53 protein-coding genes and 2 pseudogenes (2 of these 55 cut by a window edge) are annotated in these 56,250 nt (G+C 63.7%); 32 read left to right on the forward strand and 23 right to left on the reverse strand.

Annotation, left to right across the window (positions count from 1 at the left end):
• The 5 genes from KMZ29_RS22720 to KMZ29_RS22740 form a co-directional block, all read left to right on the forward strand.
• Positions 1-597, forward strand: the 3' portion of a protein-coding gene (locus KMZ29_RS22720; protein ID WP_215621296.1) for an ATP phosphoribosyltransferase regulatory subunit. Its footprint begins 570 nt before the window's first position; only the last 597 of its 1,167 coding nucleotides appear in the window; its start codon lies beyond the left edge, outside the window; it ends in the stop codon at positions 595-597.
• A complete protein-coding gene (hisG, locus tag KMZ29_RS22725) occupies positions 594-1,571 on the forward strand; it encodes an ATP phosphoribosyltransferase (RefSeq protein ID WP_215621297.1) in 978 nt (325 codons plus the stop codon). Before KMZ29_RS22720 ends, hisG begins: the two co-directional genes overlap by 4 nt.
• 82 nt (positions 1,572-1,653) lie before the next feature.
• A complete protein-coding gene (locus tag KMZ29_RS22730) occupies positions 1,654-2,700 on the forward strand; it encodes a glycosyltransferase family 2 protein (protein WP_215621298.1) in 1,047 nt (348 codons plus the stop codon).
• Positions 2,697-3,539, forward strand: a complete 843-nt coding sequence (locus KMZ29_RS22735) for a ChbG/HpnK family deacetylase (protein WP_215621299.1) — start codon at positions 2,697-2,699, stop codon at positions 3,537-3,539. Before KMZ29_RS22730 ends, KMZ29_RS22735 begins: the two co-directional genes overlap by 4 nt.
• A gap of 121 nt (positions 3,540-3,660) precedes the next feature.
• Positions 3,661-4,449 (forward strand): DUF2076 domain-containing protein, encoded by a 789-nt coding sequence (locus KMZ29_RS22740; protein ID WP_215621300.1) that lies wholly within the window; start codon positions 3,661-3,663, stop codon positions 4,447-4,449.
• A 73-nt stretch (positions 4,450-4,522) separates the two neighbouring features.
• Here KMZ29_RS22740 and KMZ29_RS22745 read toward each other — a convergent pair whose 3' ends face one another.
• The gene (locus KMZ29_RS22745) at positions 4,523-5,296 is read right to left on the reverse strand and encodes a L,D-transpeptidase (protein WP_215621301.1); all 774 of its coding nucleotides are present in this window, start codon (positions 5,294-5,296) and stop codon (positions 4,523-4,525) included.
• Between the two features lie 293 nt (positions 5,297-5,589).
• Here KMZ29_RS22745 and KMZ29_RS22750 point away from each other — a divergent pair, with 293 nt between their 5' ends.
• Complete coding sequence (locus KMZ29_RS22750) at positions 5,590-6,360, forward strand: protein phosphatase CheZ (RefSeq protein ID WP_215621302.1); 771 nt, start codon at positions 5,590-5,592, stop codon at positions 6,358-6,360.
• A gap of 113 nt (positions 6,361-6,473) precedes the next feature.
• Here the strand turns inward: KMZ29_RS22750 and KMZ29_RS22755 are convergent, their stop codons facing one another.
• Positions 6,474-6,989 carry a hypothetical protein gene (locus tag KMZ29_RS22755; protein ID WP_215621303.1) on the reverse strand — a complete coding sequence of 172 codons (516 nt, stop codon included), beginning with the start codon at positions 6,987-6,989 and terminating at the stop codon, positions 6,474-6,476.
• A gap of 331 nt (positions 6,990-7,320) precedes the next feature.
• Between KMZ29_RS22755 and KMZ29_RS22760 the strand changes: the two genes are divergently transcribed.
• The 3 genes from KMZ29_RS22760 (at position 7,321) to KMZ29_RS22770 (ending at position 10,845) form a co-directional block, all read left to right on the forward strand.
• Positions 7,321-7,617, forward strand: coding sequence for a co-chaperone GroES (locus KMZ29_RS22760; RefSeq protein WP_215603469.1), 297 nt, complete (start codon positions 7,321-7,323; stop codon positions 7,615-7,617).
• 272 nt (positions 7,618-7,889) lie between these two features.
• Positions 7,890-9,536, forward strand: coding sequence for a chaperonin GroEL (gene groL / locus KMZ29_RS22765; RefSeq protein ID WP_215621304.1), 1,647 nt, complete (start codon positions 7,890-7,892; stop codon positions 9,534-9,536).
• Positions 9,537-9,648: 112 nt separating this feature from the next.
• On the forward strand, positions 9,649-10,845 hold the full coding sequence (locus KMZ29_RS22770; RefSeq protein WP_215621305.1) for a hypothetical protein: 1,197 nt from the start codon (positions 9,649-9,651) through the stop codon (positions 10,843-10,845).
• A 14-nt stretch (positions 10,846-10,859) separates the two neighbouring features.
• On the opposite strand, the gene KMZ29_RS22775 is transcribed toward KMZ29_RS22770, so the two are convergent.
• Complete coding sequence (locus KMZ29_RS22775) at positions 10,860-11,273, reverse strand: META domain-containing protein (protein WP_215621306.1); 414 nt, start codon at positions 11,271-11,273, stop codon at positions 10,860-10,862.
• 266 nt (positions 11,274-11,539) lie between these two features.
• Between KMZ29_RS22775 and KMZ29_RS22780 the strand changes: the two genes are divergently transcribed.
• The gene (locus KMZ29_RS22780) at positions 11,540-13,285 is read left to right on the forward strand and encodes an ABC transporter ATP-binding protein/permease (protein ID WP_215621307.1); all 1,746 of its coding nucleotides are present in this window, start codon (positions 11,540-11,542) and stop codon (positions 13,283-13,285) included.
• 48 nt (positions 13,286-13,333) lie between these two features.
• On the opposite strand, the gene KMZ29_RS22785 is transcribed toward KMZ29_RS22780, so the two are convergent.
• From KMZ29_RS22785 to KMZ29_RS22810, 6 genes are all read right to left on the reverse strand, one after another.
• Positions 13,334-13,480, reverse strand: coding sequence for an HPP family protein (locus tag KMZ29_RS22785; protein ID WP_215621308.1), 147 nt, complete (start codon positions 13,478-13,480; stop codon positions 13,334-13,336).
• A 160-nt stretch (positions 13,481-13,640) separates the two neighbouring features.
• On the reverse strand, positions 13,641-14,672 hold the full coding sequence (locus tag KMZ29_RS22790) for a TorF family putative porin (RefSeq protein ID WP_215621309.1): 1,032 nt from the start codon (positions 14,670-14,672) through the stop codon (positions 13,641-13,643).
• A 387-nt stretch (positions 14,673-15,059) separates the two neighbouring features.
• Positions 15,060-15,494, reverse strand: a complete 435-nt coding sequence (locus KMZ29_RS22795) for a hypothetical protein (RefSeq protein WP_215621310.1) — start codon at positions 15,492-15,494, stop codon at positions 15,060-15,062.
• Between the two features lie 75 nt (positions 15,495-15,569).
• Complete coding sequence (gene glcF / locus KMZ29_RS22800; RefSeq protein WP_215621311.1) at positions 15,570-16,880, reverse strand: glycolate oxidase subunit GlcF; 1,311 nt, start codon at positions 16,878-16,880, stop codon at positions 15,570-15,572.
• Complete coding sequence (locus KMZ29_RS22805; protein ID WP_215621312.1) at positions 16,877-18,115, reverse strand: FAD-binding protein; 1,239 nt, start codon at positions 18,113-18,115, stop codon at positions 16,877-16,879. Before KMZ29_RS22805 ends, glcF begins: the two co-directional genes overlap by 4 nt.
• Positions 18,116-18,125: 10 nt before the next feature.
• A complete protein-coding gene (locus KMZ29_RS22810; RefSeq protein WP_215621313.1) occupies positions 18,126-19,619 on the reverse strand; it encodes an FAD-linked oxidase C-terminal domain-containing protein in 1,494 nt (497 codons plus the stop codon).
• Between the two features lie 454 nt (positions 19,620-20,073).
• On the opposite strand from KMZ29_RS22810, the gene KMZ29_RS22815 reads away from it, so the two are divergent.
• Complete coding sequence (locus KMZ29_RS22815; RefSeq protein ID WP_215621314.1) at positions 20,074-21,246, forward strand: thiolase family protein; 1,173 nt, start codon at positions 20,074-20,076, stop codon at positions 21,244-21,246.
• A 142-nt stretch (positions 21,247-21,388) separates the two neighbouring features.
• Here KMZ29_RS22815 and KMZ29_RS22820 read toward each other — a convergent pair whose 3' ends face one another.
• A complete protein-coding gene (locus KMZ29_RS22820) occupies positions 21,389-22,351 on the reverse strand; it encodes an alpha/beta fold hydrolase (protein ID WP_215621315.1) in 963 nt (320 codons plus the stop codon).
• A 267-nt stretch (positions 22,352-22,618) separates the two neighbouring features.
• On the opposite strand from KMZ29_RS22820, the gene KMZ29_RS22825 reads away from it, so the two are divergent.
• Entirely contained in the window at positions 22,619-22,798 is a 180-nt protein-coding gene (locus tag KMZ29_RS22825) for a hypothetical protein (protein WP_215621316.1), read from the forward strand.
• Positions 22,799-22,889: 91 nt separating this feature from the next.
• Here KMZ29_RS22825 and KMZ29_RS22830 read toward each other — a convergent pair whose 3' ends face one another.
• Together KMZ29_RS22830 and ykgO are read right to left on the reverse strand one after the other, a co-directional pair.
• Complete coding sequence (locus KMZ29_RS22830) at positions 22,890-23,537, reverse strand: hypothetical protein (RefSeq protein ID WP_215621317.1); 648 nt, start codon at positions 23,535-23,537, stop codon at positions 22,890-22,892.
• A gap of 119 nt (positions 23,538-23,656) precedes the next feature.
• Entirely contained in the window at positions 23,657-23,782 is a 126-nt protein-coding gene (gene ykgO, locus KMZ29_RS22835; protein ID WP_002718645.1) for a type B 50S ribosomal protein L36, read from the reverse strand.
• Between the two features lie 317 nt (positions 23,783-24,099).
• On the opposite strand from ykgO, the gene KMZ29_RS22840 reads away from it, so the two are divergent.
• Both KMZ29_RS22840 and KMZ29_RS22845 read left to right on the forward strand, forming a co-directional pair.
• Positions 24,100-25,146, forward strand: coding sequence for an acyl-CoA desaturase (locus KMZ29_RS22840; protein ID WP_215621318.1), 1,047 nt, complete (start codon positions 24,100-24,102; stop codon positions 25,144-25,146).
• Positions 25,147-25,794: 648 nt separating this feature from the next.
• Positions 25,795-26,208: a YjiS-like domain-containing protein gene (locus tag KMZ29_RS22845; RefSeq protein WP_215621319.1), complete on the forward strand. Its 414-nt coding sequence runs from the start codon at positions 25,795-25,797 to the stop codon at positions 26,206-26,208.
• Between the two features lie 98 nt (positions 26,209-26,306).
• Here the strand turns inward: KMZ29_RS22845 and KMZ29_RS22850 are convergent, their stop codons facing one another.
• The gene (locus KMZ29_RS22850) at positions 26,307-27,881 is read right to left on the reverse strand and encodes a winged helix-turn-helix domain-containing protein (RefSeq protein WP_215621320.1); all 1,575 of its coding nucleotides are present in this window, start codon (positions 27,879-27,881) and stop codon (positions 26,307-26,309) included.
• 159 nt (positions 27,882-28,040) lie between these two features.
• Between KMZ29_RS22850 and KMZ29_RS22855 the strand changes: the two genes are divergently transcribed.
• The 3 genes from KMZ29_RS22855 to KMZ29_RS22865 all read left to right on the forward strand — a co-directional run bounded on the left by KMZ29_RS22855 (position 28,041) and on the right by KMZ29_RS22865 (position 31,318).
• The gene (locus KMZ29_RS22855; RefSeq protein ID WP_215621321.1) at positions 28,041-29,018 is read left to right on the forward strand and encodes a Bug family tripartite tricarboxylate transporter substrate binding protein; all 978 of its coding nucleotides are present in this window, start codon (positions 28,041-28,043) and stop codon (positions 29,016-29,018) included.
• A complete protein-coding gene (locus KMZ29_RS22860; RefSeq protein WP_249779764.1) occupies positions 29,015-30,037 on the forward strand; it encodes a methyltransferase in 1,023 nt (340 codons plus the stop codon). Before KMZ29_RS22855 ends, KMZ29_RS22860 begins: the two co-directional genes overlap by 4 nt.
• A gap of 1,065 nt (positions 30,038-31,102) precedes the next feature.
• On the forward strand, positions 31,103-31,318 hold the full coding sequence (locus tag KMZ29_RS22865; RefSeq protein ID WP_215621322.1) for a hypothetical protein: 216 nt from the start codon (positions 31,103-31,105) through the stop codon (positions 31,316-31,318).
• Positions 31,319-31,622: 304 nt separating this feature from the next.
• Here the strand turns inward: KMZ29_RS22865 and KMZ29_RS22870 are convergent, their stop codons facing one another.
• From KMZ29_RS22870 to KMZ29_RS22880, 3 genes are all read right to left on the reverse strand, one after another.
• Entirely contained in the window at positions 31,623-32,453 is an 831-nt protein-coding gene (locus KMZ29_RS22870; protein WP_215621323.1) for a class I SAM-dependent methyltransferase, read from the reverse strand.
• A 248-nt stretch (positions 32,454-32,701) separates the two neighbouring features.
• Positions 32,702-33,136 (reverse strand): MaoC family dehydratase, encoded by a 435-nt coding sequence (locus KMZ29_RS22875; protein WP_215621324.1) that lies wholly within the window; start codon positions 33,134-33,136, stop codon positions 32,702-32,704.
• A 19-nt stretch (positions 33,137-33,155) separates the two neighbouring features.
• Positions 33,156-33,632, reverse strand: a complete 477-nt coding sequence (locus tag KMZ29_RS22880) for a MaoC family dehydratase (RefSeq protein ID WP_215621325.1) — start codon at positions 33,630-33,632, stop codon at positions 33,156-33,158.
• A gap of 123 nt (positions 33,633-33,755) precedes the next feature.
• Between KMZ29_RS22880 and KMZ29_RS22885 the strand changes: the two genes are divergently transcribed.
• Both KMZ29_RS22885 and KMZ29_RS22890 read left to right on the forward strand, forming a co-directional pair.
• Positions 33,756-34,640, forward strand: coding sequence for an amidohydrolase family protein (locus KMZ29_RS22885; RefSeq protein WP_215621326.1), 885 nt, complete (start codon positions 33,756-33,758; stop codon positions 34,638-34,640).
• 8 nt (positions 34,641-34,648) lie between these two features.
• Entirely contained in the window at positions 34,649-35,116 is a 468-nt protein-coding gene (locus KMZ29_RS22890; protein ID WP_215621327.1) for a YbaK/EbsC family protein, read from the forward strand.
• A 99-nt stretch (positions 35,117-35,215) separates the two neighbouring features.
• On the opposite strand, the gene KMZ29_RS22895 is transcribed toward KMZ29_RS22890, so the two are convergent.
• Positions 35,216-36,205 carry a tripartite tricarboxylate transporter substrate binding protein gene (locus KMZ29_RS22895; protein ID WP_215621328.1) on the reverse strand — a complete coding sequence of 330 codons (990 nt, stop codon included), beginning with the start codon at positions 36,203-36,205 and terminating at the stop codon, positions 35,216-35,218.
• Positions 36,206-36,409: 204 nt separating this feature from the next.
• On the opposite strand from KMZ29_RS22895, the gene KMZ29_RS22900 reads away from it, so the two are divergent.
• Positions 36,410-37,726: an ISNCY family transposase gene (locus KMZ29_RS22900; RefSeq protein WP_215620016.1), complete on the forward strand. Its 1,317-nt coding sequence runs from the start codon at positions 36,410-36,412 to the stop codon at positions 37,724-37,726.
• 132 nt (positions 37,727-37,858) lie between these two features.
• Here KMZ29_RS22900 and KMZ29_RS22905 read toward each other — a convergent pair whose 3' ends face one another.
• Entirely contained in the window at positions 37,859-38,389 is a 531-nt protein-coding gene (locus KMZ29_RS22905) for an REP-associated tyrosine transposase (RefSeq protein ID WP_215621329.1), read from the reverse strand.
• A gap of 67 nt (positions 38,390-38,456) precedes the next feature.
• Positions 38,457-39,365 (reverse strand): LysR family transcriptional regulator, encoded by a 909-nt coding sequence (locus KMZ29_RS22910; protein WP_215621330.1) that lies wholly within the window; start codon positions 39,363-39,365, stop codon positions 38,457-38,459.
• A gap of 116 nt (positions 39,366-39,481) precedes the next feature.
• Here KMZ29_RS22910 and KMZ29_RS22915 point away from each other — a divergent pair, with 116 nt between their 5' ends.
• A complete protein-coding gene (locus tag KMZ29_RS22915) occupies positions 39,482-40,180 on the forward strand; it encodes a pirin family protein (protein ID WP_215621331.1) in 699 nt (232 codons plus the stop codon).
• A 192-nt stretch (positions 40,181-40,372) separates the two neighbouring features.
• Positions 40,373-40,510, forward strand: a pseudogene (locus tag KMZ29_RS22920) (flavodoxin domain-containing protein); the annotation flags it as partial.
• Positions 40,511-40,608: 98 nt separating this feature from the next.
• Here the strand turns inward: KMZ29_RS22920 and KMZ29_RS22925 are convergent.
• Positions 40,609-41,742 (reverse strand): GNAT family N-acetyltransferase, encoded by a 1,134-nt coding sequence (locus KMZ29_RS22925; RefSeq protein ID WP_249779765.1) that lies wholly within the window; start codon positions 41,740-41,742, stop codon positions 40,609-40,611.
• Between the two features lie 58 nt (positions 41,743-41,800).
• Positions 41,801-42,736 (reverse strand): cupin-like domain-containing protein, encoded by a 936-nt coding sequence (locus KMZ29_RS22930; protein ID WP_215621333.1) that lies wholly within the window; start codon positions 42,734-42,736, stop codon positions 41,801-41,803.
• A gap of 196 nt (positions 42,737-42,932) precedes the next feature.
• Between KMZ29_RS22930 and KMZ29_RS22935 the strand changes: the two genes are divergently transcribed.
• Positions 42,933-44,045, forward strand: a complete 1,113-nt coding sequence (locus tag KMZ29_RS22935; protein ID WP_215621334.1) for a glycosyltransferase family protein — start codon at positions 42,933-42,935, stop codon at positions 44,043-44,045.
• Between the two features lie 95 nt (positions 44,046-44,140).
• On the opposite strand, the gene KMZ29_RS22940 is transcribed toward KMZ29_RS22935, so the two are convergent.
• Entirely contained in the window at positions 44,141-45,127 is a 987-nt protein-coding gene (locus tag KMZ29_RS22940) for a glycosyltransferase family 2 protein (protein ID WP_249779766.1), read from the reverse strand.
• A 547-nt stretch (positions 45,128-45,674) separates the two neighbouring features.
• Between KMZ29_RS22940 and KMZ29_RS22945 the strand changes: the two genes are divergently transcribed.
• The 7 genes from KMZ29_RS22945 to galE all read left to right on the forward strand — a co-directional run bounded on the left by KMZ29_RS22945 (position 45,675) and on the right by galE (position 53,874).
• Positions 45,675-46,604, forward strand: coding sequence for a DUF6492 family protein (locus tag KMZ29_RS22945; RefSeq protein WP_215621336.1), 930 nt, complete (start codon positions 45,675-45,677; stop codon positions 46,602-46,604).
• On the forward strand, positions 46,598-48,037 hold the full coding sequence (locus tag KMZ29_RS22950) for a lipopolysaccharide biosynthesis protein (RefSeq protein ID WP_215621337.1): 1,440 nt from the start codon (positions 46,598-46,600) through the stop codon (positions 48,035-48,037). The genes KMZ29_RS22945 and KMZ29_RS22950 overlap by 7 nt, the downstream gene beginning before the upstream one ends.
• A gap of 4 nt (positions 48,038-48,041) precedes the next feature.
• On the forward strand, positions 48,042-48,854 hold the full coding sequence (locus KMZ29_RS22955) for a class I SAM-dependent methyltransferase (protein WP_249779767.1): 813 nt from the start codon (positions 48,042-48,044) through the stop codon (positions 48,852-48,854).
• 3 nt (positions 48,855-48,857) lie between these two features.
• Positions 48,858-49,610, forward strand: coding sequence for a polysaccharide deacetylase family protein (locus KMZ29_RS22960; protein ID WP_249779768.1), 753 nt, complete (start codon positions 48,858-48,860; stop codon positions 49,608-49,610).
• A 158-nt stretch (positions 49,611-49,768) separates the two neighbouring features.
• The gene (locus KMZ29_RS22965) at positions 49,769-52,054 is read left to right on the forward strand and encodes a GumC family protein (protein ID WP_215621338.1); all 2,286 of its coding nucleotides are present in this window, start codon (positions 49,769-49,771) and stop codon (positions 52,052-52,054) included.
• Entirely contained in the window at positions 52,047-52,853 is an 807-nt protein-coding gene (locus KMZ29_RS22970) for a WecB/TagA/CpsF family glycosyltransferase (RefSeq protein WP_215621339.1), read from the forward strand. The genes KMZ29_RS22965 and KMZ29_RS22970 overlap by 8 nt, the downstream gene beginning before the upstream one ends.
• Before the next feature lies 1 nt (position 52,854).
• Positions 52,855-53,874 carry a UDP-glucose 4-epimerase GalE gene (galE, locus tag KMZ29_RS22975; protein ID WP_215621340.1) on the forward strand — a complete coding sequence of 340 codons (1,020 nt, stop codon included), beginning with the start codon at positions 52,855-52,857 and terminating at the stop codon, positions 53,872-53,874.
• Between the two features lie 48 nt (positions 53,875-53,922).
• Here the strand turns inward: galE and KMZ29_RS22980 are convergent.
• Positions 53,923-54,375: pseudogene (locus tag KMZ29_RS22980) on the reverse strand (EAL domain-containing protein); the annotation flags it as partial.
• A 141-nt stretch (positions 54,376-54,516) separates the two neighbouring features.
• On the opposite strand from KMZ29_RS22980, the gene KMZ29_RS22985 reads away from it, so the two are divergent.
• Together KMZ29_RS22985 and KMZ29_RS22990 are read left to right on the forward strand one after the other, a co-directional pair.
• Positions 54,517-55,569: an Ldh family oxidoreductase gene (locus KMZ29_RS22985; protein ID WP_215621341.1), complete on the forward strand. Its 1,053-nt coding sequence runs from the start codon at positions 54,517-54,519 to the stop codon at positions 55,567-55,569.
• Positions 55,570-55,600: 31 nt separating this feature from the next.
• A protein-coding gene (locus tag KMZ29_RS22990; protein ID WP_215621342.1) for an LLM class flavin-dependent oxidoreductase crosses the window boundary here: on the forward strand, positions 55,601-56,250 show its beginning. It continues 718 nt past the right edge of the window; 650 of the gene's 1,368 nt are visible here — the first part of the coding sequence; the start codon lies at positions 55,601-55,603; its stop codon lies off the right edge, out of view.

Raw genomic sequence — 56,250 nt, forward strand, 5'->3', positions numbered from 1 at the left:
GCGACCGCACCCGGCCGCAACGAATATGAAGGCGTACTCGCAGCCTTGGCCGGCTCCGACCGCAAGGCGGCGCTGGCACTGGTCACCGACCTGATGTCGATCGCCGGCACCACCAATGTCGGTGGCCGCACCGTCGCCGAAATCGCCGACCGCTTCCTCGAACAATCGACCCTGAAGGGCGGCGCGCTGCCGCGCGACGCGCTCGGCATCATCAAGCGCTTCCTCGCGATCGCGGGCGATCCCGACGACGCGGTCGCGCAATTGCGCGCGCTGGCCGCCGACGCCAGGCTCAACATCACCGCCGCGATCGACCAGTTCGAAAGCCGGGTCGGCTTCATGGCCGCGCGCGGCATCGATACCTCCAAGACCCGCTTTTCCACCTCGTTCGGACGCGGCCTCGATTATTACACCGGCTTCGAGTTCGAACTGCATGCGAAGGGCAACGGCGCCGAACCGCTGGTGGCGGGCGGGCGTTACGACGGACTATTGACCCAGCTCGGCTCGAGCGCACCGATCCCGGCGGTCGGATTTTCGATATGGGTCGAATGCCTGACGCAGGCGGGCCGCAAGCCCGGCGGCACCGGGAGCGCAGCATGACCGCGCCATTCGTTCTCGCCGTTCCCTCGAAGGGCCGCCTGCAGGAAAACGCCGAAGCCTTCTTCACGCGCGCCGGGCTTACGCTGGCAAAGCCGCGCGGCGCCCGCGACTATCGCGGCACCATCGCTGAACTCGACAATGTCGAGATCGCCTATCTCTCGGCAAGCGAGATCGCCTCGCAGCTCGCGCGCGGCACGGTCCATCTCGGCGTCACCGGCGAAGACCTCGTGCGCGAAAGCATCGCCGATGCCGACAAGCGCGTCATGCTGATCGACAATCTCGGCTTCGGCAGCGCCAATGTCGTGGTGGCGGTGCCGCAGGCCTGGATCGACGTCCGGACCATGGCCGATCTCGACGACGTCACCACCGGCTTCCGCGCCCAGCATAACCGGCGGATGCGGGTGGCGACCAAATACATCAACCTGACCCGGACCTTCTTTGCGGCCCACGGCGTCGTCGATTACCGGATCGTCGAGAGCGCCGGGGCGACCGAAGGGGCGCCGGCCACCGGCACTGCCGAAATGATCGTCGACATCACCACGACAGGCGCCACCCTTGCCGCCAACGGCCTCAAGGTGCTGGACGACGGCGTGATCCTGCGCAGCCAGGCCAACTTGGTGGCGTCCAGGGACGCCGACTGGTCGGTTGAAGCCCGCGAGACCGCGCGCGTCATCCTGGATCACATTGCCGCTCGGGCCCGCGCCAGCAAGTATCGCGAAGTCCGCACCCGCTTTGCCGGCTGCGACGCCGCGCTATTGGCGGAAGCCCATAACCGCTTCGGCGTGGTCTCGCCGTTCGGCGGGCCGACCTCGTCGGGGATGGTCACGCTGCACTGCCCGCCCGCGCAGCTCTACGCACTCGGCAGCTTCCTCCGCGCCCACGGCGCCGACACGGTATCGGTGGCATCGCTGGACTATGTGCTCGACCGCGACAATCCGCTGTTCGCCAGGCTCGAGGCCTTCCTGCGAAGTTAGGGCGGAAAGTGCTTCGTTCATCGTAGCGACAGCTGGCAACGAGTACCATATGTTGTTCCATGAAGAATTTGGAACCTGATCGATGATGCTGGGTACGGACGTTTCTGACCTGTCGACCACTGCGGCCACCGCCGCGGCGCAGGGGCTGTCGATCGTCGTCCCCATCTATAATGAGGCAGCCGGGCTGGCCCTTTTCCACGAGCGGCTTGGCGCCCTGGCGAAGACGCTCCGGAAGCGCTACGGCCTTGGTTGCGAGGTGGTCTATGTCGACGACGGCAGCGCCGACGCCACGCTCACCATTGCGCGCGAACTCGCCGCCGACGGGCTCGACGTCCAGGTGGTGTCGCTGTCGCGCAACTTCGGCAAGGAAGCCGCCCTGATGGCGGGCCTCGACCACGCCCGGCGCGGCGCGGTGCTGTTCATGGACGGCGACGGCCAGCATCCGCCCGCCCTGGTCGAGCAACTCGTCAGCCACTGGATCGATGGCGGCTTCGACGTGGTCTATACCGCCAAGGCTCACCGCGACAACGAATCGGCGCTGCGGCGCATCGCCGTGCATGGCTTCTACGCGCTGATCAATTGGGGCGCGCGGCAGAAAATCCCGGAAGACGCCGGCGACTTCCGCCTGCTGTCGCCACGGGCCGCCGCCGCACTGCGGCAGCTTCCCGAGCGCAACCGCTTCTTCAAGGGGCTGGCGAGCTGGATCGGCTTCCGCCAGATCCGCGTCGACTACGAACCGGCCGCCCGCGCCCACGGCGTCACCACCTTCAGCCCGGGCCGGCTGATCGGGCTTTCGATCGAGGGCCTGACGTCCTTCTCGGTGGCGCCCTTGCGCTTCGCCAGCCTGCTCGGCGTCCTGCTCGCAACCGTCGCCTTCCTGTTCGGTCTTTCCATCCTCTGGGAAACCCTGGTGAGCGGGAAATCGGTCCCCGGCTATCCCTCGCTGGTGGTCGGCCTGATGACCATCGGCGGCGTGCAGCTGATCATGATCGGCATCGTCGGCGAGTATATCGGCAAGATCCTGTCCGAGCTGAAGGCGCGTCCGATCTATTTCGTGGCCGAGCACAGCGTGAAACGCGTCGAGGCGGACGCAGCCGCCGGCGTCAGCGAACGGACCGCCGCGGAATGAGCGACGACGCACCGCGCCGCATCTGGCTGTGCGCCGACGATTACGGTCTCAGCCCCGGCGTCAATCGCGCCATTCGCGACCTGATCGAGCGCGGCCGTCTCAACGCCACCTCGGTGATGGTGGTGGGCCCCTCGATCGGCCGCAACGAAGTCCGCGCGCTCGAATCCGCCGCCGCCAACAGTCCCCGTTGCGCCATCGGCCTGCACGTCACGCTGACGGCGCCGTTCAGCCCGCTGACCATGCACTTCCGGCCGACCGATGGCGGCATCTTCCTGCCGTTTCCGAAATTGCTGCGCGCCGGCCTGTTACGGCGGCTCGATCCCGAGATCATCTATGATGAACTGATGCTGCAGCTCGCGGCGTTCGGCGAGCTGTTCGGCCGGGCGCCGGATTTTGTCGACGGCCACCAGCACGCGCAGCTGTTTCCCGGGGTGCGCGACGCCTTTCTGACCGCGGTGAAGGAAGCAGCACCCGATGCCTGGGTGCGCCAGGGCGGACGCCGGCAGCCTTTGGCCCGGCGGCTCGGCGCGCCCAAGGCGCTGGTGCTCGACATCCTGAGCGCCCAGTTTCGACGCCGCGCCTCGCGCGCCGATATCGCCTTCAACCCCGGCTTCGCCGGCGCCTATGACTTTACCCGGCAGCCGGATTTCAGCGCGCTGATGCACCAGTTCCTCGATGAACTGCCGGAGGACGGCCTCATCATGTGTCACCCCGGCTTTGTCGATGACGTCCTGGTCAGCCTCGACCCGCTGACCGTACAGCGCGAACACGAGCACGCCTTTCTCGGCGGCGAGCATTTCCCGCGGCTGCTGGCGGCGAACAAAGTTACACTGGGCTGATTTGCCTCGGAAATCCCCGCCAGGCGTTTTGTCGCATACGGAAATTTAATCCGCCCCGCCACTACTTGCGACACAAACCGCCCCTACATCTCCCCCGCGCTTCGACGCGAAGGAGAAAGCCATGACGCCGCAAGAACGCCAATTGATTGACGATCTTTTCGACCGGCTCTCGAGGGTGGAGAGTGCGCCACGCGATCCCGACGCCGCGGCTGCGATCGCTCAGGGCCAGCGCCAGGCGCCGAACGCCGTTTATGCGCTGGTGCAGACCGTCCTGTTGCAGGACGAAGCGCTGAAGCGCGCCAACAGCCGCATCCAGGAACTGGAGGGCGCAGGCGAACAACACCCGTCCGGCAGCTTCCTCGATTCGATGCGGGAGACGATCTTCGGGCAGAACCCGCAGCGCGGCTCGGTGCCCAATGTCCGGCCGCCGGAGCTTCCGGGCCGCCCGACATGGAACAGCGGCCAGGTCATGCAGCAGGCGCAAAATCCCGGGCAATATGCCCAGCCGCCGTACGGCCAGCCTTATGGCGCGCCGCAGGCGCCGATGGGCGGTGGCGGTTCGTTTCTCGGAACGGCGGCCGCAGCCGCCGCCGGCGTGGTCGGCGGATCGTTGCTGCTCGGCAGCATCCGCTCGATGATGGGCGGCGGCCACCAGCAGGGCTTCGGCGACACCGCGGGCCATCGCGGCGGAGTTGAAGACCGCAGGCCGTGGGGCGATCAATCCGGCGGCGATCTGGCCAAGGATGCCGGCATCAACGACATCGGTTCGTCCGGAAGTTCGCGCGCGGGATTGTTCGATTCGAACGACAATTCACGCGACGGATATTTCGATACCGCCTCGAACGATGACGATCACGACGACTTGGATCTCGATTCCGATGACTTCGGCGGCGACGGCGACACCGCCTGAGGAGTTTCTGCCGTGACACAGGCAAACGGCCGCTCCGATCGAGCGGCCGTTTTCATTTGAATCGCAGCGCAGCCTAGATGACGACCACCTTGGCGCCGACACTGACGCGGCCGTACAGATCGATCACGTCGTCATTGCGCATCCGGATACAGCCGGACGAGACGTTGGTGCCGATCGTCCAGGGCTCGTTCGAGCCGTGGATGCGGTAGAGCGACGAGCCCAGATACATCGCGCGGGCGCCGAGCGGGTTTTGCGGCCCGCCTTCCATGTGCCGCGGCAGATCCGGGCGGCGCGCCAGCATTTCCGGCGGCGGCGTCCAGGCCGGCCATTCCTTCTTGGCGGAAATCGTCTTGACTCCCGACCAGGTGAAGCCGGGACGGCCGACGCCGATGCCGTAGCGCAACGCCTTGCCGTCGCCCTGCACCAGGAACAGGAACTTGTTGGGGGTGTCGACGACGATCGTGCCGGGACCTTCCTTGCCGTGATACTCGACCAGCTGCTTCTCGTATTTCGGATCGAAGGCGGGACGCGCGGGTTCGCTGACGTCTTCCTGCCGGCGCATGGCCTGCTCGGGACCCATCGGCGGCAGCAGCGCACGGCGCGGTTCGTAGGACGGCTGCGCCTGGTAGCGGCCGCCTTGCGAGGGTCCCTCACCGAACAGGAACTCGATGAAGCCGCCGCCCATATTTGCGCGCTCGGCGTAAGCGGTTCGCACCGGCCGCTGCGCGGGCTGGTCGGCATAGATCACGGCGGGTTCGGCAGCCGGACCGGCTTCGATTGCCGCGGCCTGATTGATGCCGGCGAGAAAGGAGGCGCCGGCGAGGAACGCGAGAGACATTTTTATCATCGACGTACTCTGTACTGTTTCGTCGTGGGAGCGCCGGAGTCAGCGCCTTTGCACGCCCCCAATTAAGATCAAAAGCGCCTCGGTTTGGTAAACGGAATCGCCGTTTCGATTCACCACGTCGCCAGTTGCATGCGGTTTCGAGCGGTAGCGTTTATTTTCGATGAACGCAGAGCCCGCATGGTTAATCGTTGGTATGCGGCGATCCTCGCGCGTCTCTCGAAGAGTTCCCGGCGTGAACCTGACGTTAAATCGCATCTGTCTAAAACGTCACGAGTGAAGTCAGGAAAGAGCTCATGCCGATCCCTCGCAGACGTTTTCGTATCGAAGAAGCTATCGGCGGCGACATGCCGATGCCCGCAGCGGTGGACGGCGACGTCGGTCCGATGCATCACGAGATCATGAACGAACTTCGCGCCATCCGTGCCCAGATGGCGAAGCCGAACCACAGCGCGACAACGGAAACCGTCGGCGAGTCGGTCAACCGCGAGATCGCCGAAGCCCACACGCTGCTGGAAACCTACCGCGCCCAGATCGAGCAGTGCGAGAAGCTCAAGGTCGAACTCGACCTGATTCACGACGCCATCAACCGCACCAAGCGGGAAATCGCGGTGCTGCATGGCAAGAGCTTCAACGGCCAGGAAATGGCCAAGGTCAATGGCGAGCTCGGCGCCGTGGTCGGCGGCACCGAGGAAGCGACCCAGCAGATTCTGGAGGCCGCCGAGTCGATCGACCAGGCCGCCAGCGCGCTCAGCAAGGTTAATTCAGCGGATCAGCAAAAGATCCTCAGCGAGGAAATCCAGGAGCGCGTCGTCTCCATCTTCGAGGCCTGCAATTTCCAGGATCTGACCGGTCAGCGCATCAACAAGGTGATGACCACGATGAAGTTCATCGAAAACCACATCAACGCGATGATGGACATCTGGGGCGGCGTCGACGCCATCAAGGCGCATGCCCCGGCGATCGTCGATGATCGGGAAGGCGACGCCAAGCTCTTGAACGGTCCGAAGCTCGATGGCGATGCCGGTCACGCCTCGCAGAACGACATCGACGCCCTGTTCGACTGAATTCGGTCTACATTCGACCAGCAAAAAACGCCGGCCCCGGGGGGGGCCGGCGTTTTCCTTTTCGGAGACAGTCGTTCCGGGGCGGCGCGAAGCGTCGAACCCGGAATCTCGAGTCAGGCGCGGGGCGCGCAGCGGACGTAGACCATGTTGCCGTAGCGAACCGCGGCATCCTTGTCGACGAAGCGGGTCACCAGCACGCGGCCGTCGAAGGAAACGATCTCGCGGTCCTGCTCGCCGGGGGTCGGTCCGGCGGGACCGATATAATTCTTGCCGCTCGGGCTGCCCTTCAGACGCAGCTCCTGCGGCGTCGCCTGGTCGGCCAGATGCATGACCACGCCACCGGTGCCGCCGGCCGTAATCACATAGGGCTGCTTGCATTGCGCCCGCGCCGCCGCCTCGGTACGCGCGCGGTCATTGGGGTTCTGGTAGGAGGCGAGGCCCCAGCGGCCGACGATCTCATCGGAGCGGATGGTGGCCGGCATTTCCGGGGCGACGCCGGGCTCCGGCGCCGGGGGAGGCGATGACGAGAATGACGGCAGGCTCATACTCCCGCACCCGCCGAGGAATATCGTCAGCGCGGCGGCGATCCCCAGATTGCCGACCGCACGCGCGTTAAGTGACCTGACCATGGCATTCCCCCGAGCAAAAATTCGTGGCCGCACCCGTCCCGCAGCCAAGCGTAAAACTCCTGTCGGAGCAATGACGTCCACTAAAATACGCCGACGCGCCGATTTGGTTTCCTGGCAGCATCCTATATCAGCCTCACCAATGGCTTAACCCCCCATTGCTTGACAGGATCGGCGCCAAGCCATATTCCCGGGCCCACTATTAGCACTCCGAGATCGCGATTGCTAAGGGCGCGAGCTGCCCTGCCCCTGGCAGTGCCGCATGCGCCCCGTGTTCAGAGCCATTTTCGATGGCAAACCAGACCTGAAAACCGAGCCTCCAAAAGGAACCGTCATGGCTAAATCCAAATTTCGTCCTCTGCATGACCGTGTCGTGGTCAAGCGCATCGACGCCGAAGAGAAGACCAAGGGCGGCATCATCATCCCCGACAGCGCCAAGGAAAAGCCCTCCCAGGGCGAGGTCACGGCAGTCGGTCCGGGCGGCCGCGACGAATCCGGCAAGCTGATCCCGATCGACCTCAAGGTCGGCGACCGCGTGCTGTTCGGCAAATGGTCGGGCACCGAGGTCAAGCTCGACGGCGAGGAGCTCCTGATCATGAAGGAGAGCGACATCATGGGCGTGCTGACGTAAGTCCGACCAAAACAGACGCCGCACACCAGTCGTCGCGGGCGGGGTCGTTGCTTTCTTCCCTTCTCCCCTTGTGGGAGAAGGTGATCCTCGCGAAGCGAGGATCGGATGAGGGGTCTCTATCCGCGGAAACAGACCCCTCACCCGTCACGAACGCGCTTCGCGCGTCCGTGCCACCCTCTCCCACAAGGGGAGAGGGGAAGAGAAGCCCGGCCATGGCAGCGACCAACTAAGCGGCGAACGACCGTTTCCAATCATTCCAGGAGTAGATTCCAATGGCTGCCAAAGACGTTAAATTTGCCGGAGACGCGCGCGACCGCATGCTGCGCGGCGTCGATATCCTCGCCAATGCGGTCAAGGTGACGCTCGGTCCCAAGGGCCGCAACGTCGTGATCGAGAAGAGCTTCGGCGCGCCGCGCATCACCAAGGACGGCGTCACCGTCGCCAAGGAGATCGAGCTCGAGGACAAGTTCGAGAACATGGGCGCGCAGATGCTGCGCGAGGTCGCTTCCAAGACCAACGATACTGCGGGCGACGGCACCACCACGGCGACCGTGCTGGCGCAGGCGATCGTGCGGGAAGGCGCCAAGTCGGTTGCCGCCGGCATGAACCCGATGGACCTCAAACGCGGCATCGAGATCGCCGTGCATGCCGTGGTCAAGGACATCGAGAAGCGCGCCAAGCCGGTGGCCTCGTCATCCGAGGTGGCCCAGGTCGGCACCATCTCGGCCAACGGCGACGCCGCGATCGGCAAGATGATCGCCCAAGCGATGCAGAAGGTCGGCAATGAGGGCGTCATCACGGTCGAGGAAAACAAATCGCTGGAGACCGAGGTCGACATCGTCGAGGGCATGAAATTCGACCGCGGCTACCTGTCGCCCTATTTCATCACCAACGCCGAGAAGATGACCGCCGAGCTCGAGGACGTCTACGTGCTGCTGCACGAGAAGAAGCTGTCCGGCCTGCAGTCGATGCTGCCGGTGCTGGAGGCCGTGGTGCAGTCGGGCCGTCCGCTCCTGATCATCGCCGAAGACGTCGAGGGCGAGGCGCTGGCGACGCTGGTGGTCAACCGCCTGCGCGGCGGCCTGAAGGTCGCCGCCGTCAAGGCGCCGGGCTTCGGCGACCGCCGCAAGGCGATGCTGGAAGACATCGCGATCCTGACCGGCGGCCAGCTGATCTCCGATGAACTCGGCATGAAGCTCGAAAGCGTCACCGTCAACATGCTCGGCCGCGCCCGCAAGGTCGTGATCGACAAGGAGAACACCACGATCGTCAACGGCTCGGGCAAGAAGAAGGACATCGAAGCCCGCGTCACGCAGATCAAGGCGCAGATCGAGGAAACCACCTCGGACTACGACCGCGAGAAGCTGCAGGAGCGGCTGGCCAAGCTCGCCGGCGGCGTCGCGGTGATCCGCGTCGGCGGTGCGACCGAGATCGAGGTCAAGGAGAAGAAGGACCGCGTCGAGGATGCGCTGAACGCCACCCGCGCGGCGGTGCAGGAAGGCATCGTGCCGGGCGGCGGCGTCGCACTGCTGCGCGCCAAGAAGGCGGTCGGCCGGATTCACAACGAGAATCCCGACGTCCAGGCCGGTATCAACATCGTGCTGAAGGCGCTGGAAGCTCCGGTCCGCCAGATCTCGGAAAACGCCGGTGTCGAGGGCTCGATCGTGGTCGGCAAGATCCTCGAAGACAAATCCGAAACCTTCGGCTTCGACGCGCAGACCGAGGAATATGTCGACATGGTCGCCAAGGGCATCATCGACCCGGCCAAGGTGGTGCGCACCGCGCTGCAGGACGCTTCTTCCGTGGCCGCGCTCTTGGTGACGACGGAAGCCATGGTCGCCGAACTGCCGAAGGAGCCGGCGCCGCCGATGCCCGGCGGTGGCGGCGGCATGGGCGGAATGGGCGGCATGGGCTTCTGAGGCGCCCGCCTCCCGGCATTGCCGATCGACGAAGGCCGCCTCCGGGCGGCCTTCTTTTTTATCGAAAAAGCTCTACGGTAACGTCCGATTCTGCTTTCTCGAGGACGTTGATATGCGCGCGCTTCTGTTCTGCCTGGCCGGTCTGGCGATGGCTTTGCCGGATTTCGCCTTCGCTCAAACGAAGCCCCCGGCCAAATCCGCGTCCAACGCCAACGAGGTCCGGTATTTCACGGCGATCGACGGGTTGATGGACGGCAACGCCGACGTTGTGCTCAAGGAAACCCGCATGGGCAAGACCGTCACCGCGGCGGTGCTCGACGTCTGCTATCCCGTGGCCAAGGGCTCCGATCGCAAGGACCGCTTCGTCGCCAACCTCGCGATCAACGGACAGACCCTGAGCGGCACCACGCAGAGCATTGCCGACAAGTTGCCGGTCACGGTGAAACTGCTGCGCAAGCCGACCGGCGACACCTTCGAATTCAGGGGACAAATCAACGTCGGCCAGAGCGTGACGGAGGTCGCCTCGACCGAAAATTCCGATCTCAGCGAAAAGGAATTCCAGGAAAACCAGACCAGCGACGACGGCATCACGGCCAACCCCAAGGATTTTTCCGAAGTGTCGCCGGAATCGGTCGGCGTGCGGGTGAAGCTCGACGCAGCGCTGGATTTCCTGAAGAGCCTGAAGGGACAGGATCTCGAGGTTTCCCTGAGCAGCCTGGGCGTGTCCTGCGATGCGCTGCGCGCCGGCCAGCAGACCATCAACATCAATATCGATCCGGAACGATCGGCCGCGCTGATCGCGAAAGCCAAAGCCTCGCCCGGCGTGGTCGCCGCCGGCTGGACCAGCGGCGTCGTGGAGATGGATCGCACCATCCGTTTTTCCGCCGCCGACTGGCGCGACGGCGACAAGCTCAACCGCGACAAGCTCGCGGCAGCGATCTCCGGCGTGCTGGCAACGACACTGGTGGCGAAGGCGTCGTCGTCGGCATGGGACGCCAACACCGGAAAGCTGAAACTGACCTTGAAGCGCCCGAGCCAGATTTTCCCGGCGCTCGGCCTCACCGAGACGGTCGAGGTCACCGCTTTGGTGTCGCCGGACAAGCCCGGCGCGACCGACCGGCTGATGCTGTGGATCGGCAGCCCCGCCATTTCGACGGCGGACGAAACCTCAGGTCCCAAGCTCAATCTGGCCGACGAGTCCAGCCTCGACGAGGAAGCTGAGCAAAAGGACGACAACGGCTCGGTTGACGCGCTGGCCAAGGAATTCAAAGGCCAGCGCTGGGACGGCGACAAAAACGACTGGAAATAGCCCGACAGGAGATCTCAGTTGGTATTGATGCGGAAGCGTAGCGTTTTGCTACCGATGAGGGACACGAAATCGCCCTGACGCTTCCAGGTCGCGGCTTCGCCGAGGGCGGCGACCAGTTCGTCATCGGCCTGCGCCCGCGCCGGGGGACAGGAACGATCCTCCAGCGGCCCGGCGACGAAGATCACGGTATTGCCCGCCACCGAAAACTGGCCCTTGCCGCCCTTGCACCACAGCTCGAGGATCACTTCACCGGCGTCGCCGATATCCAGCGTCGGCAGCCGCTTCGACCCCGGCTGACGCGCCGCGTCGAGCGTCATTTCGAGCCCGAACGGAAAGCCCTCATCGGCGCGCGCCGGCGCGGCGTTCAGAGCGGCCGCGGCCAGGACCAATGCTGCGGCCCGCGGCAAATACGTTGGCGATGAAATCATGAAGCCTCTCGCAATATTGCTACCCTGATGGCCGCGCCGTTCTAAAGAATGCGCGCGACATTGACCAGATCGGGCCCGCCGGTGCGCGACGCCAAAATCCGCTCACAACCTCGCGAAGTCAGAAGGTCCCCCGCCCCTCGCCGCAGCGGCCATGCTAGGGTTGCTCCGAAGGCAGCGACAAGCTGCCGCAGGCTGCGAAACCTGATACTCCTCGATTCTTCCATTTTTTCAGGCCCTTGAGGCCATCCCCCTGGAGACGTTGATCTGTGAACAATATCCGCTCGACGCTCGCGACCGTATGGCGGATCGCTGCCCCCTATTTCCGTTCCGAAGACAAATGGGCAGGCCGCGCGCTGCTCGCGGCGGTGATCGCGACCGAGCTTGCCATCGTCGGCATCACGGTCCTGCTCAATCAATGGAACAGCCGCTTCTACAATGCACTGCAGGAGCGCAACTGGGACACCTTCGTCTCCGAGATCATCTATTTCAGCGTGCTGGCCGCTATCTACACGATCATCGCGGTCTACCAGCTCTATCTCAATCAATGGCTGCAGATCCGCTGGCGGCAATGGATGACCAAGCAATATCTCGGCGAGTGGCTGCATCAGGCCAACCACTACCGGATGCAGCTCCAGGGCGACGCCGCCGATAACCCCGACCAGCGCATGACCGACGACGTCAAGCTGTTCGTCGAACGGACGCTCAACATCGGGGTCGGTCTCTTGAGCTCGGTCGTCACGCTGGCGTCCTTTGTCGCCATCCTGTGGGGCCTGTCCAACGCCGCCCCGCTGCACATGTTCGGAACGGATTTCGCAATCCCCGGTTACCTGGTCTGGGGCGCGCTGATCTATGCGGTTCTCGGCACCGTCCTGACCCATCTGATCGGCTGGCCACTGGTCGGTATCGATTTCCGGCAGCAGCGGTTCGAGGCGGATTTCCGTTTCAATCTGGTGCGGGTCAGGGAAAATTCCGAACAAATCGCGCTGCTGCGCGGAGAGGACGCCGAGCGCGAACGCCTCCTGGTTCGCTTCGGACGCGTGGTCGAGAACTGGCTCGCCATCATGAGCCGCACCAAGAAGCTGACGGCGTTCACCGCCAGCTATTCGCAGGCTTCGGTGATCTTTCCCTACATCCTGGTCGCGCCGGCCTACTTCGCGCAAAAGATCCAGCTCGGCGGCATGATGCAGACCGCATCGGCGTTTTCCAGCGTCCAGGGCGCGCTGTCGTTCTTCATCAACGTCTACCGCCAACTGGCGGAGTGGCAGGCGGTGCTGAACCGCCTCGACGGGTTCGAGGCGGGGATTGCGGCGGCGAGCGCGCTGGCAACCCGCGACGAACGGATTCACGTCGTCGAGGCGGCTGGCGGCGGCGCCATCGACCTCAAGGAACTGACGGTCCGTCTGCCGAACGGAACGCCGCTGGTCAGCGCCGACGGTTTCAGTTTGCGCAAGGACGAGCGCACGCTGGTCACCGGTCCGTCGGGCTCGGGCAAGTCGACGCTGTTCCGTGCGATTGCCGGCATCTGGCCGTTCGGGGCGGGCTCCATCGCCATCCCGGCGAAGGCGACGCTGATGATGCTGCCGCAGCGGCCGTATTTCCCGGTCGGATCGTTGCACGGGGCGGTCGAGTACCCCGGCAAAGAGGGGACGTTTACCGCCGGCCAGATCGGCAATGCACTCGAAGCGGTGGGATTGCCCGGGCTCGCCTCGCAACTCGACGAACACGCTCACTGGAACCGGATGCTGTCGCTCGGCGAGCAACAGCGCCTCGGGCTCGCACGCGCGCTGCTGCATGCGCCGCAATACCTGTTCCTCGACGAGGCGACGGCGTCGCTCGACGAACCTTCCGAGGCCGCGCTGTATCAGCTCCTCCGGGACAAATTGCCGGCCACCACCATCGTTTCGATCGGCCATCGCTCGACGCTCGATGCCTTCCACCAGCGCAACGTCGTGCTCACCCGCGACGGCGACCGGTTTGCGCTGCAGAGCGGCGGCGAGAATACCAGGCCGTGATGGCCAAGCGCGTCACAACCGGCGCCGCAAACCAGGCATGCGGCCCGGTCACATGCAGCATGGCGAGCCGAACCGGGTCGCCACGACATCGCCGCCGATCAGGGCGCGCGGCTGCGCCGGCTTCACCTCCGGCGATCCAACCACCACCACCATCGACGTCGCAAACGGGATGATCACCGGCGGATAGCGGGACACAAACAGCCGCCGATGGCGATGGCAGCGCCAAGGTCCGCAATAGCTCCCGCGGTGGATCGCGTCCACGCCGCCTGCAGCCAGTCCCGCTCCATCCGGGCACCCACAAAACAAAAGGGGCGGCAGATCGCTCTGCCGCCCCTCGAGGTCTCGGGAGAATGACTTACTTCAGGCTGGTCATCGCGGTCAGGTCAGCCGAGAGCTTGACGATGCCGGCCGCGCCGCACCAGCTCGAGCCAACACCGGTCGGATTGATCGCCGTGATGGAGGTTCCAGACGCCGCAGTGATGTTTCCGCGGGCTGCGAAATCGCTGGTGAAGGCGTTGCAATCACCCTTCGACAGATCGGTGTCGGAGTAGCGGATATCGAGCGTGAACACCTTGTAGGTGAAACCGACACCGATGTTCCAGGTGTTGTAGTCGGCGTAGTTGATGCCGTTCGGGAACGGTCCCGCAAAGCCAGGATTGGTAAAGCCCGTTCCGTAGAACGAATCGGAGGTTCCAAGCCACTGCCGGCCGAACTCGCCGGAGACATACATGCCGAGGCCGCTGCTGCCGAATGTGGAGCTGGGCGCAGTGAACTTGCCGGTGATCGACGCGTAGTTGCCCCAGGCGCCGGAGTTCAGGAAGCTCGGGGTATAGTATTCGTTGGCGCCGATCTGGAACATGTCGTTGATGGTGTAGTTCACCTTGGCGTAGCCTTCAAAGAAGCTCAGGTTCTTCTTGATGACGTTGCCGTTGACCAGGGCGTTGGTCGCGCATTCCGCGCTGAGCGGTTGCCCCGCCGTATCGACCGCGGCGCCGTAGTGGCAGGTTCCGCCCGGATACAGGTAGCCCCAAACACCGAAATCGAAAGCAAACGCGCCGAAGGTCGGGCGAATACCGCCGTAGATGTCAATTTCAGCCGCGGCGCGGTTCGGGAAGGAGATGCTTGCGCCCGCCAGGCCGGCGTAGAGCTGCACGTCCTTGGTGACGTTGTAGCGCGGCTCGAAGTAGGCCGAGACCGAGGGCTTGTGGTTGGACTGAGTGATGCCGCGGAACACGTAGTCGTTCGTGATCGAGCTGCCGAAGGCGATATCCCAGGGATCGAACGCGGGCGGCGGCGGCGCCTTGACGGCCTTGACGCGCAAGTCCGCAGCAAGAGCCGAACCCGATACCATTGCCAGCGCCGTTGCCAACAAAGCCAACTTTTTCATGACGATCCCCATCACCTTTAAAACAGTCCAGTTCCGGGCCCCCCAGGGACGAGCGATAACCGACTGCGACCAATTCCTAACGTGACGGCAATCTGAAACGGGCCACCGGGTGAGTGAAGCGGAAAAGACAAGCATCTGCCGCCTTTTTAGGCGTTATGGCCATTTCATGAAATCTTGTCAGCGAGTGTTGCATTCCGACAACAATTTTCTGGTCTCCAGTATCGGCTGAGATGCATTGGAACCCGGCTGACCCCGCAAAACCACGGACTTCTCTGCCGATCGAAGGGCCGCCGAATCGGCGGCACACGCGGTCGGGTTGCCCGGACCCGGACAAAAAAGGCCGCAGCGGATGCTGCGGCCTTTGCAACGCGATCTGCGCTTTGGCTCTTACTCGATACGGGTATCGTCATCCCCGCCGGAGGACTGCTCCCACGACGGTGCGGGGCTTGGGGCCGCAGGGCTGGGCGACGCCCAGCTCGGGGCCGGTGCCGGCGCCGGCGCAGCCATGGGCTCCGGCGCTGCGGGTTTCGCTGCGGCAGGCTTGCGAGCGGCAGGCTTGCGAGCGGCGGGCTTGGCGGCCGCCTTCTTCTTGGCGGGGCTCTTCTTGGCGCTGGCCTTCTTCGCAGCCTTCTTGGCCGATTTTTTCGGTGCCGATTTCTTGGCCGATTTCTTGGCTGATTTCTTCGCGGCCTTCCTGGCCTTCTTCGCCGACTTGGCGGCCTTCTTCGAAGATTTCTTGGCGGATTTCTTCTTCGCCGTCACAGCACTCTTCTTGGCTTTCTTCGCCTTCTTGCCCTTCTTGCTCTTCTTGCCTTTAGCCATCGTGAACCTCCTGTTGCCGCCGAATAATGTCCATCAGGCGTTTCAAGTCGTCCGCTTCCGCACGGGGCCAATCGATCAGTTCAATCCTGGCCGGGGACCGCCTGTCGCCCAATCGAGAAGCTCAATTGTGTGCACCACAGGAACTGACGTGCCGCCGGCAATCTGAACCATGCATCCAATATTGCCCGCAGCAATCATGTCCGGCTTCACTGTCGCAATATTGGCGACCTTTCGATCGCGCAATCTGCTCGCAATGTCGGGCTGGAGAATGTTGAAGGTCCCCGCCGAACCGCAACACAAATGGCTCTCGGGTACATCTTTCACCACGAATCCGTTCTTGGAAAGCAATTCTTTCGGAGCGTGCGTGATTTTCTGTCCGTGCTGCAGCGAACAAGCGGAATGATAGGCGACCGTGATGTCGCGTTGCTGCTGCGCCGGCTGCAGTTCGATGCCGCCGACATATTCCGTAATGTCCTTGGCCAGCGCCGAAACCCTGGCGGCGGGGCCTGCGAAATCGCGGTCCTCGCGCAGCATGTAGCCGTAGTCCTTGATGACCGTGCCGCAGCCCGACGCCGTCACCAGGATGGCATCGAGACCGTTCCGCTCGGCCTCCCCGAGCCAGGCCCCGATGTTGGCGCGGGCGCGCGCCAGTGCGTCGCCGTCCTGTCCGAGGTGGTGGGTCAGCGCGCCGCAGCATTGCTCGTCCTTGACCAGCACAACCTCGATGCCGTGACGCGTCAGGAGATTGATGGCGGCCTGATTGATGCGCGGCGCCAGCACCTGTTGGGCGCAGCCCTGCAGCAGGGCGACGCGACCGCGCCGTTCGCCTTGCGCCGGAAAAACCGTTCCGCCTGCCGGTCCGGGCTTGGGCAGCCTGCCCGGCGCCAGCGCCAGCATCGCCTTGATTCGCCGCAACAATCCCGGCGATGCCGATGCGGCGGCCGGCAGCAAGGCGGCCAACGGCCGGCCGAACCGCGCCAGAATCATGCTCCAGCGAAACAGTTGCGGCCGCGGCAGCACCCAGGCCAGCACCGCTCGCAGCGCCCGCTCGGTCAGCGGCCTCGCATAGTCCCTTTCGATCCTGGCCCGCGCCTGATCGACCAGATGCATGTAGTTCACACCCGACGGACAGGTGGTCATGCAGGCGAGACAGGAGAGACAGCGGTCGATGTGCTTGACCACCTCCCGCGTCGGCGGCCGGTTCTTTTCCAGCATCTCCTTGATGAGGTAGATCCGCCCGCGCGGGCTATCGAGCTCGTCGCCGAGCAGTACGTAGGTCGGGCAGGTCGCGGTGCAGAAACCGCAATGCACGCAGGCGCGCAGGATCTTGTCGGCCTCCGCGATATCGGGATCGGCGAGCTGGGCCAGGCTGAATTCGGTCTTCATGTCGCGGCCCCTCTTATCATCCGGCCGCGATTGAGGATGTTCTTCGGATCGAAGCTGTGGCGGACGCGTTCGCTCAGGCTCGCCAGGCCGTCCGGCTGCGGATGGAATACGTCGACATTGCGCCGGGTCTGCTCGGACGCGCGTATCAAGGTGGCGTGACCGCCGGCCGCATTGACGCGGGAGCGCACCAGCGCGGCTTGGGCGTCCGGCTTGGGCGGCAGTGCCGCCCAGATCAGGCCACCGCCCCAGTCGTAGATCACGTCGCCGCCGGTGTCGCGCGACAGCGCCTGACCGAGCGCGCCGCCCGAAGCCGGCGGACAGACGATCCGCCATACCGGCCAGGCTCCCAGCGCGCCATCAGCCGCAAACGGCCGAACGTCGCGAATCGAACTCCAGATCGCCGCCGAGGCCGCATCTTCCAGCAGTTCCGCCGCGCCGAACGGCGCCAGCATCGCGGCCAACGCGGCGGCGCGATGCACCGCCGAGGCGGCGATGCCCTCCAGCCGCAGCAAGGTGAGCGCCTGCCCCGGCGATCCGAGCTCACCGAGACCGCCCGCCGATGCTCGAAATGCCGAATTCGGCAGGTGGGCCGCCCCGGACACATCGAACGGCGAGCCCAGCGCCGCCGTCATCGCGCGGTTCGCGGCAACGTCGTCCAGCCCGCGCAGCATCAGCGTGCGCTCGCTCTCGGGCCGCGGCATCACCTTCAACGTCACTTCCGTCATCACCGCGAGCGTGCCCCATGACCCCGCCAGCAATTTGCAGAGGTCGTAGCCGGTGACGTTCTTCACCACCTTGCCGCCGGCCTTGAAACTGTCGCCGAAGCCCGACACCGCATGCGCGCCCAGCAGATGGTCGCGCGCGCCGCCCGCCCGGATGCGGCGCGGGCCTGCGAGCCCGGCGCCGATCATGCCGCCGATGGTTCCGATGTCGGGCGTGCCCAACAGCGCCGACGTGTTGATCGGCTCGAATGCGAATTGCTGGTTCCTGGAATCGATCAGCGACAGCACGTCGGCAAGCGGCGCACCGGCCTGCACCGTGATGATCAGCTCGCTGGGCTCGTAGGCCACGACCGCATTCAAGGCCGACAGGTCGAGCAGCGCATTGGTCGCCATCGGCTGGCCGATCAGCCGTTTGCCGCCATGGCCGATGATTTCCAGCGGCTGCTCGCGGGCAATCGCCGCGCGCACCGCATCTTCGACGTCCTTGGCGTCACGTATGTTCAGCGTGTCCACGGGCGCCTGCTCAAAACCGGGGAAGATCGGGGAAGGCGAGCTTGCCGCCGTGGACATGCATGCGGCCGAGTTCGGCGCAGCGGTGCAGGGACGGAAACACCTTGCCGGGATTGAGCAGCCCCTGCGCGTCGAACGCGCATTTCAGCCGCTGCTGCTGGTTGAGATCGATTTCGCTGAACATCTCCGGCATCAGGTCGCGCTTTTCGATGCCGACACCATGCTCGCCGGTCAGCACGCCGCCGAGTTCGACGCAGACCCGCAAGATATCCGCACCGAAGGCTTCGGCATTGTCCATCTCGCCCGGCTTGTTGGCGTCGTACAGGATCAGGGGATGCAGGTTGCCGTCGCCGGCATGAAATACATTGGCGACGCGAAGATCGTACCTGGCCGACAGGTCGCGAATTCGCGCCAGCGCTTCCGGCAATTTGCCGCGCGGGATGGTGCCGTCCATGCAGAGATAATCGGGCGAAATCCGCCCCACCGCCGGAAATGCCGCCTTGCGGCCGGCCCAGAACAGGTTGCGCTCCGTTTCCGAGGTGGAAATCTGGCAGCTGGTCGAGCCGCAGCCTTGCGCGATCGCCTCGACGCGCTTGATCAGTTCGTCGACCTCTCCCCCGGGGCCGTCGAGTTCGATGATCAGGAGCGCCTCGACGTCGAGCGGATAGCCGGCGTGGACGAAGGCTTCGGCGGCGTGGATCGCCGGCTTGTCCATCATCTCCATGCCGCCCGGAATGATGCCGGCGGCGATGATGCGCGCCACGCATTCGCCGGCGGCCTCGACCTCGGCGAAGCCGACCATCAGGGCGCGCGCGGTTTCCGCCTTCTGCAGGATTCGCACCGTGACCTCGGTGATAACGCCGAGCAGGCCTTCGGACCCCGTGATGATGCCCATCAGGTCGTAGCCGCTGTTCTCGACGGACTTGCCGCCCACTTTCAGGATTTCGCCCGTGATCAGCACGATTTCGCAGCCCAGCACGTTGTTGGTGGTCATGCCGTATTTCAGGCAGTGCACGCCGCCGGAATTTTCCGCGACATTGCCGCCGATCGAGCAGGCGATCTGCGATGACGGGTCGGGTGCATAATAGTATCCGGCGTGGGCAACCGCCTGGCTGATGGCGAGATTGGTCACGCCCGGCTCGGTCACGACCACGCGGTTGTCGAAGTCGATCTCGCGGATGCGCTTGAATTTGCCAAGACCCAGCAGCACGCCATCTTCCAGCGGCAACGCGCCGCCGGACAGCGAGGTGCCGGAACCGCGCGGCACCACCTTGATGCCCTGCTCGAAGCAGTATCTCAGGACCTTCGAGACCTGCTCGGTGGTGTCGGGCAGCACCACGACCATCGGCGGCTGACGATAGGCCATCAGGCCATCGGACTCGTAAGGCGCCATTTCGGCCGCACTGTCGATCACGCCCTCGCCCGGCACGATCGCGCGCAATGCCGCCACGATCTCGTCGCGGCGCGCCAGCACCGCCTGATCGGACGCGGGCATCATGATGGTCATCGGTTACGTCTCCCATGCCCGGTTCGGGCACCAGTGCCTTCGCGTTCGTCGATTTATCACGGAAAATCAAGCACGTCTGGATCGCTTTGGGTAGATCGCCAAAGGATGAGAGGGGATGAGCGGGCAACCAATACCGGCCTCGGGTCGCCCTGCGGAGCAGCGCGTGGGCGCTGATTTCAACAGCAGAAGCTGCAGGCTTGCCGATGCGGAAGCCGGCGCCGATCCGCCGCGGGCATCCGTTCGCAGGAAGCAAAAATGAGAGCTTTACTGAAAGCCATTTCTTCCCTAACCGCGACACGTTGCGGATGGTCGAACGTCATCCGCCGGCCGTCAGTTCCGCTCCGCGGAATGCGCTGCCTGTAACAAGCGAGATTTTGCCGCCGCCGGTGAGAATTCTCTACGAATGCAATCTTTTGCGGGGCATAATTGGCCAACTCAAAGGGAGACCAAGAAAATGCGTGAAGCGGTTATTGTTTCTTATGCGCGAACCGGGCTGGCGAAGTCCGGTCGCGGCGGGTTCAACATCACCCCGCCGATGTCGATGGCGGCCCACGCCATCAAGCACGCCGTCGAGCGCGCCGGCGTCGACAAGGATTACGTCGAGGATTGCTATCTCGGCAACTGCGCCCATGGCGCGCCGAATATCGGCCGCCAGGCCGCGCTGCTCGCAGGTCTGCCGAAGTCGACGGGCGGCGTGTCGGTGAACCGTTTCTGCTCGTCGGGACTGCAGACCATCGCGATGGCCGCCAACTCGATCCGCTCGGACGGCTCCGAGTGCATAGTTGCCGGCGGCGTGGAAAGCATCTCGGTCCCCGGCGGCCCCCTGCCGAAGGAAGTGGTCGATCCGGAACTGCTGAAAACGGCGCCCGCCATCTTCATGGCGATGATCGATACCGCCGATATCGTCGCGGAGCGTTACAACGTCAGCCGCGAATACCAGGACGAATACTCGCTGGAATCGCAGCGCCGCATGGCCGCCGCGCAGCAGGCCAACAAGTTCAAGGACGAAATCGTCCCGATGAAGACCAGGATGAAGGTGGTCGACAAGGCGACCAAGGCCGAGAGCATCGTCGACTACGTCGTCGACCGCGACGAATGCAACCGTCCGGAAACCACCCTGGAAGGCCTCGCCAAGCTCGAGCCGGTGAAGGGTCCCGGCAAATACATCACCGCCGGCAACGCCAGCCAGCTGTCGGACGGTGCTGCGGCCGTCGTGCTGATGGAAGCCAAGGACGCCGAAAAGCGCGGCCTCAATCCGCTCGGCCGCTTCGTCGCCTGGACGGCGGCCGGCTGCGAGCCGGACGAGATGGGCATCGGTCCGATCTACGCCGTGCCGAAGCTGTTGAAGCGCCACGGGCTCAAGATCGACGATATCGATATTTGGGAACTCAACGAGGCGTTCGCCAGCCAGTGCCTCTACTCCCGCGACAAGCTCGGCATCGATCCTGCGAAGTACAACGTCAACGGCGGCTCGATTGCGATCGGCCACCCCTTCGGCATGACCGGCGCGCGGTGTACGGGCCACCTCCTGCAGGAAGGCCGTCGGCGCAAGGCCAAGTGGGGCGTCGTGACCATGTGCATCGGCGGCGGCCAGGGCGGCGCGGGCCTGTTCGAAATCTACAGCTGAGCTTCGGCGTCGTTCGGTAGAAGCCGGCGTCAAGACACCAGCAGCGCGGCGGGCAACCGCCGCGCTGCTTGCTTTTGAATGGAGCCGGTTGAGTGCGAAGCGGGCACTGGTTCGCCTCGAGAAAACGCGTCAAGACAAAAGACTAGTCGGCCGTGGCCGCCTTCTTGTGAACGATCCTGCCGATCATCGCGCCGATCTCGGCGATCACCAATTCAGGCGCGGCCTGCTGCACCATATGGCCGACGTCCGGCAGCACGATCAGTCTCGCATCCGGCACGGTGGCGGCGAACGGGCGGGAATGGATATTCGGCGACACCGTCTTGTCGACGTCGCCAGTGATCACGACGACCGGCGCCCTGATCTCGGCGTAGCGCGGCGCCTGTTCCCTGACCGCTTCCTTCAGCGTCACCAGATCGCGGGCATTGGCGAGGAACTCGCGCGGCCGCAGCAGCAGCGGCGTCGCGGTATTGCGCACGAAATTGTCCGGCAGGGTTTGCGGCAGGAACACGCCGCGGGCGCCGGGTTCGGCCAGGAAGTAGCCGAGCGGAAGCGTGATGGTGTGGGCGAGCAACGGGCCGAGCACCGGAGTGTTGACGGCCTTGTTGTACCAGCCGACGCCGCCGGGCCACGGATAGGCCACCGGCGCCAGCATCACCAGGCCGGCGACACGGGCGGGATAGTCGAGCGCCATCCGCGCGCCAAGCGCGCCGCTCCAGGAATGAACCACGAAGATCGCCCTGTTGATGCCGAGCTTGCCGAGCGCGTCCTCGATCATTCTGCCCTGCACCGCCGGCGTCGAATCGTCCTGATCCGCGCGCGTGCTCCAGCCATGGCCGGGCCGGTCGATCAGGATCACCCGATGATGTTCGGCGAGTCGGTTGCCGAGCGGTTGCCGCATGATTTCCAGATTGGAGCTGGCGCCATGGAGCATCACGACCGGAGGACCGGCGGCATCGCGCGGCCCGATATCGACGACGTTGAGGACCGCGCCCTCAACCTCGACCATCCGGCCCTGCGCCGGATGGGCGCGTTGCAGTGCGACCACACCGGCCTGCGTGATCAGCGCCAAGATCGCCAGCACCGCCACGACAACCACGAATATCATTTGCAATGTCCGGATGATCTTGGGCACGAACCAGTTACGGCGTCATGGCGGGGATGGTTTCGCGGCGGGCAGCGAAGGTTTTCCCGCCGCATACCATGCGCCTTCATATAGCCGTCATCGGCAACTTTATATCATCGTCATCCGCACTTTTGCCATGTGACGGGCGAGCACTGTCGAGGCTCTGGTGGCCGGGCTATCCACACAATCCACAGGGGAACGCAGGGCGCGTCACCGGGGTAGTGTCTTGGTCTCATTGGGGGATTTTCGATGTCCAAACCGAATGATATCGCCATCGACGAAATCGTGGCCCGCTGCGGCGGCGACATGCGCGGGGCCCTGAGGGCCCTGCTGCTGGTCAACGAGCATCTGGAAGCCGAAGTTCAGCAGCTGCATGCCATTATCGCCCAGGGCGGTCCTCTGGAGCGCGGCAACAGCGCCCTGCACTAACCCTTCTTGTCCTTGTCGCAGCTGCCGCCACTGACGCTGGATGGTCTGCGGCCGTAGTTAATTCGGCGCGATCGGAACGATAAAAAATCGATCAGATATCGCGGCCTTCGACCTTCTCGCTCAGGGTCTTGACCAGTTCCGGCACCTTCTCCAGATGCGGGTTGATCGCGAGCGCCTTGCGGAAGGCGTCGAGCGCACGCCTTTCGTCGCCGATGTCCTGCATGATCATGCCGAGCCCGGCCAGCGCGCCGAAATGGCGGGGCTCGCGGACCAGGACCTGCTCGATATCCTGCAGCGAATGGGCGTAATCGTTCTTGAGATAGTACAGCGTCGCACGCCGGTTCCATCCCTCGACGTAATCCGGGCGCAGCTTGACCACGGAGTCGAGCAGCTTCAGCGCGACGTCGACCTGCTGGGCATCCATCGCGGCCTTGGCGCGCATCATCAGAAGCGCCGCCGTATCGCTCGGGGTCTGCATCCACAGCGCCCAGATCCGCGCCTCGACGTGCTTGGCGCTGGCCTCGTCGGGCGCCGCCTTCAGCGCGCCGAACAGGAAGTCCAGCCCTCGCGTCTTGTCGGCCCCGACCTTGGGCAGCTTGCTCGGCGCCTCCGGCAATTTCTTCTGGTTCTTCGGCGGGGCGACCCTTGGATCCTGCGCCGACGCAGGAGACACCGCGGCAAACGTCGCGGCGAGGAGAATGGCGAGCCGGCGGCGCGCGCGGGGGAATCTCGTTGCCATCCTCAAAGTCTAGACGCAGCAAAACGCGCTTGCAAAGCAGCAAGACGTCAAAGGCTCGTGATGGCGTGAAATAGTCGCGAGGGCCGGAAAGCCGGAATCAGGCCCGCTTCAGCCTGGAATCAACCCTGGCGCGCCTTGAAACGGCGCTGAACCTTGTTGATCACGTAAACCCGGCCCTTGCGGCGGACCAGACGGTTGTTGCGGTGGCGGCCGCGCAGCGATTTCAGCGAGTTACGGACCTTCATGGGACAATCCTGATGCTTTGAAAGGCCGTGTTTCGACAGGCCGAAAGTGGCAAAATGAGATTTATCCCGCCAGCGGCCATACCGCCCGGGACGGCCGGTTTCTAAGCCATGCCAGGGCCGAATGTCAATCCGGCAAGCTTCCCGGGCCTTGATCGGGGTTGCCGCTGCGGCGGGAACCCGCCCGCTCCAAAGACCGAAAAATAAACAAATTGAGCCAAAGGCTTGCACCCGATAGCAAAGAGCCTCCGTGGCTTGCGGATCAGATGATTCGGCGGGCTGCGTCGCGCGCAGAGATCACAAGGGATCCCGACCTCGGCATGACCTCAGCTTCCAGGCCAACGACCAAGACCGCGGTGCTGGCCGCCGCGGCGGATATCTCTCCGGTTGCCGCCGGTCCTGTTGCTGCGAGGCCGCGGCTGGCGCTGCCCGCGGGCGTCCTGCCGTTTCAGCTCAACTGGCCTTACATCATCGTGATATCAGCCTATCATGGCGCTGCGCTCTTGGCCTTCATGCCCGGCTATTTCAGCTGGAGCGGCCTCATTGTCGCGATCCTCGGCACCCATCTGTGCGGCCTGTTCGGCATCAACCTCTGCTATCACCGGCTTCTCACCCATCGCGGCCTGAAGTGCCCGAAGTGGCTGGAGCATTCCATGGTGGTGGTGGCGATGTCGTGCCTGCAGGAAACGCCCGCGCGCTGGGTCGCGATCCACCGCCGGCATCATCAGTTCTCCGACGAGCAGCCCGACCCGCACAGCCCGCTCGCCAGTTTCTTCTGGGCCCATGTCGGGTGGATCCTGGTCCATCAGCCGGAACTGGCGCGGCTTGGAATCTACGAACGCTACGCCAAGGACATTCTGCGCGACCGCTTCTACGTCGCGCTCGAACGCCATGGCTGGCTGGTCTGGATCAATCTCATCCAGATGCCGCTGTTCTTCGGCGCCGGATTCGCCGCGGCATGGCTGTCAGGCGAGACCACGGCGGCGGCGATGCAGACCGGGCTCAGCATCATGATGTTCGGCGTCTTCGTCCGCACGGTGCTGGTCTGGCACATCACATGGGCGGTCAATTCGGTGACCCATTTGTGGGGCTACCGGAGCTACGAGACCGACGAGGACAGCCGCAACAACATCATCGTCGGCCTGATCTCCAATGGCGAAGGCTGGCACAACAACCACCACGCCGACCCGCGCTCGGCACGCCATGGGCTGCGCTGGTGGGAGATGGACAATACCTGGCTCACCATTCGCTTCCTGGCGTGGATCGGCCTTGCCACCGACGTCGTGGCGCCCAGCGCCCACCTCGCCGGGCGGCGCGCCGGCGCCAGACTGATCACACGCGGATCGAACGGCGTGCCGGCCGAGTAGGGGCCCGGCCGCGAGGCCGAGGCGGCTCCCAACCAAAATATCGAAAACAACCCCATGCAAAGTAACCAGGGGTCGCCGGCATGGATGCCTTGCCCGCGAAAACATTTTGACGTGTCGGGCAAATCACCGGCACTATTTTAACGTCGCGCAACTTAAGACCGCTCATGGCTCCGCCAAACGGCTTTGGCACGATTGCAGGCCAAAAATTCCGACAATTGAATTACGACGTGAACCCATAAATCCGCCGAGTGGTCGGTTTGCCGGAGTCCGCTATGCCTCGATGGCGACCAAGATTCGCAGCGCAGCGAAATGACGCGATGTGCCAATTCCGGACCTGCCCGGCGTTCCATTCCCTCCAAAGACGCAGGAAGCCAAAAAGAAAGCTCGCAGGGACTGCCTCGCTCGCCTCAAGGATGCGAGCAACGCCGGCACATCCCTTGATATTGCGCGATGTCCGTGGTATCTGCGTCTCATGATTAGATCAGTGCGCATCGTCAACCGTAAACATACGTCCCGCGTTTGCTGGGCCGTGGAAGGAGTCGTGCGCTAGGAATTCGACGACGCGATCTTTTCACCAGGCCCCGCCGGCATCGGACGGGGCCTTTTGTTTGGCCACGCTCCCTGCCGGCGCAACAGCAGGAGCATCCGATGCCACCCCAACAGACGAACCTCACATCCGAGACCGGGCGCGATGCCGCAGGGCTCGGCCTCGACCTCCCCATCGCGTTGGTGAAAGACGCGATGGGCGAAGCTTTGGCAGCGGCGCGCCCCGATGCCTCCATCGTAGCGCTGAGAGACGCCTTGTCGGAAAAGGAAGCTGCTGGACCACCGACTGCATCGACGCGGAGCGTCTTGAGCTTGCTCAAGGGGTATTGGCGTGCGTTTCAGGAGCGCCGCCAACGCCAGAGGTTGCGAGCCAGCTTGCACGACCTGCGTGACAGGGATCTGATGGACATCGGCGTGACGCGTGCCGAGATCGACTGCATCGCCGCTCACCGAGCTATCGATAGGCTCAGAGATCGCACGACGCATCTATGGATCCTGTCCCGTGGTGTGATGTAACTGATGGCAAGTCACCGCCAATTCTACACACAGCCGTCCGTGGGGCGGATCAGCGAAGCGTGATCCGCCCCTCTTCTACAATCGTCGTGAAATGCGGATTACGGCAGTCCAGCTTGGCGCAATCCCTCCTCGAATCGGGAAACGTTCTCGGCCTGTTGATAAGGCCCCAACCTGTCTTTCAAATTGGAAAGGACCAGCGTGGGATTTAGCTCTCGCAGCCTGGCCAACAAATGACGGGCCTGCTCCATATGTCCAGCCATCGCATTGCTTGCGGCAGCGATGCGCAGCGCAGGTTGGAAGTTTGGATTGTCCTGCAATGCCATTGCAGCCCAGCCTGCCGCTTCTTCGTAGCGGCCGGCAAAGAAATATGCATGCGCGACGCCGCTTCGCATTCCGCCCATCCGTGGATCTAGGGGATCCAGGCGCATAGCACGCGCGAAGCGTTCGATCGCAGCTTCGGGCTCTCCGAGCCAACATTTCACCCATCCGCCGAAACGCCACGCCTCCGCCAGATTGGAATTCAGCACAAGCGCCCGCTCCATTAAGTCGGCGGCTGCGCCGAGATCGTGAACGACAAACGCTAAGGCCCATCCGCTCGCGGCGAGCGCGATCGCATCGTCTCTGCCCAGTTCGATCGCTTTCCGAGTGAGCCGCACAACCTCGGCCATCTCATTCGGAGTGACTACAATCCAACCATCAGCCTTAAGGCGGGCGAAGCAGGAGGCGGCACGCCCGTAGGCACATGCGAAGTCTGGATCAAGCTCGATTGCACGATAGAACAGGCGTAGCGCCTCTTCGTTCGCTCGCTGGCCAGAAAACTGGTAAAGCTTGGCCATGCCGCGCAAATAGAAGGCGTAAGCATCCAGACTCTCTGTCGGTGTACGCTTGGTGTACTCGATCTCCGCGTTTTCCACGGCGGGTGCAATGGCGGCGACAATGCTCTCGGTCACTCGATCCTGCAAATCAAATATGTCGCCAAGCCTACCATCGATTCGGTTCGCCCAAAGATGTCCCCCGGTTGCAGTATCGAGGAGCTGTGCCGTGATCCGTATGCGGTTTGCTGCTTTGCGGACGCTTCCTTCCAGAACATAGCGCACCCCAAGCTCGCGCCCGACCTGCTTCACATCGACCGCGCGCCCCTTGTAAGTGAAGCTGGAGTTCCGAGCAATGACGACCAACGCCTTGAAGTGAGATAGCGCCGTTATGATGTCATCGACCATTCCGTCAGCAAGATATTCCTGCTCCGGATCGGCGCTCAGGTTGACGAAGGGGAGAACCGCGATTGAAGGCTTATCAGGCAGCCTGAGAGCCGGCTGAGGCGATTCGATCGGGCGACCGGCGATGGTTGGATCTGCGTCCCCCCGTGCCTCCTGCACGCGTCCGATGAAGCGGTAGCCCTTGCGCGGCAGTGTCTTGATGAGGCGCTGCTCATCGCCGGAATCGCCGATCGCGTTCCGAGCTGCATTCAGCCGGGTCGTCAGCGCGGCGTCAGATACGACACGGCCGTTCCAGACCGCCTTGATAATCTCTTCCTTGCTGAGGACGCGTTCCCTGTTGCAAATCAAGTAGTCGAGCAGATCGAATACTCGTGGCGGGACGGAAACTATGTCGGTCCCGCGGTGCAGTTCGCGCCGTTCAGCGTCAAATACGAACTCATCGAAGAAATAGCGCAAGCTGCCATGACCTGGGTTACGTGCGACGGGCTGGTGCCGAAAGATAAGCCATCAGTGAGCAAATAGTAAGCCGAAGGTTAAGCGCGTACGGACATCTCCTGGTACGGTCTTCGTGTGAAGATTCAAGTCGTTGAACACAGGTCGCTGAAGGAGGATGCCATGAGCATTTCCAATCGCTCCGCCGCTGTCATCGCTATCCTTCTGGGCGTCGTCTTGTCCTGGAGCTCTGCTGTCGTTGCCGCCGACTGGCCGCATCGGACTGTCCGTTTGATTCTACCCGTACCGGCGGGGAGCGCGGCAGATTTCAGCGCCCGGCTCTTTGCGGAGCGACTTTCCCAACGCTGGGGACAGCCCGTCATCGTGGAAAATCGGCCGGGAGCCGATGGGGTGATCGGAGTCTCTGCCTTTCTCAGCGCCGACGACGATCATACCCTGCTTTATTCAATCTCGGCCGTATATACCGTCCATCCGATTACGCGCGAGAAATTGCCCTATGATCCGGTTCGTGAGCTGGTCCCGATATCTCCAACTTCGGACGTTGTCCTTGCAATAGCGGCCAGCGAAAAAAGTTCGATCCGCTCGCTCGACGGTCTGGTTCAAACGGCTCGCGCTCAACCGGGCAAGCTGAACTGGGCCGGCTCGCCTGGTCTTCCGCCCTTCGTTGTAGGAGGGTTCTTCAAGAATTCGAAACTGGATCTCGTTGTTGTTTCCTATCGCGACCTTGCCCCTGCTCTCCAGGATCTTGGCGAGGGCCGCATAGATGTATTCGCTCACGCGCTGGGTGTGATCATGCCGCAGGTGCAGTCAGGCAAAGCGCGGCTCCTTGCAGTTGCGAGCGACGTCCGCGTGCCGCTTGCTCCTGATGTGCCGACCGTAACCGAAGCCGGATTCCCCGAGCTTCGAATGGACGGCGTGGTGGGATTTTACGGCAAACGCGGAATGTCCGAGGCGTTGCGTGACCGGATTGCATCTGATGTCCGCGCCGTCGCAAGCGATCCCGGCATTCGTGAAAGACTGGCCGCCGTTGGACAGGCCGCTCGTCCAGGCACCGCGTCCGAGTTCGCCGCTTTGCTGGACCAATACCGTCGACGCCTTGCTGATCTTGCGAAAACAATCGATTTCAAGGCGACCCAGTGACGAAGGCCCGTCATGTGACGTCCGACCCTCGGCTCGATCTGCTGGGCCTGATCAATGGTTTTCAGATCACGCAGGCAATCCGTGTCGCGGCAACCCTGCGAGTCGCCGACCATCTGAATGACGGGGCTCGTTCCGCCGGCGAACTCGCGGCACTGACAAGAAGCCATCCTGATTCGCTGTACCGGCTGTTGCGGGCGCTCGCTGCAGTGGGTGTTTTCCGGGAAGAGGAAGACCGAACGTTTACGCTCACTCCCATGGGTGATTGTTTGCGTACGGATTCCGGGACGCCGCTCGGGGCGTGGGCGGAAGTCGTCGGGAGTCCCTATTTTTGGCAAGCTTGGGGCCACCTGCTGCACAGCGTGCAAACCGGCGAGAACGCATTTCAAGATCTGAACGGCAAGGACGTGTGGCAATTCCGCGCCGAGCACCCCGAACACTGCGCAACGTTCGATCGGGCGATGACGCAATTTTCACGCGGCAGCGCCGAAGCGGTGATCCGCGCTTATGATTTCGCTCCGTTTCGCCACATCGTGGACGTGGGCGGCGGGCAAGGTTTGATGTTGGCAGCGATCCTGCGCGCTCACCCTCACGTCCGCGGCACGCTGTTCGATCAGCGGGACGTCGTAGCGCAAGCAAGGGCTGTATTGGCGGAACGCGGCGTCATCGACCGGTGCAATATCGTGGGTGGAAGCTTCTTCGAAACGGTGCCTGAAGGCGCTGATGCTTATCTGATGCGGGTGGTAATTCACGATTGGGAAGACGATGAAGCCATCGCCATCCTGAAAGTGTGCCGGCGCGCGACGGGGGAAGCTGCAAAATTGCTTCTCATCGAACGGCTCGTCGGGCCCCCAAATGAAATGCCGGCAACCAAGTTCAGCGATCTGAATATGCTTGTCTCGCCGGGCGGACGGGAGCGAACGCGCGAGGAGTTTTCAGACCTCTTTGCCAAGTCCGGCTTCGAGTTGACGCGCGTTTTTCCGGCGGGCATCCACAATGTGATTGAAGCTCGACCGCTCTAAGCCTCGCGGATTATCGCCCATCCCGTATCGGGGGGAAGAACACCTGGAAACTGGAGTTTCGTATTCCGCTTTTGAAAATCTCGGACGTCCGCTTCGGGTGTGCGCCGTGACAAGGCGGCGCTTTTCCCGTGGGTGCAAGTCCCACCCGGCGACCGCTCCAGCCGGAAGCAACCGGAGCAGGCATGGAGGAGACGAAATGTCTGAAGCCTTCGGATAGCGGGTCACGAAATACGGTGACCGCGCGAGTGTGCAGGCCGCAACGCGAGTGAACGCCGAGCAAGCCTCGAAAAGGACGATGTGCAGGCCGACCCGGCGACCCTTCCGGGGGAGGCTGACACGGCTGGGTGAGATGAGCGAAGACCACGCCCAGCCGCTGCACCGGGGTAGTGGCGGCAGCATGTACACAAGGAAAGATCCATGCGCTGACCGACCGAACGCGAATCTGGCAAGAGCCTGAGCGGGAGCGTGTCACGGCAAAGCCTGAGATTGTCATCGTTGACGGTCATGCCTTTAGCTGGCAACGCCTCCGCGGGCTGCGGCGGCAACGGCTTGAGGTAATTCAAGCCGCCCAGCCTCGGCAGCTCGCTCTGTTCGAGCTGAAAGACGATTGCCGCCCTGCGGCCGAGCGGACTGCAGCCGGCCGCTATGCTGAGCCGACCCTTTTTGCCGTTACGCCTGCGCGCCGAGAAGCGAGGGATAATCGTTGGATGATTTCTACACTTGTTGCAGCTCCCTGAGCACACCGCGTTAATCGCAATGCCAGGCGCTTCGGCGCGCTTCCCAGGTTTTCGGCGGCGGTTAAGGGCGTTGGTCGCTCATTCCCTTGACATTCCTTTCGATCAGAAAGCCAGCATCAGCGGCTTTGAATTTATGGGGTTTATGCCCGCGCGCGCATCGCCTTCAAGGCCGCTCGTTTCAGTCGCCTTCGGCTCCCTGCCAACTCCGCGCCGCTTCGCGGTGCCCTGCGGGCAGCCTTTGAACGCGCCGCTTTTCCGCGCGGGCCTTTGTGCCCCACGAAGCCGCGCAAGGTGCATGGCTTTCAAACCAAGTACGAAGGAACATCAAATGAGCAGCCCAACCAACCGCCCGAGCCACCGGGTTTACGCCGTGACCAAGAACGGTGAGCGCAGTTTTTGGCAGCCGATAGGAGGAGCCTGGGTGCACGCCGACGGTTGGGGCTTCAACGTGAAGCTCGATTACCTCCCGCTCAACGGCGCGGAGATCGTCATTCGCAAGCCGAAGGTCGAAGAGGCCGACGTGCCGGCAGGCGAAACCGCCTGATCCTTCGGGGCCGCCTTCGGGCGGCCCCACGTACTATGAACCAGAGGATTCGTTCGGGCGCGCTGCGACGGGCCAACTAGCTAGGGCGTGAACCCATAAACTTGGAGGGGACGGCGGACGTCCGCTTTGGTGCGCATCACGGACTGAAGTCGGACATGGCCCCATGTCCGAAAACCTTCACATTCGCGTCGTTTTGACCCTCTGCCGGCCACTTCCGGTCTACCCCTATGAACGGACATCGCTAGACCGGCCCGGTTGGTCCGGTTCGTGCCACAAGCGGACGTTAGTGCGCGAGTTCCGCGTGTCACGCTTTCCGAGCGATCAACTCGACTGGTGCGATGCGGCCATTGGATATGTTCTGGATCATATTTTGCACCTTGTCCGGTGTGTTCCGGCCCATCAAGATATGAAGCCCAAGAGGTGGTGGGCCACCCGCTGCCGCGGTTCTGGCGCGTAGTTGACCAAAGAACGCAAGCGCGAAATCACGCCGGTTACGTTCGGCAATGACCGAAAAACCGGCCGCTTGCAGCGCCTCACGGTATTGAGCAGGCTTCGCCACCGCACTTGACGTTGCCGTTGTTGCCCACGGAACAGGATACGTAAGCTCACCATCGCCAACCTTCATGACGTCATAAATCCCGAAAAGTGCGTTTGATCGCAGCACACGGCCAACCTCCGAACAAAGTTTTGCTTTGTCGTCGATATTCATGCCTACATGCAGCATGTATGCTCGGTCGAAAGCGCGATCAGCAAACGGCATTGCAAGCGCGCTGCCTTGATGCAGTGAAATACTGTTGTCCAGCCCGACCCACCTGCACAGGACCTTTGCGGTCTCCACATATTCGGGTGTCAGATCAATTCCAGTCACCCGACACCCATACCGGTTGGCAACAAAGCGCGCAGCTCCCCCAAGGCCACATCCTACATCGAGTACATGCTTTTCCGGGGAGAGGTCGAGTTGACCGAGAAAATCTTCGGATGCCTGACGGCCCCCGATATGGAACTCATCAACAGGAGCGAGATCATCGACGGTCACGGAATTGATGGTTTTGCCGAGGGACTCGATCCCACCGCGGATTGCAGCAGCCAAGCCTCCATGCGTGTAGTGATCGGATACATCCTGCTGAGTTGGCATGGTCCGCCTCCTGAAAAAGATAAATGTAATTTGGTGAGCTTACCGATCGCACGAGGCACCGCCAATGTCCGTTTCGGGTCATTCGCGACCGAGTCCCTACAATAGCAAGTCCGGCCATGTCCGCTATGCCGCTGCAAGCGCCAGTAAATTCCGCGCATTAGTGGCCCTGCGACCAGGCATTGCGGCTTGTTGGTAACGCCTTGGATATGTGCCCGGGATTCGAGGTGAACACGGCCCATGCCGCCCCGTCAGTTCGGAAACTCCACCATCGCCTCCCCCGTCGCGACCTTCTCGCCGGTCTGGTTGCGCACCATGACGTCGATCAGGACCCAGCGCGAATTGGCGGTTACCTGCTTCGATTTCACGATTCCGGTGGGCTGGATGGTGTCGCCCGGCCTGACCGGCTTGACCCAGCGGGTCTCCAGGCGGCGATGGATCGCGCCCGCCGGATAGGCCCAGTCGGTGAGCATCCGGGTGATCAGCCCGAAATTGTTCATGCCGTGCATGATGATGCCGCCGAAATTGGTCTTGCCGAAATTGCCCTTCATGTAGTCGTCGTCGAGATGCAGCGGGTTGTAGTCGAGCGAGCCGTCGCAGAACAGGCGGATGGATTCGCGGCTGACCGCGAATTTCGGCCCGTCGATGGTGTCGCCGGCGTTCAGGCTTTCAAACGTTGCTGTCATGATTTCACTCGCTCGCCCGTCATTGCGGCCGGATGGTCCAGCCGCGGCCGGAGCAGATCACTTCGCCGTGCTGGTTGAAGAAGACGTTGTCGTGGACCACGAACAGCCGCTCGCGCTTGATGAACTTGTCGAGCGCGCGCGCCTCGAGCCGGATGAGGTCGTTGGGGCGCGCCGGAATGTTGTAGCTCCAGGACTGCCCGGCATTGACGGTGCCCGGCGAGCGCATCCAGTCGTCGGCAGGCGTGCAGGAAAACATCAGGAGGATGTGGATCGACGGCGGCGCGATCAGTCCGCCATAGCGGGTGGTCCTGGCATATTCCTCGTCGAAATAGATCGGGTGGTCCTCGCCGACCGATTTGCAGTACAGTTCGATCGCTTCCCTGGTCAGCGTGTAGGGGATGGTCTTGCGCGGCTCGCCGGGGATGATGTCGTCCCAGACCTTGCGCAGATTGGCGTGTTTCCAGAAATCGGTCTCGAAGGCTTCCGCTTGCGCCATGCCGTCCCTCCCGTATCCGCTATCTTGTCATGCCGTCTTGTCATGCCGCCTTGCGGAATTCGTTATATAGTATAATCAATTCGCCGGAGTGTAAAATCAAGCGGCCCAGCCGGGGAAAACAAGATGTCCAAACTGAAGCTGCCCAATATCGACGAGGTCGTGGCGATCGACATCCACACCCATGCCGAAGAGCCCTGCGGCATGCATGGCGACGACGGCTATGACGACTTCCAGGAGAAGATGGCCGACTACTTCAAGTCGCCGAACAAGCACCCGCCGACGGTTGCGGAAACCGCGGCCTATTACCGTTCCAAGAAGATCGCCGCGGTGATCTTTCCGGTCGACGCCGAACGCGAGACCGGATTCCGCCGCTACAACAATTACGAAATGCTGGAAATCGCCGCCGAGAATTCAGACGTGCTGATTCCGTTCGCCAGCATCGATCCGCACAAGGGCAAGCTCGGCGTGCGCGAGGCCAAGAAGCTGATCGAGGAGTACGGCGTCAGGGGCTTCAAGTTCCATCCGACGATGCAGGGCTTCTACGCCAACGACCGCATGGCCTATCCGCTGTATGAAGCCATCAACGACGGCGGCGCGATCGCGCTGTTTCATACCGGCCAGACCGGCGTCGGCTCCGGCATGCCCGGCGGCATGGGAATGCGGCTGAAATATTCCAACCCGATGTACATGGACGACGTGGCGGCGGATTTCCCCGACCTCAAGATCATCCTCGCGCATCCGTCGTTCCCCTGGCAGGAAGAAGCGCTGTCGGTCGCGACCCACAAGCCGAACGTCTATATCGACCTCTCCGGCTGGTCGCCGAAATACTTCCCGCCGGTCCTGGTGCGCTACATCAACAGCATTTTGCAGGACAAAATGCTGTTCGGCTCGGACTGGCCGGTGATCACGCCGGACCGCTGGATGGCGGACTTCTCAAAGCTCGACATCCGCGACGACATCAGGCCGAAAGTGCTGAAGGCCAACGCGCGGAAGCTGCTGGGGATCTGAGGCCGCCCATGAGCCTTGAATCCGTCCGCGCGTTCTTCGCCGAAAGAGCCCCCGAGATCGCCGTGATCGAATCGCCTGTGAGTTCGGCGACGGTGGCGCTCGCCGCCGAAGCCTATGGCGTCGAGCCGGGCCGAATCGCGAAAACGCTGTCCTTGCGGATCGGCGAGCGGGTGGTGCTGATCGTGGCCGCCGGCACCTCGCGCATGGACAACAGGAAGGTCAAGGCGTTGTTCGGCGGCAAGCCCAAGATGCTCGGGCTGGAGGAGGTCGCCGACATCACCGGCCATGAAGTCGGCGGCGTCTGTCCGTTCGGCCTGAAGACACCGCTGCCGGTCTATTGCGACGTGTCGCTGCAGGCGTTCGACGAGGTGGTGCCGGCCGCGGGCTCGACCCACAGCGCAGTACGCATCCCGCCGGCCCGGATGGCCGAACTTGTGAAAGCCGAATGGGTCGACGTGTGTCAGACGCCGGGGTAGTGGCCTCCCGTCATTCCGGGGCGATGCGCAGCATCGAACCCGGAATCTCGAGATTCCGGGTCTGGTCCTTCGGACCATCCCGGAATGACGAGTGCCCCCCTACCCGACCTTGCCGATCTTCTTCACCGCCGCGATCAGGCGCGCCGAATCCGCGGCGACGAATTTTGCGAATTCCGGCGCATCCATGTAGGCGACCGGACTGCCCGCGGTTTCGAAGGTCTTTACAACCTCCGGCGCCTTCACCGCTTGCGCCATCGCCTCGCGCAGCCGCGTCATGATCGGCGCCGGCAGCGCACTCTGCGCGAACAGTCCGGCCCAGATGTAGAATTCGACATCCTTGTAGCCGAGTTCCCTGAAGGTCGGCAGGTTCGGAAAACTCGGGATCCGCTCTGCGCCCCAGTTCGCCAGCACGCGCATCTTGCCGTCATCGACCTGCTGCTTCAGCGTGCCCGGCGCCGATGCCATCGCCTGCACCGTGCCGCCCAGGAGCGCGGTCAATGCGGGGCCGGCGCCGCGAAACGGCACGTGCAACAGCTTGATGCCGGCAGAGGCGGCGAACATCTCCATCGCCACATGCAGCGTGCCGTAGGGACCGGACGAGCCATAGGGAATCTGGCCGGGACGTTTCCTGGCGTCGTCGACGAAGTCCTGCAGCGTCTTCCACGGCGCCGATGCCGGCACTGCGAGCAGCGTCGGATCGGCGAGCACGCGCGCCACCGGCGCGAATTGCGAGACTTCGTAGGCCACCGGGCGGTCGAACAGCCGGTCGGCTTCCGGCAATACCGCCAGCGACGACAGCGTCATCAACAGCGTGTAGCCATCGGGCTCGGCGCGCGCCGCCGCCGCATTGCCGACCGAACCGCCGCCGCCGCCGGCGCGGTTGTCGACGATGACGGGCTTGCCGAGGATTTTCTCCAGCGCCAGCGCCACCGGCCTTGCGGCGAGATCGGCCTGGCCGCCGGCCGGGAACGGCACGATCATGGTGATATTGCGCGACGGATACGGACTTTGCGCGAGGGCGGTGTTTGAGAACGCGGCTTGCGCCAGCGGCAGCACAGCGGCGGCCTTCAAGAGTTCGCGGCGGTTCATTGGTGGCTTCTCCCCGGAGATTTTGTTTTGGTTGTTGGAGGCAGCGTAGCCGAAACCCGTAGGGTGGGCAAAGGCGCTCTTCGCGCCGTGTCAGTAGCTCGTGATCTGTCGCCTGTTTGTAGCTCGTGAAGTGTCGTGTTTTTGGTGCCCCGGAACAAAGGGGGCACGATGGGCACGGCATCCATTCACGAGGGTGTACGACGGATGCGGTTTTCGAGTTTGCTGGATCGGACTGAGGCGAAGGAGCTGACGCAGGAGGCGGCGTCTGAGCTTCTGGGGATCAACGTGCGGACGTTCCAACGTTGGGCGGAACGCTTTGAGGCGGAGGGCGATGACGGGCTGGTCGACCGGCGCATGGGCCGGCGATCACCGAGGCGTGCGCCGGAGGAAGAGCTGGAGCGGATGCTGGGGCTGTTCCGGGACAAGTACGCCGATTTCACGGTGAAGCACTTCCACGAGCAGCTGCAAAAGCGACATGGCTATGTGCTGGGCTACACGGTGACGAAGCTGGCCTTGCATGCTGCGGGCTTGGTGCAGAAGGCGCCGAAGCGTTCGGCGCACCGCAAGAAGCGTCCGCGCCGGCCGCTTCGGGGCATGCTGCTTCACCAGGACGGGTCGCGCCACGTCTGGATCGAAGGTCTGCCGGCGATGGACCTGATCGTCACGATGGACGATGCGACGAGCGAGATCTACTCGATGCTGCTGGTCGAGGAAGAAGGGACGGCGTCGACGTTCCGGGCCTTGGGCGAGGTGATTGGCGAGCGTGGTCTGTTCTGCGCGCTCTACACCGATCGCGGCAGCCATTACTTCTACACCCCGAAGGCCGGCGCGAAGGTCTCGAAGACGCAACAAACCCAGGTGGGACGGGCTTTATCGCATCTTGGGATCGAGCATATCGCGGCCTATTCGCCGCAGGCGCGCGGGCGTTCAGAGCGGGTGTTCGGCACGCTGCAGGGCCGGCTGCCGAAGGATCTGCGGCTCGCCGGGATCAGGACGGTCGAGGCCGCCAATGCGTGGTTGAAGGCGCATTACATCGCCGAGCATAATGCGGCGTTTGCGATCGTGGCCGAACAGCAAGGCACGGCGTTCGTAGCCGACCGGCACGAGGCCTGGCGCGAAGCGCTGTGCGTGATCGAAGAGCGAACCGTCGCCAACGACAACACGATCGCATGGAGCGGCCGGCGGCTGCAGTTGCCGGAGAGCCGGCTCAGGCCCCACTTCGTCAAGGCCGTGGTGCGGGTTCACGGGTATCCCGATGGCACCGTGGGCGTGTTCCTTGGCCCGCACCGATTGGCGAGGTTTGCCGCCGATGGACAGCAGATCAGCCCCGACGCGCCTCAGCCTGGCAGCGTGCTCGGAGCCGTCAAGGACAAGCCCTTACGGGCGCGCAAGTGCGCGTCCTTGACCGCTCCTGCGCGCGCCGCCGTCGAGATAGCGCGGGTCGGGGCGGAGAAACGGGCTTCAAGTCAAACAAAGAAACCAACCCGAGGGGCTAACCTGCCACCAATATCCATGGCATGACCAAACCGGCGGAACCGTCCACGCCTTCCGGCTCCTCCGAAACTCAATAACGAAGGCGACAGATCACGAGCTACAAAAATACGACAACTTCACCCGCTACGGACAAGGCGCTCTTCGCGCCGTGCCCACCATTCATTCACCGAACGAGCCCTGAATATCCTTCATGTCCCCGCCCCAGTCTGCTGCGAGCAACCCGCGGCCAACATAGCGATGGAAGCTACTGTGCGGCCAATCGGCTACGCGCGTAACGTAGCCATGTTTCACCGGATTGAAATGAATGTAGTCGACATGACGCGCGAGATCCGCATCATCGCGAATTGCGTGCTCCCAATAGCGGCGCTGCCAGATGCCTTTTTCCCGTTTGGCGACCTTGCTTTCGGATCGCGCGAGGGCCGGATCGAGCCCTCGTGAAAAACCACTCTTGATCAGGCCCCACCGAATCGAGAAATCTGAATCCCCTTCCGGCAAGGCCCAAATGCAGTGAACATGATCGGGCAGGACGCAGACTGCAACAGTCTCGAACGGTCGGCTTTCTTGAACGATTCGATAGCTTTGCCGGAGGCGTCCGATCTCATCGATCAGAAGATTGCTCGGCCGTTCGGCGAGAACGACCGTAAAAAAGAAGACGCTGCCCTTGAACCTTGCTCGTATGTATTGCGGCATAGCGCATGTATCATATCACCAAAGGTGGTGGGCACGGCGCAGATGCGCCTTTGCCCACCCTACGAAGTTACTTTTTCCTACCCCTGGCAAAACGCCTGGCGAGAAAATCCGCCAGCACTTCGACGCGCACGGGACGCGGGCCGCCGGATGGCATCACCAGATGCACGGCGCCTTCGGCCTGCTTCCAGTCTTTCAGGATCACCTCGACCTCGCCCGAGGCAATGGCGTCGCCGACGATGAAGTCCGGCAGGTCGGCGATGCCGAGCCCTGCCAAAAGCGCCGGCATCAGCGCCTCGCCATTGTTGACGCGCAGCGGTCCGGCGGGGCGCACGCTGGCCTGCTCGCCTGCGGCATTGGTGTAGTGCCAGACACCGGGTGTGGAGAGATAGGCATAGCCGAGGCATTTGTGCTGGGCGAGATGCATCGGATGGGTCGGCCGGCCATGGCGCCTGAGATATTCCGGCGAGGCCACCGTGTAGCGCGGCATCGCGCAGAGCCGCCGCGCGACCAGCGAGGAATCCGGCAGGCTCGCGATCCGCAAGCCCGCGTCGAAGCCCTCGCCGATCAGGTCGACCATGGCGTCACTGAGGTGAAGATCGATCGCGACATCGGGATATTCCTTGAGAAACTCCGGCAGGATCGGCGCCACCGCTTTCAGCCCGAACGTCATCGGTACCGCGAACCGCACCAGCCCGCGCGGCGCCACCGACTGCGCCAGCGCCTCGTTCTCCACCGCCTCGCCGTCGAGCAGCAGCCGCGCGGCGCGCTCGGACAGTTTTTGCCCGGCATCGGTCAGTGCGAGCCGCCGCGAGGTACGGTTGAACAGCCGGGCGCCAAGCCGCGCCTCCAGCCGGGTGACCGCCTTGGACACGGTGGCCTTCGACAGCGCCAGTTCGGTGGCGGCCGCCGCAAACGACCGTAATTCCACGACTTTTGCGAAAATCGCGAGGCCTTCAAAGTCCGGAAGTCTTGCCATCTGCGCCACCCGATTAGGACAATTCTGGAAACAATATGTTTCGACAGTTTCTATTTCTAATCTACCCGGAAGGGCATATCCAGACGCCAACGGAATTGAAGCCAAGGAAATATCCCATGATCGAACTCAGACCCTTTGCAAAACTCGGCGGCGCCGACCACGGCTGGCTGAAGGCCAAGCACCATTTCTCGTTCGCGAGCTACTATGACCCGAGCAATATGGGCCATGGCTCGCTGCGGGTGTGGAACGATGACGAGATCGCGCCGAACACCGGCTTTCCCGCCCATCCCCACGCCAACATGGAGATCATCACCTATGTCCGCGAAGGCGCGATCACCCATCAGGACAGCCTCGGCAACAAGGGCCGCACCGAAGCCGGCGACGTGCAGGTGATGAGCGCCGGAAGCGGCGTGCGTCATTCCGAATACAATCTGGAGCCGACCAAGACCAAGATCTTCCAGATCTGGATCGAACCGAAGGCGCAAGGCGGTCAGCCGACCTGGGGCGCGAAACCGTTTCCGAAGGCGGATCGCTCGGGAAAATTCGTCACCATCGCCAGCGGTTTTGCCGCCGACAACAATGCGCTGCCGATCCGCGCCGACGCGCGGGTGCTCGCCACCACGCTGAAGGCCGGCGAGAGCGCGGAATATGCGCCCGATAGAGCGCGCAACCTCTATCTGGTGCCGGCCGCGGGTGCGATCGAGATCAACGGCGTGCGGGTCAACGCCCGCGACGGCGTCGCGATATCAAACGAAGCGAAACTGACGATCACCGCGCTGGAAGATTCGGAGCTGGTGCTGGTCGACGCGGCGTAAGGCGCGGAGACAACCCAACACGCCACTCGTCATGCGCGGGCAAGAGCGCGAAGCGCGTCTTCGCGCCAGGTGACCCGCGCATCCATCCCTCTTCGAGAAAGTCTTGCGAAGAAGATGGATGGCCGGGTCAAGCCCGGCCATGACGATGTTCCTTTGCCTTCGCAACAATCACAACGCTCACGGAAGCCCCCAATGACAAAAGTTCTCGTTCTCTATTATTCCGCCTATGGTCACATCGAAGCGATGGCGAACGCCGTCGCCGAGGGCGCGCGCGAAGCCGGCGCCTCGGACGACATCAAGCGCGGACGCGCGATCGCGGAGACCGCGAAGAAACTGCATGGCTGATGCGACGCGGGGCGGCATTTCGTTCCCGGAATGCCGCCCTATCTGCTCGGCGGAACGACGGCCCGATACGGGAATCAACCCTCTTAGTGCGAGGGCGGTTTGCCGAGCGCGCGCTTGATAATGGCCGTGAGCCGCGGATAGTTGCGCAGCTCGCGTGCGACGCGGTCGCGCAGAGCGTAGGGCAATCCGCGCCAGCTCAGGGCGGCCGACAGATCGGCCAGTGCAATCGGCGCCACGCCGAAGCGGCGCTTGTAGGCGTAATTGCCGATGCTGAAATCGACCTCGCGGACGCCGTCCCCATGCAGCGCCGCCATGGTGCGCTCGATGATCAGCCGGCCCGGCGAACAGTTCGACCATTTCTCGCCGGCATTGCTGATGCGCACCATCACGTAGCGCGGCCCGACGCGAACGCCGAGCAGCGTCGCCACCACCTCGTCGCCTGACGTCAGCGCCGAGACCACGGTAAAGCCGCTGCCGATGCCGTCATTGATCAGGTTGCGGTAGAACGCGGCGCAGGTCTCGTTGTTGAGGATGAAATTCAGCCCGAGCTGCTGCATCCGCGCGCCCTGCTGGGCCTCGGTGACGGCGAGAATCCGCAAGGCGTCGTCCTTGTCGGCAACGATCCTGAATCCGGCGGCGGGATCGCGCGTGAACACCCGCCAGCTTCGCTCCAATTCCTTGCGCACGGTGCGCCCGAGCTGAAAACGCCAGGCATCATAGTCGTCGCCGGTCGTGACGATGTTGCCGTTCAGCGAACAGGAGCCGGCGCCATCGAGCAACGCCAGTGGATTGGGCTGGCCCGCGAGATCGAGCGGCATCTTGCGCAGCCGAATGAGATCGGCGCCACCAGGCATCCGCCGCAGCGCGGCTTTCAGGTCGCGCCACATCGCGCGCGCCGCCTTGGCGTCGCGCGGGGCGGCTGGGCCAAGCAGCGGCGCGTTGTAGTCGGTGAGATCGAGATCGGCGAACTCGACGATCCGGATGCCCTTCTGCAGGCGGCGGACGAGCGGCAGCAATGCGGCCCGTTCGCCGGTGACGGCATCCGAGACCATGGCCAGCAGCGGCTCGACATCGTCGAGCCCGGCAAAAGCCCGGTACCATGCATCGAGCCACTGGCTGTCCTGGAACGGCGTCGGCGGGCTGACATCGCTCCAGCGCGACGCGGCCTGTTTCCAGTCGGATGCGAATTCGACGCGAAATCCAGCTGCGCGCGCCATCGCGCGCGCCCCGGGTTTTCCGCCTGTTGCCGTCAATACGGTCATTGCCGGTCTGTCTTCACGCCGCCTTCGGCAGATCGACGATCCTGCCGGGCTGCGCGGCATCGAGCCGGAAGTCGATCGGACGGCGCGCGCTGCGCTCGCGCTTGACCCAGCTGCTGTCGCGCAGCAGCTTTTGCAGCACCGCCTTGGCGAAGAAAGACGGGCCGCGCAGGTTGCGGCTTTTCGGCTGATAGCCGAAGCGGTGGCGCAGCAGGCCGTTGGCGAGGTTGACGATGTCGGTGCGCCGGATTTCGTCATTCACATACGACACCGTCATCGAGATGTTCACGGTCCCGAGATTTTCGACGCGATGCGGCGCGTTCAGCGGCCAGCTCAACATCTGGCCGGGCTCGAGGTCGAGCACCTGCGCATGCGCGTCGTACCAGGGGGCGTAGGGTATATCGACCTCGACATCGAACAGGGCGATGTCTTCGAGATGCTCCGGTTTGAGGAATGGAGGGGAATTGGGATAGACATAGACGCGCTTGCGTCCCGCGATCTGGATCAGACCCTGTCCCGGCAGATCGGAGTGATAATAGACCTGCGCGTCCGGCGAGGAGATCAGAATGCCGGCCTGGTATTTCGGCGCCTGGAAACCGGGAACGTTGGCCGCGATCTCCGCGAACATGTCGTCGAGCATGGTGCGGTAAGCGCTGTCGACGCCGGAGACATTGCGCAGATTGAGCCAGAGGCCGCCGCCGGCGATCGCGTCCATCACCTGGCGGCCACTGAGATTGCCGATCTCGCCCTCGCGCCACAGCCGACGGGATTCCTTCGCGCCGGTTTGCACCAGGCTGTAATGTTCGCGCGGATAACGCTCGATCAATTCGGCAAGCCTGTCGGTGGAAAACAGCGGCGACTTGTGCAGTCCATGGGCGAGCCGGATCGGCTGCCGCTCCCAGAGCAGTGAATGGGTGTCGTCCCAGTTCGTGAAAACCCTGTCTCTGGCCATCGTATCGCTCCTGCCGACTCTGTCTCGAAATCCGGAAATGCCGTCACCGCCCAATGTCCCGTTATGAGACGGCCGGGTATCCTTCGCGCTTTATCTGGCAAGAAGGGTGCCGAGGCGCGGCCGCCCGCTTACGGTAAGATAAGGTCTGCGATGTATGGCTAACGCGGATATTCGAGAAAGGCGCGGCCGCGGCAAGATGACTTCAGAACCAGCCTACCAGGCGCTCTTTCTCGGAGCGGGGCCGCAAATGCAATGCGGCGTCGGCCACTTCACGCGCCTGCTCCAGGACGCGATCGAAAAGCTCGCTCCCGGCAGTTGCGGATCGTTAACCCTGACGCGGTCGGAGGGAACGGCCGCCGACATCTGGCGGGCGGTCGGATCGGCGCGGAGCGTGGTGTGCAACTTCCCGATCGTGGCCTGGAAGCGCGTGATATTCCGGCCGCTGCTGGCGTTGGCCATCGCGCGGCTGCGGCGGCGGCGCGTCGTCCTGGTTCAGCACGAGTGGGGCGGGCTGCACTGGCTGCGCCGCATCACCTACATTCCGGCGCTGCTGCTCGCCGATACCATCCTGATGTTCTCGCCGCTGGTGCGCCGCGAACTCGCCGACGACCCCGTGGTCGGCTGGACGCTGCGAAAATGCATACTGGCGCCGCTGCCGCCGAACATCGAGGCCCCGGCGGGCATCGCCGATTCCAAGCTGCGGCAGCGGCTGGCCGCCGCGCGGGAACAGGGACGGCTGGTGATCGGCCATTTCGGATCGATCTATCCGGGCAAGCAGCCCAATGCCCTGCTTCAGATCGGCGCGATCCTGAAGGAGCGCGGGCTAGATCCCCTGATCGTCTATGTCGGATCGTTCATTCGCGGCGTCGACACCGTGGAGGACGACTTTTATGCCCGTGCCGCCGAACTCGGTATCATCGACGATGTCATCGTCAGCGGCTACGTCGCGTCCGACCATGAAGTGTTCGGCCTGTTCAGCGAGATCGACGCATTCTGCTATCCCCTCGATGAGGGCCTCACCGCGCGGCGTTCCAGCATTCTCACCTGCGTGCAGTCCGGCCGGCCGCTGATCGTCACCGGCCCTGCTTTGCCCGACGAATTCGATCATCACCCGCGCTTCAAGGAATTGATCGACCGCGGCGCCATCGTGCTGGTGGCGCGGGGATCCGAGGACGAAGTCTACGCCGACAGGATTGCTGCCGCGCTGAAATGGCCGTCGGTGCAGGCGCCGTTCGATTTCGACGGCTGGTGGCTGGACGTGGCGCAGGCGGTCCGTGCGCAACTGGCCGTCGTTCCGGGGCGCGAGTGAAACGAGCGAACCCGGAACCTCGAGATTCCCCGGTGCGCAATTGCGCACCTGAGGTCTGGTCCTGCGGACCATCCCGGAATGACGCATTGCTGCGCTCAGGAAACGATCTTCGAGGCCTTGTACTGATGCGGTTCGATGCCGATCGCCGCCAGCGCGCTGCCGGCAGCCACCGTCACCGGATGCAGCGCAATCAGCACCTTTTGCCCCGATAGCACCATGCGGCCGGCGCGGAACAGCGACAACGGCAGCATCGCCAGCATCTTGGCCAGCACTCCCAGGCGCGCCCACGGCGTTCGCGCCGCCTTGACCTCGATGTGATAGTTGATCGCGCCGATACGCAGGCCGCGTAGCGCAAGCCATCCGGGGTTGGTCCGGCTCGGCGGCACGGTCTCGGTGATCACGGCTTCCGCGGCCCAGTGGAATTTCATGCCGGCCTGGCGGCAGCGCACGAAGAAGTCGGTATCGCCACCGCCGAGGAAATTGAACCTGACGTCGAAGGCGGGATCGCCGAGCCGCTCGAATACCGCGCGCGTGATCAGGCAATTGCCGCAGCCGTAGATGATCGGCACCGTACCGCTGTAATCGTAGGCCGGACGAAAGGCAGGATGGCGGCCGAGCCCGCGCTTGCTGTGATCGTCGAAATTGGGCTGCACCGGCCCGCCGACCAGATCGGCGCCGGTGGCTTCGGCGCTGCGCACCATCAGCTCGAGCCAGTCCCTCGAGGCGATCTCGTCGTCGTCGATCATCAGGAAATGGGCCGCACCGGGAAACGTCGCGCGCGCGGTCTCGAACGCGGCATTGATCGCATGGCAATTGCCCTGCCGCGGCTCGATCACGCACAAGCCCGCAAACTTGCCGGCCCGCAGGAATTCGGCAGCGACCGGCGCGCTCTCGCAGCCGGCGGCATCGTTGTCGACGATGACGACCGCGAAACGGCGATCGGTGCGCTGGCCGGCGAGCGACTCCAGCGTCAGCCGCAGATGCTGCGGACGACGGAAACAGGGGATGCAGACCACGATCGGAATCGAGCGATCGAGCCCAGGCGATGCCGCAGCCAACGCGCGGGGGGCGTCCGGCGTCATGTCCGGGGCCTCCATCGGCTGGCGTCCTGCAGTCTGGCAATCCGGGTCATGGCGCGTGCTTGGCTTTCGTTCGATGGTTCGTTCAGCATGTCTCGGGACGGGATCACGCCGCGAAGTCGCGACACAACCGTCTCAATTTGACCGGCCGCTCGCATCCCGCAGCAGCGCCGCTATCGCGCCTGGCGGCCGCGGCGACGAATTCGAAAAATGTCTCAAATGCGGACACTCCGGACAGCCCCGCTGTGCCGGAATTGCCAGGCGCAGGACGATCGCGCCGGGAAACGATTGATTCTGTCATGCGTCCACGCGCTTTTCTCGATCCGTCTATGTTGCGCGATCGTCATAGCAATATCCGGTCCACGCCTCGCCACGCGGTCGCAAATGATCCGGCGATGGTTACCGGCGCAAATTAACCAGTTTCGAAACGCCGCAAGGTCTCGCGGCGCTGTCGGCACCGATCTTGCTCTTACGCTGCCCAAGGATACCCGGCCTCAGTGCCCAGCGCCCTGCAAGGGTCCTGAATGTCACTGCCAGAGAGAAATACGCGATGAACCCTGTAGCGCTGTTAACCCCAACATACGGGCGCGATCTGGAACTGTGCACCTTGCTCTGCGAGAGCGTCGATCGTCACGTCAAATCATTCTCGAAGCATTATCTGCTGGTTCCCGATTGCGACCTGTCGCTGTTCTCTCACTTCGAGAGCGAACGCAGGATCGTGCTTCCGTCCTCCAAATTCCTGCCGAAATGGCTGCGGCCGCTGCCCCGCATCATCCAGCGCAAGCGCCGCCAATACTGGTGGTCGTTCCGGACCATGCCGGTGAGCGGCTGGCATGTGCAGCAGTATCTCAAGATCGCCGCGACCACCTCGCTGCCGCACCACCGATATTGCATCCTCGATTCGGATATCGTGTTCTTCCGGGACTTCGACCTGTCGCGTTTCGAATATCCAAACGCGATTCCGCTGCTCAATATGCGCGACGAGGTCACATCCGACCAGTTCCGGCATTCGCGCTGGGTCGAGACCAGCCATGAACTTCTTGGCCTGCCCACGCCGCCGCTTCCGGCGTCGGACTTCATCGGTCACATCATGTTCTGGGATAAGGAGACGACGCAGGCGATGGCCGCGAGGATCGAGGCCGTGACCAACCTGCATTGGGTCGAAGCCCTCAGCCAGACCCGCGAATTCTCCGAATACATGCTGTACGGCTATTTCGTCGAGAACGACGCCGGCTTCTCGGCGCGGCACACGCGTACCCCGCGCACCCAATGCGTCAGCTATTGGGATGATCCGAAACTCAGCCGGGACGAGTTGAACCAGCTGCTTCGCCGCGCAGGCAAGGATGACGTCGCCTTCTCGGTCGCGTCCTTCTCCGGCACGCCGGTAGAGACCATCCGCGCGGCCGTCGAGGAGAACGCGACCGTGCAGACGGACCGTACCGCAGCGATCGAACCTGCAGGGCTTGCCGCGTTATGCTGATCGGACAGGCCAGCATCAATCTGACCGCCAATATTCTCTCGGCATTGCTGGGACTATTGAGCGTGTTCATTTTCACGCGGCTGTTTTCGCCGCATGATTATGGCATCTACCTGCTCGGGCTGGCGTTTGCCGCCGTGGTCAGCGTCTTCCTCGCGGGCTGGTTCCGCAATCTGATCCTGAGCGGCCACGCCAAAGACGACGGCACCGACGTCCGCGGCCTCGTCGCAACCGGCTATGTCGTTTGCTGTCTGGCCGCGCCGGCTGCCTACGTACTCGGCCGCCTGGTCGGGCTCGACGCAATGGCGGCGATCGCGGCGGTCGTGCTGGCGGTTGCGATCGGTCTGTTTGAATTGACCCAGGACCTGGTCCGCGCACGGCTGATGGCGATCACGGCCATGAAGGCGACGCTGGTTCGCGCCGCCGCCGCGCTTTGCCTGGGCATTGCTGCCGCCATGCTCGGCCGGACCGGAATTCTCCTGCTGGCGTCGTCGGCGCTGGCCTATCTGCTCGCCATCGCGGCGCAGCGATCGGCGTGGCGCGGAACGGTCATCAAGTTCGATCGTGCCCGTTTGCTGGCCGCGGCGAAGCAGGGGCTGCCGCTGACGCTGTCGCTGACCTTGCTCGCGATCTCCACCGTCGCCGACCGCTTCATCATCGCCAACCTCGTCGGCACCGCCGATGCCGGAAAATACATCGCCGGTCTCGACCTGGTGCGGCAGACGCTGATGATGCCGGCGATCAGCGCCGCCGCCGCGTTCTTCCCGCTCGCCGTGCAGATCCACGCCAGCCAGGGAAAGGCCGCGGTACGGTCGCATCTCGGCGAATGCGTCGAATTGCTGCTGAGCATTACGCTGCCGGCCTGCCTCGGCTTCGCCGTCATTTCCTCCCACGTCGCCAACGTCGTACTCGGCGTCGATTTCCGCGCCATGGCCGCGGAGACCATGCCGATCGTGGCCGTCGCCGTGATTTTCCAGATCCTGACGCAGCAATATCTGCACGTCAGTTTCCTGCTGTCGGGACGCAACTCCTTTTATCTGATCAACACGGCCTCGATCATCGTGGTCAATATTATCCTGTCCTACGCCCTGATCAGCGGATACGGCACGGTCGGCGCGGCATGGGCACGGCTCGGCGCCGACCTGTTCGGGTTCGTCTGCGCGCTGATCCTCAGCCGCCGAGCCTTCCCGATCCCGCTTCCGCTCGGACGGCTGGCGCTGACCGTGATCGCCGCACTGGTGATGGCGCTGGTAGTGGCAGCGCTCGACAGAAGCCTGCACGTCTCCGACCTGACCGCTTGCGTCGTGCTGGCCGGCGCCGGACTGGCGAGCTACCTCGCGCTGTGCTGGCTGTTCGACATCTCCCGGACCCGCGGGCGCCTGAAAGTCGGCTTCGCGTTTTTCAGAACCAAACTCGCAAACATCAATATTGGATAGGCCAGTGAACAAGACAGTCACGATCGATCTCGCCCGCGCCGTCCCCGTCGCCGCCGATGCGCGCACCGCAGACGCGTTCGCGCATCCAAAGGCGTTGCTCGACCTGCCGCCGGGCGAGGCCCGCGAAAGCCTGCTTGCGGTCCATCGCGTTCTCGGCGAACAACTCCCCCCGACTAAGCTCGCGATCTACGAGGCAGGCGGCGGCTCGACCAGCTTCCTGCCGCTCGACGTGCTCGGCCGCGCCCATGTCACCGTGGTCGATATCGACGAAGACCAGATCCGCAACAACGACTACGCGCAGAAAACCATCCTCGGCGACGTCCAGAGCTACCGGTTCGCTCCCGGCAGCTTTGACCTCGTGATCTGCTACAACGTGATCGAACATCTACCCGACGTCGAGGCGGCGCTGCTGCGGTTTTGCGAGTCGCTGAAGCAGGGCGGCCTGATCCTGATCGGCGCACCAAACCCGAAATCGCTGTCCGGCGTCGTCACCAAATACTCACCGCACTGGTTCCACGTCTGGTTCTACCGCCATGTGCGCGGCGACAAGAAGGCCGGCCTGCCCGGCCAGGCGCCGTTCCCGACCTTCTTCCACCCGCTGGTCACGCTTTCGAGGCTGGAGGCCTTTGCCGAGGCCCACGGCCTTCAGATGATCTACCGCAAGGAATACGAGAGCCCGCGCTATCCGGAGATGCGGGCGCGCAAGCCGGCCTTCGCCGCCCTGATCGATGCTGCCGCCGCGGTCATGAATCTTCTTCTGCCGGGGAAGACCGACGTCCGGCACGGCGATTATCACGTGATCCTGCGAAAAAGCTGAACCATGTACGCAATGTGGTCCGAAGCCAAAGCCAGAGTCAGCCACCGGCTGGCGACGCATCTGAGCGTCGAACCCTTCCGGCTGCTCAACGAGACCCCGATGGTCAGCTTCACCTTCGACGACATTCCGAAGAGCGCCGCCACGACCGGCGCGAAGCTGCTCGAGGATCATGACGCGCGCGGCACCTTCTATGTTTCGGGCGGGCTGGTCGGCACGGCGGCAGCCGACTGGACGGCCGTCGATGCCCAGGACGTCATAGATCTGCATCGCAACGGCCATGAGATCGGCTGTCACACCTTTTCCCACAAGCGGACCTGCGACCTCGATGCGGAATCGCTGGCCGCCGAGATCGCGCGCAATGGCCGCTATCTGCGCGCGCTCGACTCCTCCATCAAGGTCGAAAACTTTGCCTATCCCTTCGGTTACGGATCGTTCGGGCGCAAGGGCCAGCTCAAGCAGGCGTTCCAGTCCTGCCGCAGCATTGTGCCGGGCATCAACAGCGGCACGGTGGACCTGCAATTCCTGCGCGCGATGCCCCTGATCGACCGCCGCATCGGCCGCCCCGAGATCGAGCGCGCCTTCGACGAAGCGCAAACCCATAACGGATGGTTAATTTTCTACAGCCACGACGTCGCCGACAAGCCCAGCGCGTACGGCTGCTCACCCGATCTCATGAACCATGCCCTGGAGGCGGCATCGCGCCGGAAAATCCCGGTTCTGAACATGGCGGAGGCGTTGCTATGCGCGGGCGCTTAAACGCTTTTTTTGCCATTTCGGCGAATAGTCCCTCAATGAGTATGGTTAATTTTTCCTGTTGCGTTTGTTCCGCGCTTTTTCCCCTGCGCGCGTTGCGTGACCCGAAGAGTAACCCCTCAGCCGGGCGCGTGCGGCAGTTCGAATGAAAGCTGGGGACCATGCTTGTCTATGACAAACCGATAGATCAGGCCGAACCTGCAGCCTCGCCGGCGCCGCAGCGAATGCTGGCCGGCATCAGCGTGCTGGAACTCGTCCGGCTGCTGTGGCGGCACAAGGTCGCGATTGCGAGTGCGGGCCTGATCTGCGCCGTAGCCGCCGTCATGATCGGCAAGAGCCTGACACCGAAATATTCGGCGACCGCCCAGCTTTACGTCGACCCCAGGGAATTGCAGCTGGTCGAACGCGAACTGACGCCGCGCGCCCAGGACGTCAACGGCCTCGCCATGCTGGTCGAAAGCCAGGCGCGGCTGATCACCTCGAACGGTGTGCTGCTGCAGGTGATCAAGGACACCAGGCTCGACAAGGATCCGGAGTTCGGCGGCGGCGACGCCAAGGGCGTTCTCGCCTCCCTGCTCGGCCTGTTCGGAATCGACAGGTCTGCCGCCGACGCCAAGCTCGGCCAGATGACGGCGCTGGAAGCGCTGAACCGCCACATCAACGTCAAGAAGACCGACCGCACTTTCATCGTCGACATCGACGTCTGGTCGTATGACCCGGCCAAAGCGGCGATGCTCGCCAACGCGATCTCCAACGCCTATCTCGCGGAATCCAAGAAGTCGCAGGCCACCGCCGCACGGCGGGCGACCAGCGATCTGTCGGGCCGGCTCAAGGAATTGCAGGAACGGCTTCGCACCGCCGAGAACGCGCTCGCGACCTACAAGGCACAGAACAATTTCGTCGGCACCCAGGACACGCTGATCTCCGACCAGCAGCTTTCGGCCAGCAACCAGCGGCTTGCTGCGGCACGCGCGCTGACGCTCGATGCGCAGGCCAAATACGACCAGATCGAAGCCAGCCGCCGCGCCTCGGCTGACGCCGGCGCCATTCCGGAAGCGCTGCAGTCGCCGACCATCGCCAATCTGCGCTCGCAGTATGCCGAGGTTCGCAAGCGCTATGCCGAGCTGACCAGCGAATTGGGGCCGCGGCATCCCTCGCTGCGCCAGATGGAAAAGCAGGTCGAGGACCTGCGCCGCAATATCAACGAGGAAGTCGATCGCTTCGTGCAGTCGGCGAAGAACGACCTGACGCGCGCCCGGGAATACGAAGCGTCGCTGAACAAGGCGCTGGAAGCGCAAAAGCGCCAGAGCGTGCAGCTGAGCCAGGCCTCGGTGCGGCTTCGCGAGCTCGAACGCGACGTCGAGGCCAGCCGCGACGTCTATCAGTCCTTCCTCAAGCGCTCGCGCGAAACCGAGGAGCAGGAAAGCCTCAACACCTCGAGCGCCCGCATCATCGGCGAGGCCACCGTGCCGCAACGGCGTACCTTCCCGCCGGCCATGAGCATGATCGCGATGATCGGCTTCATGATGGGCGCGCTCGCCGCTTCGGCCTGGACGGTGGCGGCCGACCGGCTGTCGCCCGACACCACCGAGCCGCAACCGGCACGGGCCGAGCTCAAGACACCGACCCCGCCATCGAAGCCGGCGGCAAGCAACCAGCCGAGGCAAAGGGCTCCGGCGCCCGTTGCGTCGGTCGAGAAGCCGTTGATTGCGCGCCTGCAGGAGTCCGACGTGGTGCGGACGCTCGGCGGCATCCTCAGCCTCGGCGGCGTTCCCGACGCCGCGCGGATGGGCTGGCCGACACTGCGCGCGGGTTCGCCCCAAACGGCGTTCCTCGACGCCATACGCACGATCCGCGGGATTGCGGCGCGGCGCTCGCCCGCCGACGCAATCCCTGTATTGGCCGTGATCGGCGCGGGCGCCGGCGAAGACCGCAGCATCGCCGCGCTGAACATCGCGTTGGCGACCGCGCGCGACGGCGCCAGCGTGCTGATGATCGATGCGGACCACACGACGCACGCCATATCGAACAAGGTGAACGGCCTCGGCAAGAGCGAGCCCAGCCGTCTCGGCTGGCTCTCGATCGGCACCAGGACCTCCCGCGCGATCAAGACCGCGAACGGAATCTCGATCCTGCCCATCGTCAGGGGAACCGACGCCAAGGCCGCTGACGCCATCCGCAAGGCGATCGCGCAGGCGCGTTCCGCCGGCGGCTACGATCTCGTGATCCTCGACGGACCGGCGATGCCTTTCAGCGCGGCCGGCCGCAAGCTGTTCGATATCGCCGATGGTCTCGTCGCCGTGCTGCCCGTCAGTCACGACATCAACGACGCCATGGAAGACATCATCACCGCCCTCGGCGGCGCGGAGCGCAAGCTGACCGGCGTCATCCTGAGCGAAATTCACCCCGCGGCCGTCAGCCGCCAGCGAGACAAGCAATATGCCTGAGCGTCGTGCAAATCCCATCGGCAGGGCCGCCACGGCCGGTGTGCCCCGAATATCGCTGGGCGGGCTGCGGCTCGCCGTGCTCGACATCGAGCAGACCGCGAATTTCATGATCGAGATGGTGTTCCCGGAACGCCGGGTCGGCCGTCCCCTGTATCTGACGTCGGCCAATGGCGAGGTACTGGCGCGCTGTTCGACCGAGCCGATGACCGACCGGCTGTTTCGCGCCGCCGACCTGATCAACGCCGACGGCCAGCCGCTGGTCGCGGTGTCGCGGCTGCGATCGCCGATGCCGCTGCCCGAGCGCGTCGCGACCACCGACCTGTTTCACGTAGTCGCCCGCAAGGCGCAGGAAGCGCGGCTGACATTCTACATGTTCGGCGCGGAGGAGGCGGAGAACGCCGCCGCCGTCGCCAACGTCCAGAAAGCGTTTCCCGATCTCAGGATCGTCGGGCGCTGCCACGGCTATTTGCGAGGCGATGCGCTGCGGGCCAAGGTCGACGAGATCAATGCGCTGGCGCCCGACTATTTGTGGGTGGCGCTCGGCGTTCCCTACGAGCAGGCCTTCGTCGAGGAATTCACGCCGCGGCTGTTCAATGTCGGCGTCATCAAGACCTCGGGCGGATTGTTCAACTTCCTGTCGGGCAGCCGCGCCCGCGCGCCGCAGTGGATGCAGAATATCGGCCTCGAATGGGCCTGGCGCATCTGGCTGGAGCCGCGCCGGCTGCTCTGGCGCTACCTCACCACCAATCCGCGCGCACTCTATCTGCTGTTCTACAAGAGCCGGACGCCGGGGGGCTAGCATGAGCGATCGTCCGGCGATTCTGGTTACCGGTGGCGCGGGCTATATCGGCTCGCATTGCTGCAGGGCGCTGGCGAGGGCCGGCTATCATCCGGTCGTGTTCGACAATCTTTCGACCGGCCACCGCAGCTTCGTCGTCGGCTCACTGGTGGCAGGCGACCTGGCCGACAGGGCTGCGCTGGCGCGCGCCTTCGCGCAGCACGATATCGTCGCGGTCATGCATTTCGCGGCATCGAGCCTGGTCGGCGAGTCCGTCGCCGATCCGCAGAAATACTACCTCAACAACCTGGCCGGCACGCTGTCGCTTCTGGACGCGATGCGCGAGGCCGGCTGCAATCGCCTGGTGTTTTCCTCGACCGGCGCGGTCTACGGCAACGCCGACAGCAAGGCCTTGCCCGAAAGCTATCCCTGCGCGCCGATCAATCCCTACGGCGCATCGAAATGGATGATCGAGCGGGTGCTCGCCGACTATCGCAGCGCCTATGGACTGGGATCGTTTGCGCTGCGCTATTTCAACGCCAGCGGCGCCGATGCGGATGGCGGCATCGGCGAGTTGCGCGACAACGAAACCCACCTCATTCCCCGCGCGATGATGGCGCTGCAGGGCCACGTGCCCGATTTCGCGGTGTTCGGCGACGATTACGGCACGCCGGACGGCACTGCCATCCGCGACTACATCCACGTCACCGATCTGGCGGCGGCGCATGTGCTGGCGCTGAAACTGCTGCTGCAGGGCCATGGCGGCGGCGCTTTCAATCTCGGCACCGGCACCGGTTTTTCGGTGCGCGAGATTCTCGGGGCGATCGCAGCCGAGACCGGCCGCGAGGTACCGCATGTCGTCAAGCCGCGGCGATCGGGCGATCCGACCTACCTGGTCGCCGATCCCGCGGCGGCGCGCGAAACCCTGAAATTCCGCGCCGCGCATTCCGATCTCACAACCATCATCCGCAGCGCCTGGGCGTGGCACCGCAAGGCTCACCCGCTGAAGGCGGACGCACCCGTGCTGTCTCCCGCCGCCTGAGTTCCCCGCGCAAGACGAGATATCGCGGATGCGGCCTGACGCCGCCCGTCAACGCGCCGCCTGCGCGGCGGCGCGTCTCGGTCGCGACCGCCGGGTCGATTTCTCTGCGGCGTCGCCGGCTGCGGGCTGCAGCGGCGGCGAGACCAGCACCGGCGCCGATCGAAGCAGGCTGGCCAACTGCCGGGGCGGCAACGGCTTGCTGAACAGATAGCCCTGCATCTCATCGCAGGCGTGATCGCGCAGAAACGCCTGCTGTTCGGGCGTCTCCACGCCTTCGGCAACGACCGTCATTCCCAGCGCCTTGCCCATGCTGATGATCGCCTGCGCGATCGCCTGATCCTCCGAATCCTTCGGCAGATCGCGGACAAAGGAGCGGTCGATCTTGATGGTGTCGATCGGGAACTGCTTCATCAGGGACATCGACGAATAACCGGTTCCGAAATCGTCGATCGCAAGCCGGATGCCGCGGCTCTGGATGGCGTCCAGCACCTTGATCGCCCGGGCCCCGCCCGTCCGCCGAGACGCTGCAGTGCACCCTAGAATTTGCGAGGAGGTCATTGCTATCGGGCCACCGCTTTGAGACCATACCGCCTGCGACAAGAAGCAAGACCCGCCTCCCGCGCGGGCGTTGAAGAGGACCCCATGCCCATTGTCCAGGCCGACCGTCTCACGCGGATTGGTGCTGCGCTGCTCAGGGCAGCCGGCGCGTCGGACGAGGAAGCCGGCGCGGTGGCCACCGGCTGCGTCAATGCCAACCTCACGGGTCATGACTCTCATGGGGTGATCGCGATCCCGACCTATATCGACCGCATCAAGGCCGGGCACATCGTTCCCGGCGCGAAATGGACGATCGAACAGGAATCGCCGACCACGACCGTGATCGATGGCCACTGGGGGTTCGGCTTTCATGTCAACGCCAAGGCGATGGCGCTGACCATCGAAAAGGCGAAAACGGCGAATGTCGCGGCCTGCACCGTGTTCCGGCAAAGCCATGTCGGACGGCTCGCCGCCTATCCGCTGATGGCCATCGAGGCCGGCATGATCGGCATCGCCACCGCCGATTCCGGCCGCTCGCCGAAGATCGTCGCGCCATACGGCGGCCGCGAGGCGCGGCTCGGCACCAATCCGATCTCCATCGCGGTGCCCTCGGATCTCGCGGCGCCCTTTTATCTGGATATGGCGACCTCGGCGGTCGCGGCGGGAAAGATCGCGCTCGCCGTTTCCCGCGGTGAAGAAATTCCGAAGGGGTGGATCGTCGACAGCGAAGGACGCCACACCACCGATCCTGGCCAATACCGCGAGGGCGGTGCGCTGCTGCCGCTCGGCGGCACCGAGGGCTACAAGGGAAGCGGCCTCGCCGCCATGGTCGAGGTGCTGTGCGGGCTTCTGACCGGCTTGGGGTTCGGCGTCGAGCCGACCGGACGGCATAACGACGGATGCTTCATGGCGGTGTTCAACGTCGCCGCATTCCGCCCGCTGAAGGACTTCAAGAAAGAGGTCGCCGAATTCGCGCGCTATCTGAAGGAAACGCCGCCGTCGGAAGGTTCGACCGGCGTATTCTATCCCGGCGAGGTCGAATATATCCGCGAGCAGCAGCGCAGAATCGCAGGCATCGAGATCGAGGACGCGACCTGGGACAAATTGCGCGCGCTTGCCGGCGAATACAAACTCGCCACCGAACTCGATCTGGCATGACAATCAATCCGGCCGGCACTGGGAGAACAGCATGACACGGCAAATGGTGATGGTGGGATTCCTGCAGGCGCAGAACTGCACCAATCTGCCGAGCTCATGGCGCCATCCGGAATCGCGCGACGACTCGATGTCGGCGGACTACTATCAAGAGATCGGCCGGATTCTCGAATCCGGCAAATTCCACATGGCGTTCTTCGACGACCGGCTGGCGATGCCGGACCGCTACGGCAACGATCACGCCCATACCGTCGAATACGGCATCCGTTGCGTGAAGATGGATCCCGTCATCGTGTTGACGGCGATGGGCATGGCGACCGAAAAGCTCGGCCTCGCCGCGACCTGCTCGACCACCTATTACGAACCGTTCGATGTCGCCCGCCGCTTCGCCACCCTCGACCTGATGACCGGCGGCCGCGCCGCCTGGAACGTGGTGACGTCGATCAACGACGGCGAAGCCCACAATATGGGAAAGGACGCCCATCTCGAACATGATTTCCGCTACGACCGCGCCGACGAATTCATGGAGGTGGTGCTCGGCCACTGGGATACCTGGGAAGACGGCTCGCTGCTGATCGACAAGAACAGCGGCCGGTTCGCCGATCCCGCCAAGGTCAAGCGGCTCGATCACAAAGGAAAATTCTTCAAATCGCGCGGGCCGTTCACGGTGCCGCGATCCCCGCA

Source organism: Bradyrhizobium sediminis (assembly GCF_018736085.1).
GTDB lineage: Bacteria > Pseudomonadota > Alphaproteobacteria > Rhizobiales > Xanthobacteraceae > Bradyrhizobium > Bradyrhizobium sediminis.

Excerpts from the sequence above, each read along its gene's own strand:
- hisG (WP_215621297.1), top strand. The coding sequence starts at position 594 with ATGACCGCGCCATTCGTTCTCGCCGTTCCCTCGAAGGGCCGCCTGCAG.
- KMZ29_RS22870 (WP_215621323.1), bottom strand. The coding sequence starts at position 32,453 with ATGCCAACTCAGCAGGATGTATCCGATCACTACACGCATGGAGGCTTG.
- KMZ29_RS22855 (WP_215621321.1), top strand. The coding sequence starts at position 28,041 with ATGAGCATTTCCAATCGCTCCGCCGCTGTCATCGCTATCCTTCTGGGC.
- galE (WP_215621340.1), top strand. The coding sequence starts at position 52,855 with ATGAGCGATCGTCCGGCGATTCTGGTTACCGGTGGCGCGGGCTATATC.
- KMZ29_RS22910 (WP_215621330.1), bottom strand. The coding sequence starts at position 39,365 with ATGGCAAGACTTCCGGACTTTGAAGGCCTCGCGATTTTCGCAAAAGTC.
- KMZ29_RS22880 (WP_215621325.1), bottom strand. The coding sequence starts at position 33,632 with ATGGCGCAAGCGGAAGCCTTCGAGACCGATTTCTGGAAACACGCCAAT.
- KMZ29_RS22950 (WP_215621337.1), top strand. The coding sequence starts at position 46,598 with ATGCTGATCGGACAGGCCAGCATCAATCTGACCGCCAATATTCTCTCG.
- KMZ29_RS22970 (WP_215621339.1), top strand. The coding sequence starts at position 52,047 with ATGCCTGAGCGTCGTGCAAATCCCATCGGCAGGGCCGCCACGGCCGGT.
- KMZ29_RS22790 (WP_215621309.1), bottom strand. The coding sequence starts at position 14,672 with ATGAAAAAGTTGGCTTTGTTGGCAACGGCGCTGGCAATGGTATCGGGT.
- KMZ29_RS22730 (WP_215621298.1), top strand. The coding sequence starts at position 1,654 with ATGATGCTGGGTACGGACGTTTCTGACCTGTCGACCACTGCGGCCACC.
- KMZ29_RS22890 (WP_215621327.1), top strand. The coding sequence starts at position 34,649 with ATGAGCCTTGAATCCGTCCGCGCGTTCTTCGCCGAAAGAGCCCCCGAG.
- KMZ29_RS22735 (WP_215621299.1), top strand. The coding sequence starts at position 2,697 with ATGAGCGACGACGCACCGCGCCGCATCTGGCTGTGCGCCGACGATTAC.
- KMZ29_RS22905 (WP_215621329.1), bottom strand. The coding sequence starts at position 38,389 with ATGCCGCAATACATACGAGCAAGGTTCAAGGGCAGCGTCTTCTTTTTT.
- KMZ29_RS22760 (WP_215603469.1), top strand. The coding sequence starts at position 7,321 with ATGGCTAAATCCAAATTTCGTCCTCTGCATGACCGTGTCGTGGTCAAG.
- KMZ29_RS22985 (WP_215621341.1), top strand. The coding sequence starts at position 54,517 with ATGCCCATTGTCCAGGCCGACCGTCTCACGCGGATTGGTGCTGCGCTG.
- KMZ29_RS22875 (WP_215621324.1), bottom strand. The coding sequence starts at position 33,136 with ATGACAGCAACGTTTGAAAGCCTGAACGCCGGCGACACCATCGACGGG.
- KMZ29_RS22820 (WP_215621315.1), bottom strand. The coding sequence starts at position 22,351 with ATGATATTCGTGGTTGTCGTGGCGGTGCTGGCGATCTTGGCGCTGATC.
- KMZ29_RS22965 (WP_215621338.1), top strand. The coding sequence starts at position 49,769 with ATGCTTGTCTATGACAAACCGATAGATCAGGCCGAACCTGCAGCCTCG.
- KMZ29_RS22840 (WP_215621318.1), top strand. The coding sequence starts at position 24,100 with ATGACCTCAGCTTCCAGGCCAACGACCAAGACCGCGGTGCTGGCCGCC.
- KMZ29_RS22925 (WP_249779765.1), bottom strand. The coding sequence starts at position 41,742 with ATGGCGCGCGCAGCTGGATTTCGCGTCGAATTCGCATCCGACTGGAAA.
- KMZ29_RS22935 (WP_215621334.1), top strand. The coding sequence starts at position 42,933 with ATGACTTCAGAACCAGCCTACCAGGCGCTCTTTCTCGGAGCGGGGCCG.
- KMZ29_RS22845 (WP_215621319.1), top strand. The coding sequence starts at position 25,795 with ATGCCACCCCAACAGACGAACCTCACATCCGAGACCGGGCGCGATGCC.
- KMZ29_RS22895 (WP_215621328.1), bottom strand. The coding sequence starts at position 36,205 with ATGAACCGCCGCGAACTCTTGAAGGCCGCCGCTGTGCTGCCGCTGGCG.
- glcF (WP_215621311.1), bottom strand. The coding sequence starts at position 16,880 with ATGAAGACCGAATTCAGCCTGGCCCAGCTCGCCGATCCCGATATCGCG.
- KMZ29_RS22795 (WP_215621310.1), bottom strand. The coding sequence starts at position 15,494 with ATGGCTAAAGGCAAGAAGAGCAAGAAGGGCAAGAAGGCGAAGAAAGCC.
- KMZ29_RS22960 (WP_249779768.1), top strand. The coding sequence starts at position 48,858 with ATGTACGCAATGTGGTCCGAAGCCAAAGCCAGAGTCAGCCACCGGCTG.
- KMZ29_RS22775 (WP_215621306.1), bottom strand. The coding sequence starts at position 11,273 with ATGATTTCATCGCCAACGTATTTGCCGCGGGCCGCAGCATTGGTCCTG.
- KMZ29_RS22865 (WP_215621322.1), top strand. The coding sequence starts at position 31,103 with ATGAGCAGCCCAACCAACCGCCCGAGCCACCGGGTTTACGCCGTGACC.
- KMZ29_RS22745 (WP_215621301.1), bottom strand. The coding sequence starts at position 5,296 with ATGATAAAAATGTCTCTCGCGTTCCTCGCCGGCGCCTCCTTTCTCGCC.
- KMZ29_RS22930 (WP_215621333.1), bottom strand. The coding sequence starts at position 42,736 with ATGGCCAGAGACAGGGTTTTCACGAACTGGGACGACACCCATTCACTG.
- KMZ29_RS22915 (WP_215621331.1), top strand. The coding sequence starts at position 39,482 with ATGATCGAACTCAGACCCTTTGCAAAACTCGGCGGCGCCGACCACGGC.
- KMZ29_RS22815 (WP_215621314.1), top strand. The coding sequence starts at position 20,074 with ATGCGTGAAGCGGTTATTGTTTCTTATGCGCGAACCGGGCTGGCGAAG.
- groL (WP_215621304.1), top strand. The coding sequence starts at position 7,890 with ATGGCTGCCAAAGACGTTAAATTTGCCGGAGACGCGCGCGACCGCATG.
- KMZ29_RS22740 (WP_215621300.1), top strand. The coding sequence starts at position 3,661 with ATGACGCCGCAAGAACGCCAATTGATTGACGATCTTTTCGACCGGCTC.
- KMZ29_RS22825 (WP_215621316.1), top strand. The coding sequence starts at position 22,619 with ATGTCCAAACCGAATGATATCGCCATCGACGAAATCGTGGCCCGCTGC.
- ykgO (WP_002718645.1), bottom strand. The coding sequence starts at position 23,782 with ATGAAGGTCCGTAACTCGCTGAAATCGCTGCGCGGCCGCCACCGCAAC.
- KMZ29_RS22830 (WP_215621317.1), bottom strand. The coding sequence starts at position 23,537 with ATGGCAACGAGATTCCCCCGCGCGCGCCGCCGGCTCGCCATTCTCCTC.
- KMZ29_RS22885 (WP_215621326.1), top strand. The coding sequence starts at position 33,756 with ATGTCCAAACTGAAGCTGCCCAATATCGACGAGGTCGTGGCGATCGAC.
- KMZ29_RS22770 (WP_215621305.1), top strand. The coding sequence starts at position 9,649 with ATGCGCGCGCTTCTGTTCTGCCTGGCCGGTCTGGCGATGGCTTTGCCG.
- KMZ29_RS22940 (WP_249779766.1), bottom strand. The coding sequence starts at position 45,127 with ATGACGCCGGACGCCCCCCGCGCGTTGGCTGCGGCATCGCCTGGGCTC.
- KMZ29_RS22945 (WP_215621336.1), top strand. The coding sequence starts at position 45,675 with ATGAACCCTGTAGCGCTGTTAACCCCAACATACGGGCGCGATCTGGAA.
- KMZ29_RS22750 (WP_215621302.1), top strand. The coding sequence starts at position 5,590 with ATGCCGATCCCTCGCAGACGTTTTCGTATCGAAGAAGCTATCGGCGGC.
- KMZ29_RS22810 (WP_215621313.1), bottom strand. The coding sequence starts at position 19,619 with ATGACCATCATGATGCCCGCGTCCGATCAGGCGGTGCTGGCGCGCCGC.
- KMZ29_RS22755 (WP_215621303.1), bottom strand. The coding sequence starts at position 6,989 with ATGGTCAGGTCACTTAACGCGCGTGCGGTCGGCAATCTGGGGATCGCC.
- KMZ29_RS22900 (WP_215620016.1), top strand. The coding sequence starts at position 36,410 with ATGCGGTTTTCGAGTTTGCTGGATCGGACTGAGGCGAAGGAGCTGACG.